The following is a 57,671-nucleotide window of genomic DNA, read 5'->3' as shown; positions in this document are numbered from 1 at the left end:
AATTCCATGAATACTTCCAGAATTTCATCCCGCATGACGGGATCCAGACCGCTTGTTGCCTCATCAAGTATGAGAAGCCGCGGCTTGCGGGATAATGCAATAGCAATCGCTGTTTTCATTTTCATACCACGACTGAATTCTTTCATACGCTTTTTATCAGGTAATGCAAACTGTTGTTTGTATCTTTGAAAGGTTTCATGATCCCAGTTTTTATAAACATCCTGTAAAATTTTTTCCGTATGCTCAATACTGAAGCTGTCATAGAAATCACTGACATCGAAAACGATTCCGATATCTTCGCGCAGTGCCAGATTGTCTTTATCCATTTGCTGTCCAAGAACCGTAATCTCCCCGCTGTCCCGCTTTACCAAATCCATAATGCAGTTGATAATGGTTGATTTGCCTGCGCCGTTTTCACCAATAAGTCCCATAATGGTTCCTTCCGGCAGTGTAAAGCTGATATCCTTCAGCTGAAAATTCTCATATGCTTTTGATACATTTTTTAGCATGAGTGCATCCATAGTGATACTCCTTCCCTATCCTTCATCATAAAACATCGTAAGCAGCTTCGTTAATGTTTCAAGCGATATTCCATTTAACCGTCCGATTTCTGCGGCTTCCTGCAGCTTTGCTTCCGCCAGACGCAGTTGTTCCTCACGGATGAATTCCTTGTTTTGTGAGGATACGAAGGTTCCACGGCCCGCAGCACTTTCGATAAAGCCATCCCGCTGCAGATCCTCATACGCTTTTTGTGTCGTAATAACGCTGATATGCAGATCCTTTGCCAATGCACGCATGGATGGAAGCGGATCGCCGCTCTTTAATTCTCCGTTCATAATGGCATGCTTGATCTGTGAGGTTATCTGCTCATAAATCGGTTTTGTGGTATGATTACTGATCAGTATTTGCACAAGGCCACCTCCGTTGTACTTAAATGTACTTATTGTACATATACATTATAATACACTTAACAGGATTGTCAATACAAGAGTTAGCATTTGCAAGCTCCTTATAGGACTGAATACTGGATATAACAGCTTACCTGATGAACATGGATACTATTTTCCCATGTTTATCATGAGGAAAGGGGCTATGTTTACCCGCTATGCACATCTGCTTACCTCACAATGATTTTTTAGTAAAATAAAAATGAGATTGCTCTCATTTCTTTATTTGTTTATCTTATTATAGACAGTCCAAATTACGCAGTTTTAATTATCCGACTCAGTCAAAGAAGGCTGCATAATTCTAATCGTTGATCATGGTAAAATACATAACCATGATCAGAACAATCTTCTTCCGTCTGTTATATCAATCCCGCATTGCTTCGCTTTTCCTGTCTGTTTGAATGGATTCACTCGTTCTATGATACCGTCATGTCTGAAAAAAGAGCCTGTATTTTTAAACCAGAAGGTTTTACCGGCTTCCCCGCACTGCCTGTGAAGGTCAAGCACCCACTCATAATCACATATGCGTGCCTCTCTTCCGGTTTCTCCGCCTACAGTGACATGATCAACACCATCGAGATATGGTGTTAAATCAATCGCTTCCAGTAACGGGGCACAGGCGATAAACCGACGCTTCATGGGATAGGATAGAAATAAGGGCAGTCTGTAATCGGCTGCTTCCTGATTTTCGACGGTACATCCTATATTCACGTGCTCATATCCGCTTCCCCAGTCATCCGGCAAGGCGACAGGAAAACGATCAATTCGCTTTGTCAGAATCAAAAATTCTATATCCGTCCGCTGCTTGATCATCGCCCAGATTTCCTCACGCCAGGCATCGGCTTCCGGCAGAAAGAAATCCGTGGCAAAGCAGGTCGCAAGAATCTTGTTTCCTTTGATATTGTATTCACCCTTTGCGTTCTTTCGGATCGTCCAGTCAAATTTATCCGTCTTCTGTATGGTATTCTGACCATACCGTTTTGCATGAGGACCGTAAAAATAGCAATTTGTACAGCCCTCGCTGATTTTATAGCACCCTGTCCATGGTTCCCAGTTCATACGGCTTCCTCACTTTCAAATATTGTTTTACCTGAATTTTTACATGCATACTAGCAGCTTCCATAAAGACTGAAGTTTTCCTGCATATATGTTTCGGTTTGCAGCTTTGATTAAATTATCTTATGTATAGCTGACACATTACACGCTGGCATCGTTTAGTTCAAATAGATTTCCTTCCGGGTCTCTGAAGTAAGTACACCGCATGCCCCATGCTTCTATAAATTGCGGCTCTCCAAGAAATTCCACACCGGCTTCCTGTAAACGATAGTAATCCTGATCCAGATCATCTGTAGGTATGACTGCAGTTACCGTGTCCGGCTGCTTATTTGTATCCGGCTGCACATATCCCTGAAACATCGGCATGGCATCACCTAAAAAGATAGCGAAGCAGGGCTCCTCCTGCGAATCTGCCGCAAAGGAAGTATAGGGACCATTTCGGTCTCCCCAAACTACATGCAGTCCCAGCTTCTGTGTGTAAAAATCAAAGCATTCTCCATAATTCTTCCGTACCAGTACACGAATCGTCGTTTCCTTGAATTTCATATCCTAATTTCCTTCCTTTTTCAATTATATATATTCTTTATTATATCGCAAGATTTGTGATGTAATTGTATAAACTGGACAAATTGTGTCTGTTTCCATCATAGGATTCACGGACGCTTTTGATAGATATTGCTTCTGTAATATGATATCACTAATTTATTTGGGAAGATTGTGAAATTTAAGATATAGGCGCATCCCTGTATATTTAGAAGCATATTAAAAAATACCTTATCCTGTTTATGGATTCGTTCCTTTTTCGAAAGCGGCAAGACTTTTATACGTATCAACTATTTCTTTTTGCTTGATTTATTATCGGATATAAACACCTGTATGAAAAAGGAATATTTTACGCATTCATACAAATATAAATGGCTTCAATAATAAAGTCATGATTCACTAAAATTCTTTGTGACATTTGGATCACTTGTTATAAATTCATCAACTTCATTATTCATTGAATTCAAAGTTTCAATCCAATCTCGTTGAAATGTATCGATTTGGAAACCATTTTTATCAAAATCATTCTTCACTAATTCTTTAATATAAATTACTAGCATTATATCTATTTCTACAAAAACATAGTATCACTGAATAAGATTTACTCATTTTCTAAAACAAAATCTAATGAATCAAAACAGAAACTTTCTATTGATGTTAAATCAACTACTTTTATATGAGTGATTAACCAATGCATCTCATCTGACTCTAATTTTAAATTCAAAATCTCAGCAGCCTCAGTATATATAAACTCATTGCTATGATCAGAAGATTCAAGTATTGAACGACAGCTTAAGCCATCCTCTTGATTTCTTTTTCAAATGCTATTTTACTGAACTGTCGGACCTCAATTTATGGAACTTGCGATTTTGATTCAAAAAACAAGTATTCATTTTTTATTCGACACATGACATCACTTGAATTAAGGAAAAAGATTATAGTATCATTTGAGAATCTTAGAAAAAAGAAAACCTCAGAATTCCCTTTATCAATAGGGTTTTCTGAGGTTTTTAGTATTATTCCCACTCAATCGTTCCGCACGGTTTCGGTGTCAAATCATAGCACACACGATTCACATTCGCAACTTCCTTCAAAATACGATCCGTAATCCTATGCAGCACCGGCCAGTCAATATCCTCTATCGAAGCCGTCATTGCATCAATCGTATTCACCGCACGCAGAATCACAGGATACTCAAAGCTTCTCGCATTATTCTTCACACCGACAGACTTGAAATCCGGAACGATGGTGAAATACTGCCAAACCTTCTGATCCAGACCCGCTGTCGCAAACTCTTCGCGTAAAATCGCATCCGACTCACGCACCGCCTCCAGACGATCCTTTGTAATAGCTCCAAGACAGCGCACACCCAAACCAGGTCCCGGGAACGGCTGACGGAACACCATATCATGAGGCAATCCCAGCTCCAGTCCACACGCACGTACTTCATCCTTAAACAGCTGACGCAATGGCTCTACCAGCTCAAACGCCAGATCATCCGGCAATCCACCGACATTGTGATGAGATTTGACAACCTTTGCTGTCTTGGTGCCGCTCTCCACGATATCCGGATAAATGGTCCCCTGTGCCAGGAAATCGATACCCTTCAGCTTACGAGCCTCTTCCTCAAACACACGGATAAACTCCGCACCGATAATCTTACGCTTCTGTTCCGGCTCTGCCACATCCTTCAGCTTTCCAAGAAACCGTTCGCTTGCATCCACATAAATCAGATTCGCATCCATCTGATTCTTAAACACTTCAATTACACTTTCCGATTCCCCTTTGCGCATCAGCCCATGATTGACATGCACACAATACAGCTGCTTACCGATTGCCTTTAACAGCAATGCTGCCACTACAGAGCTGTCCACACCGCCGGACAATGCAAGCAGCACCTTGCGATCCTTCACCTGTTCGCGAATCAGTTCCACCTGATCCGCCACAAAATTCTTCATATTCCAGTTTGCCTCTGCCTTGCAGACAGTGAAAACAAACGTTTTTAACACTTCCTCTGACGGCCATTCCTCCAGCTTCTGTTCACATAATGCCGGTGCATGGTCAATCGCAATCACCGGATATCCCGCTTCATAAATTTCCGACAAGACATCGATATCCTTACCGTCGACATTGCGGTGTTCCCCACCGTTTAAGATGACACCCTTTACATTCGGCAGCTTCTGCAGCTCCGCTTTTGTGATATCATGCGGATAAATCTCGCTGTATACACCCAATGCACGAATTTCTCTGGCAAGTGTTGTATTCTCACTGCTGCCAAGATCCAGAATAACAATCATATCTTGTTTCATACGCTAATCTCCTCTACTCTTTTTATCCAAATCAAGTGTAACATATTTCATTGTTCAGTAACATAAAAAAATGGAAAATATTAACCGAAAAACGCACAAAATTACACGCGGAAAGAAAACACCGCAATTTTTACAAACCACGGTGTCTGTTTCAGCACACTGCTTCCTGCGAAGCTGATGGCTGCTGTACAAAGGTACTGGATAGTACCTTATCCTTCTTGCGAATGCGTATAAACAGCAGAACCGCCACACCGGCAGCGATACTTTCAGCGATTAGGAAGGAATACCATATACCATCCAGACCGAACCAGGCTGCAAACAGCCAGGATAACGGCAGAGTGATACAAAGCTGACGAAGCAGGAAAACAATCAGGGACTGCAAGCCAAGCCCCATTGCCTGAAATAATGTGGGCAGAATAAACCCAAGGGCTGCCGGAAGGAAGCTGATACTGATGATACGCAGGGCCGGAACACCGATACGCAGCATATCCTCACTGGCATGAAACAGCATCAGCAGCTGTGTTGGAAACAGCAGGAAAATCGCACAGCCGCAAACCATGATGGCAAGCGTCACCATGATGGCATACTTCAATGTCTGCAAAAGACGTTCATGGCTGCCTGCTCCGTAATTGTAGCCCATGATCGGCATCGCTCCCTGCGTCAGACCGCTCGCCGGCATAAATACAAAGGTCTGCAGCTTATAATAAATCCCATATACGGAAACAGCCGTATTGGAAAACTGAATCAGAATGGAATTTAAACCAATCACAAGAACACTGCCCAGTGCATTCATGCAGGCATTGGGAATCCCCACAGAAAGAATGCGGCGAATGGTATCCCAGGAGAAATGAAACTGCTTCAAATCCAGCTTCACATCGAATTTTCTTGTCAGGAATATAAACAGTGATAGCGACATAGCGAAAATCTGTCCGATAACCGTTGCGATTGCCGCTCCCTTTACCCCCATTGCAGGAAAGCCCAGCAGACCGAAAATCATGATGGGATCCAGGATGATGTTTGTGATTGCTCCTGCCGCCTGTATCGCCATGGGGAAGATCATTTTTCCCATGGACTGAAATACCTTTTCAATCAAAATATGAAAGAAACAGCCAAAGCACAGAAATACACAGACATACGTATACATGCAGGCGTCATCCAGTATTGCCGCAGAATCTGTAAACATTTCAAAAAACGGACGAATCGTAAAGCTGCCAATTGCGACAAACAGCAGATATCCGATCAGCGACAGCAGCAGACCATGGGCCACAGCACTGTTTGCTTCCTTCTGATTCTGCTCTCCAAGCTTTCTTGCTATATAGGAATTCACCCCTACACCGATTCCCACGGAACAGGCTACAATCAGCGTCTGTATCGGAAAAGCCAGGGAAACAGCCGTAAGTGCATCTTCTCCAATCTGTGCCACAAACATACTGTCTACAATGTTGTACAGCGACTGTATCAGCATGGACAGCATCGGAGGAAAAGCCATTGACATCAGCAATGGTAAAACAGGCTTATAACCCATTTTGTTTTGTTCAATTGTTTGCATGACAAACCTCCTCTTCTCACAAAAAACCTCCATTCATCTATTTTGGAAACATGAAAATAGAAAAAATGGAGGTTATTCAAACCTATTTGGTTGTTGACATCATTCTAATATAAAAATCAGGATTTGGCAATACCCTATGCATCAATTTCATGAATATATGCCACATCATGAAACATATCCAGCAGCTTGGCAGCCTGATACGTATCCGGCAGAACAACGATCAACTCCACCTGATAGCAGCTATGCTCCTGTGTCAGACTCACATTCAGTATCTCAATCTGCATACGCTTCAAGCGTTCCTGCAAATCCTGCAAGTCCTCCTTATTCTGGTCAATCACAAAGGACAGCTCCTCCTTATATGACTCCCGCAGCCAGCGATGATTCCGGTGAAGGATGATCTGCACAAATACAATCAGCACTGCTGTAAGAATCCCAAGTGCATACAGGCCGCTGCCAATCGCCATTCCGATCGCACTGGTTGCCCATATGCCTGCCGCCGTCGTCAGTCCGCTGATCGTGTTTTTCCGCATGAAAATCATACCGGCTCCAAGAAAGCCGACTCCGGTCACAATCTGTGCCGCGATACGGGAGGGATCCAGTGCGATACCTTTATCTCCCAGAATATCAGAAAATCCGTACTTGGATACGATCATAATCAAGGCAGCGCCACTCGCCACTATCAGGTGCGTGCGAATGCCAGCCTCCTTATTGCGGCTTTTCCGTTCATAGCCGATGATACCTCCGCAGATTCCCGCAAGCAGGATCCGAACAAGAAATTCCATCTGTGTTTCCAGCTGCATGATGTTCATCATACTATCATCTTCTTTCTTCTGTATCCTTCTTTATATTATACAACACCTTGTGTGAATCGTATATGCTGACGCAAGAAAAACGGCAAACGAAAAGCTTTATCAGCGTCTATCTCTCGATGCCTCTCAGGTATATAAAAAACCATATCCCGAACCGATGATAGTCCACTCCTTCTGAGCGGATGAGCGCCGCAATACCCACGGATACGCAGTATACTCCGCATTGGGCTCCAGCGTATGATCCCCTGCATGGAATACATTGGACACCGTAATAAAATCCGTATAAATAACCATTACCTCATCGGATTTCTGCTTCTTAAAGCCGTCCGCAAACTGCCTGTATGCTGATTCATCATAGCTGATCCTTGTCATTTTACACTCCTGCAGCTCCTGAGAAAATGTGTGCTCCACCAGTGTCATAGCGTGTTCAACATCCTTTCTTTCATAGATAGCAGACTGTATCACCTCCCGTTTGAGTTCGACATTTCTCCATGAATTGGAAAAGAAATACGGTACAAAGAAAACGAGGATTCCGCAAACAAAGATGACTGCAATGGCGATTTTCTTTTTCATGGCATAGCCCCCTTCAGAATGTAATCTTTTACTACACCAGTATATCACCCGCACAGTACAAAGAATCTTAAGAAATCTTATGCGCACCTTACAATTTTCTTACGGTACGGCTCTTTGTTTCAGTGATTCCTTCCCGTCGCAGCTTCCAGTAGGGAATGCAGCAGCCGCACAGCCTCCTCCATATCCTCCATTTTGATTGCCGCAAAAGAAAGAACAAGCTCTCCCTGCGCATTTCTCTGCAGCATCATGCTGTGCTTTCTGGCTTCCTGTATAAGCGATTCCAGCGGCAGCAAATACGGAAAGCGCAGTATAAACTGCAAAGCGGCCTCCTCCAGCAATATATCCGCCTGTGGAAACCACTGTTCCAGCAGTGTCCGCATATGACTGCTCTTCTGTTCATAGTGTCTGCGCAGACGCCGTACATGTCGCTCCAGATGCCCATCCGCAATATATCTTGCCAAAGCCAGCTGTTCGATTTTGCTGGAGGTTGGTGAATAGCTGTTTGCGCGCTGATCATAGCGGTGTTGCAAAGCCTGCGGAATCACCATATAGCTGATTCGCAGAGACGGCAACAGAATTTTTGAAAAGGAGCCGATGTATACGACATGTCCCCCGGTATCAAAGCCCTGCATGGCAGGCGTCATACGCGTATGGTAGCGCAGCTCCCCGTTATGGTCATCCTCGATGATCATGGCATTTCGCTGTGCCGCCCAGGCCAGCAGCTCCCTGCGTTTTTTCTTATCCAGAGGCTGATGGTTGTATCCCGCAGACGCGCTGTTTACATACAGCAGATTGACATCACTTGCCAGTAGCTCCTGCTTGCAGATACCATCTGCTTCCCTGCTTAATCTGCGTACAGGAAATGCATAATCATGAAAGACGGCTTCTGCCTGCGGAAAGCCACTCTCCTCCAACCCGATCACGACGGGTTTATCCAGCAAGCCGCACAACACATACAGCAGCGATTGAAAGCTGGAGCCGATGAGAAGCTGATTGCTTGTACACAATACACCCCGCACGGTATAGGCGTATTTCTGCAGTGCCATCCGCAGCCGCAGCTCTCCTCTTGCCTCTCCGTATGTCGCTATCTCATAATGACCGTCCAGGACCTCCTTGAGGTACTTCTTCCACAAAGTCAGATCAAATGAGCTGACATCCATTGTCTGCGACCGGAAGTCATAGCGGATTTTTTCATCCTGCAGCGCCGCCCCCTGCGCCAGCACCGCCTTACGCAGTTGAACATTCTCCGGCTCGACATCCACAAAAAAACCCTTCTGCGGGATTGACAGGATATAGCCCTCCTCCAGCAGCTTTTCATAGGCACGCTCAATGCTCGTCTTGGATACCTTCATCAAAGCCTCGCATTTCCGTATGCTAGGCAGCTGGTCACCTTTTACCAGATAGCCGGAAAGGATATCCGAGCGCAGTTTTTCATAAATTTGCAGATACAATGCCTTACCCGTGGTTCGTTCAAAATTTATCGTTTTTAATTTCATTGTTATCACCATCCTCAGTATAGCATACTGTACCTTAAATTTATAATAAATCTGTATATTTTTAAATGAACAGAAAGCTGATAGAATAACGGCAGAAACGAAGGGAGTAGCACATATGAAAACAATGAAGGTAAACGATATCGTGACAGCCGCACTAGGTATAGCCCTTGTATTTCTGGCAACATGGCTGCTTAAGGTGCCAAACGGCATACAGGGATATTTCAATCTGGGTGACGGCTTTCTTCTGCTGTTCGCCTCTGTACTGAACCCCTTTCTTGCCTTTATGGTGGGCGGTGTCGGCAGTGCGCTGGCAGATATTACCGGCGGATATGGCATGTATGCCCTTTTCACCCTGCTCATTAAAGGGATGGAGGCTGTTCTTGTTTCCTGGCTTGTCTGCAGGGGACGATCCTCATTTCGCTATGTTGCCTATATACTGGGCGGTTTACTGATGGTTGGCGGATATTTTCTTGCGGATGCATATATCAATCAAAGCTGGCAGCTTTCACTGACCGGTATCCCGGGGAATCTGGTACAGGCCGCAGCAGGCTATGTCATTGCACTGGCAGCCTATCCTCTCCTGCAAAAAAGGATGCACAGGCATCCGGATATGCATCATAAAACCGTCTAATACAGACGGTTCTTTTTTCTATCTGCCAGGTGACAGGTAAGCGTATGCCGCTGTATGCTTAGCAGAGATACAAGCAGGGAGCAGCCCTCTGCCAGCACGATCGCCAGCCACACGCCTCTGCTTCCCAGCCAGCGTGGCAGAATGAGCAGAAACAGCAGATAAAAGCCAAAGGTTCTGGAAAATGAGATCAAGGCGGATAATCTGCCCTGTGACAATGCGGTAAACATTGCCGAAGAGAATATATTGAAGCCGCTAAACAGCAGGCTGAAGGTAAATATGGCAAAGCCCTGCAGGGCAATCCTATATACACTGGTATCCTTGTCGGTAAACAAAGTGACAAGAGGTCTTTGAAACAGAATGGTTGTGACAAAGATGGCAAGGGAGCTGATTACCACAATTCCGATGCATTTACGTAGAAGCTGCAATAAACGCGCAGTATCCTTTCTGCCATATTGATAGCTGATCAACGGGGCAGCGCCCATGGAAAATCCGATATACAAACTGGTGAGCAGAAACTGTGTATAAACGATAATCGTTCCTGCGGCAACACCATCCTCTTGATGCAGACGAAATAGAATCGTGTTCAAAAGCAGAGTTGTCAGTGCTGATGCCAGCTGACTCACCATCTCACTGGAGCCGTTAAGACAGCTTTCCTTCAGCATGGAAGCATCCCAAGCTGGCCGTGCGAAATGCAGCTCCCTTTCCTTTCTCTGCAGGAAATACAGCGTTCCATATATAGCCGGAACCATATAGCCAATCCCGGTTGCAAGGGCACTGCCTTCGATTCCCATATGAAAGCCGGACATGAAGGCCAGATCCAATGCAACATTGACTCCCCCGGCACACATTGCCAGCAGCATTCCCAGCAGCGGACGTCCCGCCGCTACAAACATGCTTTGATACAATACCTGCAGCATGCAGAAGGGAGTAAAAAGAAGAAGCATGGACAGATATCCTCTTGCATATGGCAATATTCTACCCTTGGCATGAAGCAGCTGCAGCAGTTCATCCGTAAACAGCAGACCGCCAATAGCAAGCACACAGCCAAGACCGATCGTACAGACACAAAGCAAGGCCGCATTTTTGCGCACCTTTTCCAGCAGACCCGCCCCCATGTCGCGGCACAGCACAGCAACACCGCCGCTTGCCAGCATCGAGGATAAACCGATGATCAGATTGATCATGGGACAGACGATATTGATTGCGGAAAGCGCATCGGTATTCACCAGGCGCGAAACAAACAGGGTATCGGTTATCGTGTAAATACCCATCGCCAGCATCATCACAATAGATGGAGCCACAAAGCGAAGCAGCTGCGGCAGCGTACGGGTCGTATCCAGTGTATTCTCACGCATCCTGTGTTCTCCTGTAATACAGCCTCTGCACCGGATAGCCAAGCTCCACCAGCTCTTCACCGCATACAAAGCCGGCTTCCAGCAAAAGCCTGCGATATCCGGCATCTGCTCGATCAGCAGCGCGGAAACAGGTAATTACCAGATCGGTATGCGGGGCACAGGTACATTGCATCCATTCGATCAGCTGTTTCACAGCATCCAGACAGCGCAGCTGCGGATGAATTGCCAGAACATCAATCTGCCCGCTTTTTAGCTGCAGCTGGATCGCCGCAAACGCCGTCTTTTCAAAGGAAGCCAGAAATGCTTCCTTCTGCTTCATACACTTCAGCAGCTGCTGTTCATATGCTGCTTCCTCAAGGTAAGGAAAGAAATCCACAGCCTGACGCATCAGCTGCATCCATGTGTCCATATCCCTTGGTACTGCCTGTCGGATCTGCAGCTCCCGCATTGCAGATTCCGTCTGATTCAGCTCATGCAGCTGCAGAGGATGCTGTAGCGCATAATACTGCTGTTCTCTGCGAAACTGTGTACATGTCATCTTATATAGCTGCTTAAAGGCCTGAGAAAATGCCTGTGAGCTTTCATAACCGTAGGATATGGCGATTTCCAGTACAGATGCATCTGTTTCACACAGACATCGTGCTGCTTCACTTATTCTTCTTCGCTTCACATAATCATGCATCCGCATGCCGCACAGCTGTGTAAAGCTGCGGTGCAGATAATAGGGGGAATATTGCATAAGCTGAGCTACTGTCTGCAGGGAAAGCGTTTCCTGCAGATGCTCCTCCAGATAGGAAAGCGTCCTTATGACAAGCTCCTGTTTTTCATTCATGTCGTTACCTCCTAGCTTTTCTGCAAAAGTATAGCAGGTTTCCTGCATTTCTGCGTTATCAATCTTGCCCTGCCGGCCTTCAGATATCTTTACATTGCATACCTCTGTATACCGCATCGAATAATACAAAAAAAGCTGTATAGCTTCCTAAGGTTCTTACAGGGTGAATCATCCGTAGAAGAAAGTTGAGCAAGCTGATGCTTCTTATCATTTTGCTTCTGAATGAATCCAAAGAAGTAAGATTTTCACGGACGATACAGCTTTTCTTTTTCAGGAGCTCAAGCTCGGCTGGTGCTGATATGGTTAGCTCTTTCTTATCCGCATGCTTTTGAACTGGTATGCAGAAAACAGTCCGGCTCATGGTCATTCACAATACCGACTGCCTGCAGATAGGAATAGATAATAACGCTTCCGACAAACCGCATTCCACGCTTATACAGGTCTGCACTGATTTCATCGGAAAGCGCGGTGTGGGTTGGCAGCTCCTTTTGTGTTCTGTATATCACCTTACCCTCGGTGAAGCCCCAAAGATAAGCGGAAAAGCTGCCGTATTCCCGTTGTATCTGCTGGAAAATAACAGCATTTTTCACTGCGGCCCTGATTTTGAGACGGTTGCGAATAATGCCGGGATTCTGCATAAGCTCTTTCTGCTTTTCCTCGGTATAGCCTGCGACCTTCGCGACATCAAAGGCATCAAAGGCTTCCCGAAACGCCTCCCGCTTTTTCAGAATGGTAAGCCATGACAAACCAGCCTGAAACGATTCCAGAAGCAGCATTTCAAACAGCTTATGGTCATCATGTACCTCTCTTCCCCACTCCTCATCATGATAACGGACATAAATCTCAGGGACATTTTCTGCCCAGAAACAGCGTTTTTTCTCCATCTTCTCATCCTCATTTCTTTTGCTTTATTATACCAGAAGCAGCAGGCAGTTGACCAGCAATCGTTGACAGTTCCTCCTTGAAGCAGATGGGAAGCTGCAAAGCTGACACCGGATCAAGCCCTTTCGGAAATCCAGACGCATACAGGGCCTCCTGCATACGGGTTCTTACTTCATTCAACTGCCTCCCAAGTGCCTTGCCATATGCACTCAGCTCGATTTCATGCGCCCTTTGCACAATCAGCCCCTTTGCTTTCAGGCTTTTAACCGCACGGCAGACACTGGCACGGGAATATCCAAGATAGACAGCGACATCAATCTGGCGTACGACCCCCTGCTCCTGTTCCAGTATATCGATGACCTGCAGATATTTCTGCTGCGAGACAGTGAGCATCATTTCACACCCCATGCAATCAAGCTGCGCTCATTCACTCTTTGAACATGTACATCATGCAGCTGCTTCTGTAACAGCATACGAATCTCCTTTTCACTGTACATATGCACATCCCCCTCCTTTTGAAAATGGAAAAACAGATTCATGAGCATCCGGGACACTGTCCCCTGTGTACAATCACCAATTACAAAATAGCCTCCGTATCGCAATACCCTCACCACTTCCTGCAATACCCTACAGGGATCCGGATAATGATGAAAGGAATCATTGCAGTACACCAGATCAAAGCTCGCATCGGCAAAGGGCAGATTTGCCGCATCCCCCAACAGCAGAGTGGCTCGCTCCTTCATGACCTGTGTTCCGATATGCAGCATGCCTTCACTCAGATCGATTCCTGTAAACCGGCGTCCGCAATCCTCATCATACAGCTGCTTCATCAGTGCGCAGGTACCGCACCCAAGATCCAGTACATCCCGCACAGGAAGCTGTATCATCAGCTCCAGCATGAACGGATACAGTTCCCTTGCATGCTTACCATGAAAATCGCTATCATAGGTGTCCGCCTGTTGATCAAATGCAATTCTTGATTGTTCAGTTTTATTCATAAAAGGCCTCCTTAATGAACAATGTTCATTCATATATTAAAAAGCAATCCCTGATCAAATGGTATCATCAGGGATACATTCCTGCTTCAGCAGCAAATCAATATACACCCGCAGCTGATGGAGCTGCTGTGTGTCCGGTGAGCTCACAGATGCATGGCTACCAATCTGTCCATAGGTCAGAAAGCTGAGCAGCAATTCCTCATGCTGTATCTTCAGATGATTCTGTTTTGCATACCGTTGCAGTTCCTGCTGCAGATGAGGCTGCATGTACTTGCACAGCTTCACCGCCAGTTCTTCATGAAAGCCGATATTCTCCGGTTGATGAAAGAAATCATGGTAGCGCATCTGCTGTTCCTCCTCTTTCAGCATGTGAAACAGCAGGTCTAGCTTTTCCGTCAAATCCCTTGTTTCATCATGGAGTATGGTGAAATACGCCGCGCAAATATCCTCTACATACTGCTGCATCGCCTCCTGAAAAAGCTTCTGCTTGCTGTCATAATAACGATAGCACAGGCCCAGTGAAATATTAAGATGGCGGGCAATATCACGCATGGATGTCTGCTCGTATCCTTTTGTAGCGAACAGCTCCATTGCGCCATCCAGTATTTCCCGTTTTCTTTCTGCCGGGTCCTTCACAACCCTTGTCCGTATTCTTTGTCCCATAACATCACCTACAGGTATAGTATAACAGTTTCATGACCGCAGTCAATGAACACCGTTCATTCTTCTTAAGCTTTCTGTTAGCACTGCTTACAGGGATCGGTGTATGGCTCCTGTTTCAGCAAAACGATTTGTCTGATTCTACTATGCAAGGTATGGCAGCACAAGAAAAGCAGAGAACCTGTATTCTCTGCCCTGCTTGCTACATGATACCACCTTGTCTGAATAATTTGTACACTTGCCTTTCCTTGCCTTCGCGCGTATCCGCTTCATACATTCTCCTGCAATATGATGAGATGAACACATGAACGCACAGCGGTATTCTATGATTCAACAGCATTCGTGTTTATCACATGGGCATACCAGGAAAAGGACTTCTTCCTTTTGCGTACAAAGCTGCCGCTGCCATCATCCTGTCGGTCAACATAGATGAAGCCATAGCGTTTTTTCATTTCTCCACTCGAGGCACTGACCTGATCGATCGGACTCCATGCAAGGTACCCTAGCAGTTCGATTCCATCCTCACATACCGCCTGCTGCATCGCTTTGATATGATCATGCAGATAAGCAATCCGCCCATCATCACGAATGCTTCCGTCCTCTTCTATTTCATCCGCCATTCCCAAGCCGTTCTCAACAATGAACAGCGGCTTCTGATAGCGTTCGTATATATCATTCATCGTAATGCGTAATCCAAGTGGATCAATCGGCCAGCCCCAGTCACTGCATGTCAGATATGGATTTTTTACCGAAGCAAACAGATTTCCCTTATTCTGCTTCTTCGCCTCCTGCCGGGAAGATACACAGCGGCTGTTGTAATAGGAGAACGAAATGAAATCTACGGTATTCTTCAAAATATTCACATCATCCTCTTCCATATGCAGGTCGATTTGCTTCTCCTTCAGCAGCTGATGAAAATAGGAGGGATAGGCTCCCCGCACCTGTACATCACAGAACAGATAGCTTTTGCGATCCTCCATACGTGCCTGCCATACATCCTGCGGATGACAGCTGTAAGGATAGACACTGCCCGCAGCGAACATGCAGCCTATTTGATTCTTCGGATCAATATCATATGCCAGCTTTGTTGCGAGTGCGCCTGCAATCAACTCATGATGTGCAGCCTGATACATGACCTGCTCCTTGTTCTCTCCTGCTTCAAAGCAGATGCCTGCACCGAGAAAGGGAGCATGCAGTATCATGTTGATTTCATTAAACGGCAGCCAGTAGCGGACACGTCCCTTAAAATGCAGAAACAGGGTTTTGCACAAACGCAGATAATGCTCAATCATAGCACGGCTTCTCCAGCCGCCCAGCGTTTGGATCAGATGCATCGGACAGTCAAAGTGTGCAATCGTTATCATTACTTCCATTCCATGCCGCTCACATTCTGTAAGTACATTGTCATAGAACTGCAGCCCTGCAGCGTTGGGCTCCATCTCATCTCCCTTTGGATAGATACGTGTCCAGGAAATGCTGATACGAAGCATTTTGAAGCCCATTTCCGCAAAGAGTGCGATGTCTTCCTTATAATGATGGTAGAAATCCACTCCCTCATGAGATGGGTATACCTCATCAAGCAGGCAGCTCGTCCTTCTTTCTCTCCCTGTGATTATGGCACTGCGGTGATCACCGCGCGGACACACATCCACATTGGCCAGCCCTCTTCCCGCTGTCTGCCAGGCCCCCTCGCACTGATTTGCCGCGAGTGCGCCTCCCCATAAAAAGTTTTCAGGAAATTTCATATGCGCGAGCCTCCTAGGAATTCATGACATGCAGCAGCACATCATCCGACATGACCTCTTTCTGCATGGTACTCAGTATTTCCAGATAGTCATTCGTATTCGTAATGATAACCGGTGTCTGCAGACAATAGCCCTTGTCCTTTAATTCAGCCAGATCAAAGCTTAACAGATGCTGTCCACGACTTACCCGCTCTCCCTGCTGAACATGAGCTGTAAAGCCCTCACCGTTCAGCTGCACGGTATTCAATCCGATGTGAATCAGTACCTCCACACCATCATCCGAGGTGATGCCAAGAGCATGCTTTGTAGGAAACAGCGTAGTCAGGACACCGTCAACCGGTGCATAAACCTCACCCTCGGCAGGTACGATGGCACACCCCTTCCCAAGAATACCGGCAGAAAATGCTGCATCCTCTACCTGTGCGAGTTCCAGAACATCGCCCTTCAGGGGTGAGCAGATCGCAATGTCCTCCAGCAGGGCAGGCGTATCCTCAACGGATTCCTCCTGTTCCTTTGTATCCAACATCGTTTTGTCCGATTGACCTGCTTCCTTTTCCCTATAAAACAGAAGCATTAAGATGACCGCGACAATCATGGTTAAAAGAACACCGGATACCGCTACCAGCAGGTTTCCCCAGGAGCCGTCTGGTTCCATCATGGCAGGAAATTCAAAGATTCCCATACCTCCCATGCTGAATTTACGGAAATTACAGAAGCCATAAAATGCCCCGCCGATTCCCCCGGCGATACAGCTGATGATGAATGGTTTTTTCAAAGGCAGCAGGATCCCATAAATACCGGGCTCCGTCACACCGAAGATACCGGAAATGAAATTCGGCAGACAAAGCTCCTTCATTTTACGGTCTCTGGTTTTCAACATGATGACCAGAATCACCGCTGAGGTCGCAAAGGTACAGGCGAAGAACGGCATCATGACATTATCATAGCCGTTTGTCACAATGTTATTGATATAGACAGGAATAAAGCCCCAGTGAAGTCCGAAAATCACCAGTATCTGCCATGTCAGACCAACCAGACCGCCCGCCAGCATCGGGGATACATTTCGGATGCTGATGATGGTTTCCGCGATTATTTTCGAGCCGAAGGTTGCGACAGGTCCAATGAGCAGGAAGCCAATGGGAAGTGCCACAAGCAGCGTCAGCATCGGTACAAAGAAGAATTTCACCAGATCCGGTACGAATTTTGAAAACAGCTTCTCGCATTTGCTGGCAAAATATACAATAAAGATCACAGGAATTACGGTGCTGGTGTAGTCCATGGATATCACGGGAATACCGAAGAAATCAATGTATACCGGCGATGCAAACATCGTTCCCTCAAACATGGTATACAGGGGTTTTAGACTGCCGGACAGCGCACTGCTTTGAATGCCCGGATAACACATGATTCCGCCGATGACCAGTCCCACCATCGGCTTCAAACCAAACTTCCTGGCAGAGGTATATCCCAGAAAGAGGGGAAGGAAGGTAAACAATGCATCACCAATCGCATTGATGATCATATAGCCGCCGCTGGTTTCCGCGTACAGACCCAGTGTCATAAACAGCATGTTCAATCCCTTGATCATACCACACGCAGCCATGATACCTAAAATCGGCTGGAAAATACCGGATATGATATCCACAAAGCGATCCAGCAGCTTCTCTTTCTCAGCATCCTGCACCGTCTGCGGCTGCTCTGCATGTAATAACGGCACGAGTTGCTCATATACATCCTGTACCTGATTGCCGATAACCACCTGATACTGTCCGGCACTCTTCATAACCGTAACAACACCCTCCAGGTTTTTCAGCGCCTCATCCTGTGCTATGGATTCATCCTTTAATTTGAAGCGAAGCCGTGTAATGCAGTGTGTCAGCGAATTTACATTATCCTTTCCACCTACATAGTTCAGTATTTCTTTTGCTAAAGTTTCATAAACAGTCATGTTTTCGTCCTCCATTTCTGATGCTTATGCATACGTGAAACAAAGGTCAAGCCAACTAAATGTAACTATCCTTTATCCTGTTTTTTAAAGCTCTTAACGTCCTGTTAAACGGCCTCACCGCCCTTCACAGATACCTGGTGTATCCTTGATACGTGAATACTGAGATACAGAATCTCCTCTTCACTCAGCGTATAGCCATAGCGCTGCTTTAAGAAGGCAGCAATATCCAACACACATTCCACATCCTGCGGATATTTTTCCCTGATCAGCTCCAGCAGTCCGTCCATTTCCTTTGTTGGAATCTGCTTTTCCGAGAAAATTCGTTCCGCAAAAAATTTCAAATGTGTGATGAACCGATAATAATAAACAGAATCCGGGTCCAGCGTAATCGCGAAGCGCATGCGGACGATCGTTTCAATCTGTTGCATCAGGGTTGTGATTTCCCTGACGGATTTTGTTTCCAGATGCAGTTGTCCGTTGACGATATGCAATGCAATAAAGCCTGCTTCATCCTCACTCAGCTCCACACCGAAGCGCTCCCGGATAAGTGCTATCGCATACCGTCCAACCTTATACTCATCCCGATAAAATTTCTGAATATCCCAAAGCAGTACATTCTTCACTTCAATCCCCTGTTTTTTCCGCTCCACCGCCATATACATATGATCACAAAGCGCCACAATTACGTTTTCACTCACAGTTTCATCAATGTGAATTCTGGCATAGTTCATGATTTCCTCCGCCAGCTCCAAATGCTCCATGGGAATCGTTTCCAGCAGCTCCTGCAGGCGGCGGTTCATTACCTGATCCGCTAATGCAAACACCTTTTCAACACGGCTTTCCTCTACGGTGTCCTGTTCCTTCATCTGAAAGCCAAGGCCTTTCCCGCATAATATTTTCTCCTGTCCGTTTTCATCCAGAGCAATGACCACGTTGTTATTCAGCCGTTTCTTGAAAATCATACTTCTCGCCTCCTCATAAGAAAAGACCTGCATATCAAAAAACACGAAATCCGTGATCTATTGATTAGCAGGTCGAGCTTGTTTTCACAATAACTATCCTTACTTTACCCAAAGTATAGCAGATGGATATCGTGTTTGTCAACGGTTACATTTGAAAAATGTTGAAGCGTTGAAGCCTGCATGGCCACATGCAGCCATATTCGTATGCAGCGAGTACTTTCATAAAAATTCGGATACAGAAATTGGAATACGTAGGTTACGATCCATGAGCATATGAGTATTCTGGTTTACCTGAAATGCTCTATACTATGTGCATGAGAAAAGAGGAAATTCACATGAATACACTGGATATATTTTTAAGCCGTATCAACAAAACCTATTCGAATAAAGCTCAGCATACCGAAAATCCCCTGCTGCCACAGGCTGTCCATATCACCACACCGGTGAATGAACGTATCAAAAATCTGCCCGAGAATTTTGAAGATGTCTTTGTTATCGATGAAACCTATTACCATTATGATGATCATGTCACCCAGCTGCATCACCTTTACCGTTATCATGCACAACCGAACGGCAGAATTCAACTGGTGTCCTATGAAATCCCCTGCGAATACGCAAAGCATACATTCGACAGTCAGCATGTACAGCAGCTGCTGTATGATGAGCTTGTTGTAAAACAGGCCTTCACCCCCATCCTTTATTCCTTTGAACATGATGTCTTTGCAAGTGAGGGTACCAGTGAAATCACTTCTGGCATAACACTGCATGTCGTTATGAAGCTGTATCGTGACCATGATACCGTCATAGAAGCATGCTATGCAAATAGAAGACTTGTTTCCGGCTTCGAGGAGCCTGTGCGCTATGAGCGACTGATGAGCAAAAGCCGGAATGACATGCGGTTACAGAGCTTATTCTGATACTGTGCTGAAGCAAAGCTTTCATTGAGGCTTATATAGGCGTTTACCGTATATTGGAGAATGACTATTTCTTTTTGACTGACATATAAGATGCAAAAAAGATACGATTGGATAAGGTATCAGAGCTGCCTCATTTCCTCGTATCTTTTTATATTTTTCTATTCAGGCATGTCTTATTTCAGCACAGCGCCTTCATCCGCACTGGCGACAAGACGGGAATACCGGTACAGCCATCCCTCTTTGATTTTCGGCTCCTGCTTTTCCCATGCCTGCAGGCGCTGCTCGATTTCTGCTGCGTCCACATTCAGGCTGATATTGCCGTTGGGAATATCAATTGTGATGGAATCCCCTTCCTGTATAATGGCAATCGGTCCCTGTGCCGCAGCTTCCGGAGAAACATGCCCGATGGCAGCACCGCGGGTTGCCCCGGAGAAGCGTCCGTCTGTGATCAGTGCCACATCCTTATCCAGCTGCATACCGGCAAGTGCACTTGTCGGATTCAGCATTTCCCGCATACCAGGACCACCCTTCGGTCCTTCGTAGCGGATGACTACAACATCCCCCTTTACAATACTGCCGGCATAGATTGCCTCGATCGCAGCCTCCTCGCTGTCAAACACACGGGCAGGTCCGGTATGAGTCATCATTTTCGGATCCACAGCAGAGCGCTTTACAACACAGCCCTTCGGTGCAATGTTTCCAAACAATACGGCAATACCGCCGGTGGCAGAATTCGGATGCTCGATATCCTTGATGATATTCGTATCCATATTCACGGCAGTCGCGATATTCTCTGCGACTGTCTTTCCGGTAACGGTCATCAGGCCGGTATCAATCAGCTGCTTTCTTGACAGCTCCTTCATGACAGCCTGCACTCCGCCTGCATTATACAGATCCACAATGTGATCCGGTCCGGCAGGAGCCAGCTTGCACAGATTCGGCGTTTTCTGTGAAACCTCATTGATCATATCCAGATCAAGCTCCACCTTGGCTTCTTTGGCAATCGCCAAAAGATGCAGTACCGTATTGGAGGAACAGCCCAGTGCCATATCACAGGCCAGTCCGTTACGTAATGATTTCTCGTTTACGATATCCCTTGGACGGATATCCTTTTCCACCATATCCATAACCGCCATACCGGCCTTCTTCGCCAGCTGGGTTCGTGCGGAATACACTGCAGGAATCGTACCGTTGCCGGGTAATGCAATCCCCAGCACCTCACACAGACAGTTCATGGAATTGGCAGTAAACATACCGGAGCAGGAGCCGCAGCCCGGACAGGCATTCTGTTCGATATGCGTCAGCTCCGCCTGATCGATCAGACCTGCTTTCTTTGCACCGACCGCCTCAAACATGGTGGAAAGACTCATCGCCTTTCCTCTGTCATTTCCCGGCAGCATGGCACCGCCGCTCATGACAACACTTGGCACATTGACACGCAAGGCTCCCATCAGCATTCCCGGAACGATTTTATCACAGTTTGGCACCAGCACAAGACCGTCAAAGCCATGTGCCTTTGCCATTGTTTCCACACTGTCCGCAATCAGCTCACGGGATGCAAGAGAATATTTCATACCGATATGTCCCATGGCGATACCATCGCACACACCGATGGAAGGCACCATAATCGGGGTACCGCCGGCCATGCGGATTCCCGCCTTGACCGCTTCTGTGATTTTATCCAGATGCAGATGCCCCGGAACAATCTCGGAATAGGCGCTGACCACACCGATCAGCGGCTGATTCAATTCTTCTTCTGTCAGTCCCAGTGCATAGAACAGCGAACGCTGCGGTGCACAGGCATCTCCTCGAACGACAGAATCACTTGGTCTACCCATATTGAATGCCTCCTTATTTTTTCAGCCAGCTCATCATTTTACGCAGCTTCTCGCCAACCTTTTCCGATGGGTGTGCTGCATGAACGCGACGCATTGCCAGGAAGTGGGAGCGTCCTGCGGCCTTGTTTTCCGTAATCCAGTTTCCGGCAAAGGTTCCATCCTGAATCTCTGTTAAAACCTTCTTCATCTCCTTGCGCGTTTCTTCTGTAATCAGACGTTTTCCAGTCACATAGTCACCGTATTCTGCTGTATCGGAGATGGAATAGCGCATCATTGCGAAGCCACCGCTGTTGATCAGATCGACAATCAGCTTCATTTCATGGATACATTCGAAATATGCCATTTCCGGCTCATAGCCTGCTTCCACCAGCGTATCAAAGCCAGCCTGCATCAGCTCGCAGACACCGCCGCATAAGACAGCCTGCTCACCGAACAGATCGGTTTCCGTTTCTTCCTTAAAGGTTGTTTCAATGATTCCGGCACGTCCGGCACCGATACCTCCGGCATATGCCAAAGCATAATCATGTGCTTTTCCGCTTGCATCCTGATGTACGGCGATCAGTGATGGAACACCTCTGCCCTCCTGATACTGACTGCGTACGGTATGTCCGGGACCCTTTGGTGCACACATTGTAACATCGACACCAGCCGGTGCCACGATCTGATTAAAATGGATGGAGAAGCCATGTGCAAACATCAGCATATTTCCTTCTTCCAAATTTGGTTCAATATCTTTTTTATAGATATCCGGCTGATCCTGATCCGGTGTCAGAATCATGATAACATCACCTGCTTTTGCAGCCTCTGCCGTATCCAATACCGTTAATCCTGCTTCCTCTGCCTTTGCACGGCTCTTGGAGCCCGGACGAAGACCGACTACCACATTCACTCCGCTGTCCTTCAGGTTCAGTGCATGTGCATGTCCCTGACTTCCATACCCGATGATTGCCACGGTCTTTCCTTTCAGAAGATCCATATTGCAATCTGCATCATAATAAACTTTTACCATTTTCGTTTTCCTCCTTGTTTTTGGTAATTCCAGTTCTATCAAAACGTAAGTGCTTACGTTTAATAAACAGTTTCCGTACTCAGCTGCAGCGCAGCTCCGCCTGTGCGGCTGATTTCCTTAATGTGATACTCGCGCAGCTCCTCCAGAAAATAATTTACAGAAGCCGGTGTATCCGTCAGCTCCACGATACAGCAGCCATCCTCGATAATCTGCGTCCGTCCGTTAAAGTCCTCCACACATTTTTCAAATGCCTCCATCTGATTGACGCGCGGGGCCACCTTAACGAGCATGACCTCCCGGATAAACAGCTGTTCGTCCGGTATTTCCTGCACGATTTTCACATCCTCCAGCTTATCCAGCTGCAGCTTGATCTGATTGACACTCGCTGCATCCCCGCTCGTCGTAATCGTGATACGGGAATAATTTTCATTTTCCGTTTCTCCTACAGCCAGAGAATCTATGTTGAATCCTCTTTGGGAAAACAGATTCGTCACTCTTGTCAGTACCCCGAAGTGATTGGATACCAGAATGGATAATACCGCTCGATTCATGCTCTCATCTCCCTAGTTGCCATATAGAATAATATCCTTACCGCTTTTTCCCGGAGGTATGATCGGATAGACACAGTCATCCTTGTCAATCCAGCAGTCTACAATGCAGGGAACCCTGCTGGACAGCGCCTCCTTCATGACACCTTTAATATCATGCCTCGTTTGGATACGCAATCCCTTTCCGCCAAACGCCTCTGCCAGCTTCACAAAGTCCGTCTGCCGGTCAATCGTCGTATGAGAATAGCGGTGATCATAGAACAGAGTCTGCCACTGCCGCACCATGCCTAAAACATGATTGTTGAAGACAAGCACGACGATGGGAATATTGGCACTGACAGCCGCTGCCATCTCATTCATATTCATATGGAAGCTTCCATCCCCCGTAACCAGAATAACCGGACGGTGCGGATTGGCAACCTTGGCACCGATCGCCGCTCCCATACCATAGCCCATCGTCCCCAGACCGCAGGAACTGATCCAGCTGCGCGGACGGGAAAACTGATAATACTGTGCCATGATCATCTGATGCTGTCCGACATCGGTAACGATAATCGCATCCTCTCCGACGATTTCATGCAGGGTCAGGGCAAGATCTCTGGGATCGACATTTTCTCCCGGCTTCGGCTTTGGCAGCCCTAGCTTGGTTTTAAAATCCTTAAGTGTTCCCGTCCAGTCATCATGCTTGGTTTCCGGCATGCGCTGTATCATTTTCTTCAGAATATAGCGGGCATCTCCGACGATGGAAATGTCACTGGCCACATTCTTGGAAATTTCAGAGGCATCGATATCGAAATGGATGATTTTCGCCTCTCTGCCGAATTCTTCCCGGTTTCCCGCAACACGATCGGAAAATCTGGAGCCGATTGCGATAATCAGATCGGTATTCAGGGTTGCGTAATTGGAGACCGGTGTCCCATGCATCCCCAGCATACCCATATATAAATCATAGTCATACGGCACACTGCCAAGTCCCATCATGGAACAGCAGATAGGAATATCCATATGCCTGGAAAAATTCATTAGCTCTCTGGTCGCATTGGAGGAAATAATCCCTCCTCCGGCATAGATCATCGGACGCTCGGCCCTGCGGATGACCTCCAGCGCCTGTTCAAATACGACATCATCCACCTTTGGAAGCTTGCGGATGCGATAGCGCGGCAGCTTGACATATTCGCTGTGCGCTGCGGTAACATCCTTCGGTATATCGATCAGAACAGGACCCTTTCGTCCGGAATTGGCGATGACAAACGCCTTGCGTACCACCGCCGCCAAATCCTCGACATTCTGCACGATAAAGTTATGCTTGGTGATCGGCATGGTGATCCCCGTGATATTAACCTCCTGAAAGGAATCACGTCCCAGCAGATCATTGGGAACATTGCCGGTAATGGCCACCATGGGAATGGAGTCCATATAGGCTGTCGCAATACCGGTAACCAGATTGGTAGCGCCCGGTCCGCTGGTTGCCAGACAGACCCCGCATTTGCCGGTGCTTCTCGCATAGCCGTCTGCCGCATGGGCTGCCCCCTGCTCATGTGAGGTGATAATGTGACGGATATCCTCACTTCGTTCATATAACGCATCATAGATATTCAGCACCGATCCTCCGGGATATCCGAAGATGGTATCCACACCCTGGTCGATCAATGCCTGTATCAGTATCTGCGAACCATTCATTTTCATAAAACAGCCTCCCTATTCCATCGTTATTTCATATCCCTTTTGCTTTAACACCTTAATCAGTGCCTCCCCATGTTCCTTGCTGCTGACCTCAACAGCCAGATGGAGTATGGTTTCATTCAGATTCAAATCAGCCTGGATACGGTCATACTGTATTTCAATAATATTCGCATTCTGTTCACACAGGATATGCGTGAAATGCTCCAGAGCACCCGGTACATCCAGCATCAGTGTTTTGAATTTCATGTTTCTGCCGCGGCTTACCAGTCCCTTTTCAACAACCTTGTGTATAAAGGAAACATCGATATTTCCTCCGGACAGAACACAGACAACACGTTTTCCCGCAACATTGATTTTTCCGTTGAGCACAGCTGCCAGACTCGCTGCCCCCGCCGGCTCCACGACCTGCTTTTCTCTTTCCAGCAGCAGCAGAATCGTCGCTGCGATTTCACTGTCACTGACACTTACCATCTCATCCACATTTTCCTGAATAAGCTTTACCGTGGTTTTTCCCGGATTCATCACCGCGATTCCATCCGCGATCGTATTTACATGTTTAATCGCACAGTGCTTCTGCTTCTGAAAGCTCTGCACGATGGCATTGGCTCCCTCCGCCTGAACCCCAACGATTTTGATACGCGGATTGATCTGCTTGGCATAAAAGCTGATTCCGGAAAGCAGTCCGCCTCCCCCGGCCGGTACGACGATCATATCCACATTGGGCAGATCATGACAGATCTCATAGGCGATTGTTCCCTGACCGGCTATGACATCCTCATCATCAAAGGGATGAATAAAGGTTGCCCCTTTTTCCTCCTGCAGACGAAGCGCTTCCTGATAGCACTCATCATAATTATCCCCTGCCAGCACCACATCGGCACCATAGCCCTTGGTTGCCAGCACCTTGGCGATCGGTGTGCTCTTCGGCATCACGATGGTCGCATGCATGCCCAGCTTGCTTGCGGCATAGCTGACGCCCTGTGCATGGTTGCCGGCACTGCTGGCAATAACCTCGCTCGTTTTCCCCTCTTCCTTCAGCTTCGCCAGCTTGTTGAAGGCGCCGCGAACCTTGAAAGATCCGGTTTTCTGGCGGTTCTCACATTTCAGAAACAGCTGACAGCTGCTCATTTCCGAAAATGTCCGCGAGCTGGTCACCTTCACATTGTGAATCTGCCCCTGCAGTCTGGCGGCCGCCTGCTCTACATCTTTACATTCCATTCCTCTTCCTCCTGTTTCGTAAAAAAGCAGCATATCCAACGATAAGCTGCTTTTCTTTCTATCCTCACGCCTTAGTGTTTATACAACGAAAGTGTTCTGTTATGGAAATCTCACGTATGAGACTCACTAGAAAGAAAAACAGACTTGCTTAGGACTATGAGAATAATAATAATGACGATAATGTATAGTGCCATCACTTGTCCACTTCCTTTCCAACTGTGATGGTATTAGAATAAAACTTTTTCACACTTTTGTCAATAGTTTTCAGTCATATTTTCATTTATTTTACAATCCTGTTACATACGCTGTGGAAAACGAATATTTATTTTCACAAAACCCTTTTCATTCCGCCATTCCTTCTTTATAATAAAAGGCATAGACAACGGAGGTATCCCCATGTATAAGGAAACAGCAAAACTTATTTTATACCGCAGCTTTGGTGATCACAGCATTTTATCAGAGCTTTCCAAGATATTTCATGACTTTGATGCAAAAACGGCAGAGGACGCAGAGCTGATTGAACGTATATACACACAGATCAAGGCACTGCTTGATCTGGCGACCAGCTATGGCTTTGATGAAAATCTCTGGCACAATTATCTGACCTTTCTGCTTCTGATGAATGAAAATTCATTCAGCCTCGTCAGTGAAAAGAGTCCGGTACAGGATGGCAGTGTGCATCATTTCGCCAAAAATGATTTCAGGGTAGTGAAGCGTCTCTTTGATTTTGACTTTCACCCGATTGAAAAAGCACTCGGCATCGACTGCTTCTCAACGATCAGCAATTATAAAGCCGTTGCCAAAAAGGAGCGCATGTACAACAGGAATGTCTCCGCAATGGTACAACGTATCTCCCGCAGCATTGAGACTGCCGCCGATGAGGAGGAAATCTTCCAAATCATCACCACCTTCTATCAGGAGTACGGTGTTGGGATGTTTGGCTTAAACAAGGCGTTTCGCATCCGCTCCTGTGAAAACGGGGATGTGGAATTTCTTCCCATCAACAATATGGACAGCGTGGTTCTTGATGATCTCATCGGCTATCAGATGCAAAAGGATATGCTGCGGGAAAACACACAGGCCTTTGTTGAGGGACGCAACGCCAACAATGCTCTTTTGTACGGAGACAGCGGAACCGGAAAGTCCACCAGCATCAAGGCCATCGTCAATGAGTACTATAAGGATGGCCTGCGCATGATTGAAATTTATAAGCATCAATTCAAGGATCTTTCAACCATTATATCGCATATCAAAAATCGCAATTACCGCTTTATCATTTATATGGATGATTTGTCCTTTGAGGAATTTGAAATCGAATATAAATTTTTAAAGGCGGTCATTGAGGGCGGCGTGGAAACAAAGCCGGATAATGTCCTGATCTATGCCACCAGCAACCGGCGCCATCTGGTACGGGAAACATGGAAGGACCGCAACGATATCAATGACGATGACGAGCTGCATCATTCCGATACCATGCAGGAGAAGCTCTCGCTTGTGGCACGCTTCGGTCTCAGCATCTGCTATGAGCGCCCAAATCAGAAGAACTACTTTGAAATCGTTACGGAGCTTGCCAAGCAGTATCCGGAAATCACGCTCAGTGAGGAGGAGCTGCAGGCAGAGGCCAGAAAATGGGGGCTTGGTCATGGCGGAAACAGCGGGCGTGCCGCACAGCAGCTCATCAATTATTTATCCGGACGCTCCGGTCTGAAAACATAAACGGGATATCCTGCCGCTTTCTTCCGGAAGCTTTGCGCTCTCTTTCATATCATAAAAAACCTGCAGATACCATTCTTTCCTACATAGAGGTGCCTGCATAAAGGAGAATTCAAATGGAATTCTCCCTATTTTTTTCACCCGCAATTGAGGAAGAACCACGGATATGCGCAGGCTTCTTTTCATTGCAATATCATTTTTCCATAAGATCACAGACCTATTGTGTCAGCAGCTGCTCTACAAGAGCGGAGGCATCGTTTGTCCAGATATCCGGCTCTATACCGTAATATTCTTTAGCATAGGAGTCCGAAAACTGCGTCAGCATATTGCCAAAGCTGACCTCCAGACTGGAATGCTTCAGATACACTGTCAGAAAGGAAGAACCACGCAGCATGCCTGCCGTCGGTGTACCGATGAACACAACATGATCAAGGCTGTGCAGCCGATCGATCAAATGCTCCGCTGCGGATGCGGTCTGATCATCCTGTAAGACGAACAGCAGTGTATCATTCTTTATTTGTTTCTCGCTTCTGCGCTCCACCACAGCATGCAGCTCATCCAGCTGCTTCCAGGCTTCTTTCTTTCGCAAATCCGATAAGGACTGTGCGAAGTCTTCTGCATGAAATTTCTCCTCCAGCAAGGGGTTTTCCAGAGGAAGCTTCAACAGTGTCTGCATATGACCGCCCTTTGCAGTCCCCGAGAAGCTGCGATACCAGCTTTCTGCCACCAGCAGATCACCACCGCTGTTTCCCCGCAAATCCAGAATCGCTGCTTTGCTGTCTTTGAACTTCTCTGCCGTTTTAAAAAATGCATCCGCCTTCTCCTGTTCACGTTTTGCATAAAACATCCGTGCCGTATGAACATAGGGAACACCCTGAATCTCCTTTTCAAGAATGGCTTTATCCGAAGGATGTGCGGTAAGAGGCAGCACCTTCTGCCGCTGTACCGTTTCCTTGGCAAAATGCAGGGTAACTTCTGTTTTCTGCTCGTTTGTTTTTTGATAATATACATAGCGTCCCGCATGCAGAGCATCCTCCTTCAGAACAGTCTCCAGCTTTGTTTCTTCATCTATTGCCGTTACCCTTTTATCTTTGAAATAAAATCCGTCTTTTCTCTTTTCAAACGTATCCTGCATCGTAAAGGTTACCATGGGACGTTTCAGCGGCATCTGGTCAATCAGAAAGTGCTGATCCTCAAGAAAGCGCAGATGTGTTCGAATACAGGAACGATAGGCCGTATAATCCAGCTCCCGAATTCTCTCGATGTCCTGCAGGATTGCCTCCTCTGCCTGCGCAAATGCATCACTCTGATTAAAATAGGCATAGCAGCCATACAGCTCCTTCAGCATTGCAAACAATGCCGTTGTATCCTCGCGCGCCTCTTTCTTCGTCAGTGTGCGGGAGGGTGAGGAGGCATGCTGATTTTCCAAAGCATAGTCCAGTGCCTTCCAGTACTTCTGCAGGCTGGATTTCTCTTTAGGCATTGCCGGCAGTTTGTAGGCTTCCGTTTTTCGAGTCTGATCGATCTGCTCTGCCAGCTGCTCCACCTTCCAGGGTATTTTCACTTCATCCTGTCCCTTCCTGCACCCCTGCAGCGGAAGAGAAAGCAGAACCACCATAATGATTCTGCCTGCTGTTTTATTCTTTATCAATGACATAATTATCCTTGCCCTGATGTTTAACATCATATAACGCAATATCCGCACGCTGATACAGACTGACAAAATCATCACCGGTGCGACTCAGCGATACCCCGATGCTGATGGTTGGAATCGGCAGTTTGGTGGTTTCTCTTTTATAACGCAGATTCTCTGTCAGAAGCTGACACTTCTCCTTCACCTGTTCTCTGCCACTGATATGCTTCATAAAGACGACAAACTCATCTCCCCCAAGCCGTCCTACAATTGCGGAATCACGGAAGACCTCCTGCAAGGCGGTTGCTGTCTGAATCAGCACCTGATCTCCCATATAATGGCCGTGTACATCATTTACCTCCTTGAAATCATCCAAGTCCATAATGTACAGCGCATGCGGTGTACTCTTTGCATTCAGTACCCCCTGAATCTGCTTCTTCACAGATGCTGCATTCAGAATATCCGTCAGAGAATCCAGCATGCTTATTTTACGCAGCTGCTCCTTTTCCATCTTTTCAGCATGGATGTTCTGCACACGTCCGATTGCGGAAACAGCCTGTGCCCCATCATAAATCACCTTGATATATATATGATACCATAAGGAAGACCCGTGAAAAATCAGATTTACGTCCGCATCCGTATCCACCTTCTTCATCAGCTGTTCATAAAGCGGATTGTTCCCCTTACCATCCACAACCAGAATCTCGGATTGATAGGAAGAAAAATGCTCAATCACTTCAGGTACCTTGAAAATCTCCACAGCCTCACTGGTAAGACGCAGCATATCACTCCTGTAATCATACTCAAAAATTACTTCCTTCATAATTTCCGAGAGATAGCGGTAACGCGTGTTTTCCAGCTCGATCTGCTTTTTCATTTTCATTTGATTACGATAGTACACATATCCAAGCATCAACAGAACCGAGGCTGCTGCCACGATCAGCATCATGAATTTCAGCGGGTTTTCCTGAATATATGTCATGAAGGTAAACGGCTTTTGCTGCTGTGCATTTTCATAGATATAGCTTTCCAGCTCACTGGTATCAATGGTACGGATACCCTTATTCAAAATTGTCGCAAGTGTGTTCTCACTGCTGTTGATAATACCCATGCTGTATTTCATCGAGGAGGAATTCGCCTGGGGATAAATAATGTAATGCGTGAAATCATCCCGGTACTGATAGAAGGATGCAGCATAGCTGTCCGTATACGTGTAATCACATATGCCCTCATCGACTGCACGCAGTGCTTCCTCGATGGAATCATAATAGACTGCATTTTTTGTATTCTCATACTTTTCTGTCACATTCCCCTTGTAGATTGCGGCCTTTTTCTCTTTCAATGTCGTTACATCGACATCATTCCCTGCGACAAGCACACGCTCCGTTTCCAGATATGGTGTACTCAGCAGCAGGGTACTGTGACTCACCAAATCATAATCATACTGTATGTTCAATACGATATCTGCTTCTTTATCTGCAATTTTCTTTGCAAAATCATCATAGCTGTCGGTATATATATTCCAGCCTCCAGCCCGCCTTTTTGCTGATGCTTTTCAAAAGATCATTTGCCACACCTTGTATTTCCCGATTGCCGTTATAATATTGCAGCGGTCCAAACCCGTCCTGTACCAGCACCTTCAACGCAGGATGCTCGTTGATATAGGCTTTTTCCCTGCTGTTTAAGAGCAGCTGATTGCTTGATTTCGTGAAATATTTATTGTACAGCGTAGACTGCAGCGTCGGATTGACTTCACTTATGCTGACAATGGCCCGATTCAGTTCGGAGATCAATGCGCTGTTGCCTTTTGTGGTCGCAAAATAAAATGGTGTTGGAGAAAATTTTGCAATGGAACGAAAATTATCATCAATGGAAAGATCGACGGTTATCAGAGCATCGGCTTTTCCAGACTCAACGGCCTTTTGCTGTTCCTTCGCATTTTCACACCATACCGTCTTGTATTTCATACCATTCAATTCCGCAAACTGCTCAAATGCTATATTACGATTTTCCGCATCCTTATCCAGCGCAATGCGAAAGTCTTTACTTTCTGTCAGATTATACTCATCGAAGCGCTCATCGTTTGAAAGCACTGCGATAACGCTGTATGCATTTCCATAATTCTCTGTCGGATAATCGTATATCTTGGAGAGTCCCTCATTGTAGCTCATGGCTCCAAGTAAATCCAAATCCCCTTTTTTCAGCATATCCAGCATGGTCGTCAGCTGCTCATTCAGATCCCCTTCTATTTCAACGAACTCATATGTCCATCCTGTGTATTGTGAGATTTCCTTCAGATAATCATAGGTGTAGCCTGTATAGGTGCCATCATCATTTTTTACTGTCAGGCCTGGCTGCGTAGGAAAGCCTACTCGTATGACACGCTTGTTTTCCTCTGCCTGCACTGATGGTACTGCCGATAGCAGAAACAGAAACATTACAACAATGCATGCCAGTATTCCCTTTTGCTTCATAATCTCACCTCGATGTCCATATATCTTATATTATACAGTATATAGAAGAAGAAAAGTAAATTTTTTCAAAGAAAAAGGCGCATTATACACCTTTTTGTCTGTTTTTGATTTTTTTTGTATCGGTTAATGCATAAACTTCATCCGCAAGGGATGCAACCACGGGTGAATGTGTGACAAGGATGATACATTTCTGTTCCTCATACGCAAGACCTTTAAAGATTTCCATGATTTCATCCTGCGTATCCTCGTCCAGATTTCCGGTAGGCTCATCCGCCAGAAGAATTGAGGGATCATACGATACTGCACGGGCGATGGCTACACGCTGCTGCTGCCCGCCGGAAAGCTTTAAAATACGGCGTTGGGATTCTTCCTTACTGAGCCCCACCTTTTCCAGCAGTTCCATTGCATATGCACGGTTGTTTTCTTTTTTTACTCCGGCGATGTCCATGGACAGCATCACATTTTCAACGGCAGTCAGATGCATCAGCAGATTAAAGCTTTGAAAAATCACACCTGCATACTGACTTCTGTATAGATACTGATCCACCTCGCTGACATCCAATCCATTGTACAGAATCTTTCCTTCCGTTGGCTTTGTCAGCTGTGAAAGCAGAGACAGCAAAGTGGTCTTACCTGCTCCGGAGCGACCGGTAATCGCGTAGATTCTGCCGCCTTCAAAGCGATAATTCACATGGCGCAGCACCAATTCCTTACCATTATAGCTGTAGCCGACATTCTGTAATTCCAGCTGCATGTTGCTTCCTCCTATTCTCTGTTCGATAATATATTCAGCGGTTCATAACGCAGAATACGCAGTACCGCCAGGGCGGCGGATAATAGCGTCAGCAATATGGCAATACCGCCCAGCTCCAGCAGGACCTTTCCATTGGCGGCACTGCTGATTTCCTGTATATAGGATACAGTTTCTTTCTCCATTCCCTTGCTCCTGCCGCCAAACTCTATCTGCGGACCGCCTTCCTTTGGAAAATCGGTTTCCTGCGCGGCAGATGTCTGTACAGTCTGTGTCTGCAGCAGTGTGTTGGTCAGCGGTACACTTGCGGCAGCACCGATTCCACAGCCCAGCATAATCGCCATAAGTGTTACTATGAGGATTTCACAGATGAACTGCAAAGCAATCCTGCGCTTGTTCATACCGATGGCCGCCAACACCCCGATTTCATATTTCCGTTCCCGGATGTGATAGATATTGAGCACCACTAGAATCACACCGCCGACCAGCAATACAACCGCCAGAAAATATCCGGCATACGTACTCAGATTTTCCAGCGGAGCAAGGCTTTGTTCATAAGCAGCCACATCCTCAGAGGAAACGGTATACATATCACTCAGCCCAAGCTTTCGGGCCTGTGCTTCAAATTTATCATATGCCTCAACATTTTCAAACACATACGTGCCACGGGTCTGGGCATGCAGGGCAGTATCCGTATCAGCGGTACTCTTTTCAACCATCGCATGCAGAGCCTCATAGGACATATAAATCTGATTGGCAGGATCCATCATATTCATCCCCATAAAAGAATCAGCGGTTTTTGTAGAGGTATAGATACCGACAACCCTGACCTTGTACGTTTCCTTCTCAGCAGCGGGATTGGTAAAGGTAATCGTATCCCCGATGGACAGGTTATTCAGTGTGGCAAGCTCCTGATGGATGATACACGTAAGCGCATCATCACCTTCCGTAAAACGGACTCCCTCACTCAGTTGGGCACTGCCATCCGCAAAGGCCGTCATCGCCGCATAGCTGCTATAGCCGGTTATGGTGAAATCCCCCTGATGTTGCATACCGCCAATGCCCTTCCCCTGTTGGGGAAATCCACGTTCCTGGGATGTGTCTGCCGGGGCTGTATCAGTAGTATCAGAGGAGGTGGAAACCGCTTCTATCGAGGATGCGTTCAGGGAAACACTTTCCGTATAATAGAAATCATGGACGGATTTTGCCTGTGCATAGGTTTTTAATTCCTCCAAAGACAGCTCTTTCATCGAAGACATCCAATCCTTCATACTGCCCTGCTCTGTTTCCTCTGCATTCTTACGCATATCCTCCATCATGGACTGGCGGTCCACACGGATGGTTGCGGTGATGTTCAAATCGGATAAGCCGCTTTCACGCTCCCTGTCCGCAGCCTCGCGAATCGACAATGCAAGGCAGGCTGACAGACCTATCACAAAGGCGATACAGCCGATCAGTATATTTCTGCCCTTTGCCCTGGTTATATTCCGCAATGCATTCTTTAAAATGTACATGAGTATTCTCCTTTCACGGTTACAGTATACAGGCGGCATGTGATAACTCTGTGAACAGGCTATGAAGAGCAAAAGAAAACACCCTCTCAGGTGTTTTAGTAAGCAAATCAACTGATTTTATTCAATCGGCCGCTGATAGAATTTCCCCTCAACACTTTCCGTCTTTGTCACATTGACAAAGCTGGTCTGATCAATTTCACGGATTCGGGTGACAAGCCCCTTGACATTCTGAGAATCCACAACTGTGTACAGCATGGTTCTCGGCCGCCCGTAATAGGTACCGATCCCCTCCAGCCGCGTTACACCGTGATGTGTGGAATTCTGAATTTCCTCAATCACGATATCCGGATTGCTGGTGACGATGAACAGCGTCATCCGCTTGTAACGGGTATGCACAAAATTGATAACCTGTGTGGAGCAGAACTGAAAGATTATGGAATACAGTGCAGCATTCCATCCGAACAGATATCCGGCAGCCACAAGCATTACAGCATTCATAGCCAGGATATAATTCCAGGCTGGCTGATTGGTCCTTTGTGAAATCCACATGGCGATGAAATCCGTTCCGCCGCTGCTGGCATTCCCGCGTAAGGCGATGCCCAAAGCGACACCCTGTAAAATTCCACCGAATATGGTAATCAGCAGAATATCCTCCGTGATATTGGTAACCGGCAGGATTTCAACAAACACACCGGTTAAAACAATCATCACACAGGAATACAGTGTGAATTTCTTTCCTACTGTTTTGTAGCCGATGTAGGCCGGTATGGCATTCAATGCAAAGTTGACCGCAGAATACGGAACCTGCAGGTTCATATATTTTTCCGCGCATCGCTGAATGAATACCGTCAGTCCGGTAAAGCCGCCCGGAAATAAGCCCCCGGCATTGATAAAGGTATTGATATTGATGGCGCAGAGAAGTGATCCGATAATCACACAGCCTACCGTAATCAGATCTCTGACACTTGGTTTTAATCTCATTCTTCTACTCCCTTTTTCCTCTGGTCATGCATAATTATACTATCTTTTTTTCTACATGCAACCGTTTTGCGGATGATACCTGTTTACTTTTTTCTATGTAAATTTTCATTCAGCCGTATCAGGTCTTACACGATTTCCCGCAAGCACTTACAGCTGTTTTTTAGCTGAACTGATACTATTGTGCTGTAAAAATTCATACAATGCATATGGAAGGAGAGTTGTTATGAAACAATTTTTAGCCGTAGCTGCCCTAAATGAGGCAGTCGAAATGCACTGCGATACCCGCAGGGATGTCAAGATATATACCGAGGGCTTCAAAGCTGTACAGCATGAAGCAATGGAATTTTCTGTTATGTGTGATGGTGAGCTGTATCAGCTTGAAAAATTACACGAGGAATTGCGACAGGCTGGTTTTCCTGATCCCTCCAGTTTGGAGGAAGCCGTCTTGTATGCCTATCTGCTCTGGGGCGAAAAAGCGATGGAGCATATGGAGGGTGCTTACTCCTTTATTATACGGAAAGGTGATTCCCTCTTCTGTGCCAAGGATCCGCTCGGGCTTCGCCCAATCTATTATCTGATCAAGGACAACTGCATTTGGATCAGCTGCCGGATTCAGCCTCTGCTGGATGCTTCGGATACACCGGCCGTTCTGAATCGCGAGGGACTTTTGGAGCTGTTTGCCTTTGGCCCCAGCATCAGTGAAAATCAGACGCTGTATAAGGATGTTCATGCATTGCCGATGGGCTCCCTGCTTCGTATATCCGCCGGTAAGCTGGAGATAAAAACATATTATAAGCTTTCCGCACATCCGCATACGGATACCTTACAGGAGACCATCACGAAGGTACACGATTTGATGAGTGCCTCTATCCACGCACAGGCGTCTGGTGCACAGGCAAGCTTTCTCTCAGGCGGACTGGATTCCAGCCTGATAACGAGCATTGCCGCAAAAAAGAATCCGCAATGGCGTACCTATTCTCTGGATTATGAAGGGAATAAAGAAAATTTCAAGGGGAATATGTATCAGGTTTCTCTGGATGCTTCCTTTATTCAGGATATGTGTGAGTTCTGTCAATGTGAGCATACACCGCTTATGCTGTCACAGCAAGAGCTCTGTGATCTGCTGGAGGATGCTATGCTGGCAAGAGAGGCACCGGGTATGGCAGATGTGGATTCCAGCTTGCTGTGGCTGTGCCGTAAGGTTGCTGAAAAGGAACAGATCATTTTAAGCGGAGAGTGCTCGGACGAGATTTTTGGCGGCTATCCGTGGTTTTACCGGGATGAGTTAAAGGATTTGGATACCTTTCCATGGCTGCGCTCCACAAAAGAGAGAATCTCTTTGCTTCATCCGGATTTGCAGAGTCTTCCGTATGAGGACTATATCGCAAAGCGTTATGCGGAAAGCATACAGGATATTGAATATCTGGATACCGACAGTGATGAGGACCGCCGTGCGCGTATTCACACCGTGCTGTGTCTGCACTGGTTTATGCAGACGCTGGTTACCCGTCAGGTATGCATGGGAGATGCAGCGCATTTGAATATCCGTGCCCCGTTTGCCAATGTGAAGCTGCTGGAATACGTATATAACATCCCATGGGAGATGAAGTTTCTGAAGCAGGAGGAAAAAGGCATTCTGCGAAAGGCATTTGAACATGAGCTGCCTGAAAGTGTTGCCCATCGGAAAAAGAACCCGTTTCCAAAGACACACAATCCCCGATACGCCGAGCTGGTCAGCAAACGTCTGCAGGAGCGTTATGAGGATCCGACAAGCCCGCTGCATGAGTTGTTTGATGATGTAAAATTAAAAGAGCTGATTGATACAAAGGGGGAAAGCTTTCAGCTGCCATGGTACGGTCAGCTTATGAGCGGACCACAGCTGCTTGCCTATCTGTATCAGATTGACCGATGGATCGTTACCAAGCATATCTCGATTGAAAAATAGTATAAGAAAAGCGGCAGAGCATCTCATCCTGCCGCTTCTTCCGTTTCCACCCCTGCCTCCTTCATGACCTTCTGCAGCTCCACAAGCTGACTGGTGCGCAGCATGTCCCGAATCTGCCGCAATTCCTTCAGACAGCTTCTCAGTAAATCAACAATGGAAGCAAGCAGAAACAAGGCACCGATAACAGCGCAGTAAGCAAGTATATCCATCCTCATCCTCCCTTTCAGACTCACAGCGATTGAATAAAAAGACGCGATTTCCTATAGCGATTCATGTATTGTCAGAATATCCTGCAATGTCTTTCTGTCAGTCTTTCGTCTCTGTTGACTGCCGTAGCCCACAGCAATAACGAGCCGTATTCTTTTTTTATCCGGTATCTGCAGCAGCTCTTTGATTTTCTTTTCGTGAAAATATCCAATCATGCATGTATCCAAACCAAGCTCAGCAGCCTGCAGGCACAGATATGCACACGCAATACCGATATCCACCTGATGAAATTCCTGATTCTTCATGCGATTCACGATTCGCTCAGAAACCACCGGCTTTTGTTCTTCAACAACGATAAAAGCTGCATGCTTTGTAAAGGGCTGTGTCAGGGCTACCATGGCCGGGTCTTGGATGATGTGAAATTTCCAAGGCTGCGAGTTGCATGCGGATGGTGCCAGCCCCGCGGTTTCCACACATGTTTTCAGCAGCGCTGAATCAATCGCACGCTCTGTAAAGCTGCGGCAGCTGTATCTTGCGGTAATCGCTTCCTGTAGTTCCATAAAGTGTCTCCTATTTCCAATCGAATGGTTGAATTTCTCTGTAATTGCGAAAGAAACAGGCTATGATTGATTCATATATGTATATCGTTATTCCTGTATTCTAACTCTTCAGATTTAGCATATAGTGGAATTCAACATTTGTCAATATATAGTTTACATCAATGATACTACCAAAAGGAGTCACTGCCGTGCCCTCTTGCGATTCCAGATTTCCTGTTAAGCTATTTCTTTACAGAATCAATCTGTCATTCTTTTTTTCATACCGTTTTGAGAACGCGGATTATGCTGCGCTATCCTTCTTTTTATCCAGCTGCACCTCCTGAATCTCTTCAAAGCGCTTCACGATCTTTCCAGCTGTAATCTGCAGCTGCCGCATATCCTGATAGGTTCGCTCAAAATCACTGCCGACTGTCTGATAACGCTTATGAAACCGCTCAAACTCGACCTGCAGATGCTTCAGCTCCTGCTGAATCTGTTCCACATGCTCATTGCGCTGTACGCCCAGATAGATCGCACGTATTGCGGTCAGATATGCCATCAGTGTCGTCGGTGAGACCATATACACCTTTTCTTCATAAGAGTAACGCACGACCTCATCACAGCTCGCATAAATATAGGAAAACACTGCTTCGGCAGGCAGAAACATGCAGGCAAATTCCGCTGTTTCCTGCGGCAGTATATACTTGGAAGCGATTGCGCGGATATGCCTTTTCACATCCTGTACAAACTGAGCATGTGCTCTGGCCTTTTCCTGCGCCGTATCCGCTGACATCAGACGGTTATAATTTTCCAGCGGAAATTTGGAATCAATACAAATCATACGCAGCGGTTCACTGGCGAACAGAACAGCATCGGCAATCGTTCCGTTGCTCAGCTTATACTGCTTCTGATAACGATGCTCATCCGTCCCCATCGCCGTTTCCAAAAGACTGTACAATTCTATTTCACCAAAGATGCCTCTGGTCTTTTTATCATTTAACACATTCTGCAGCTGCAGGATGGATGCAGAGACCTCCTTAATGCTCTGCTGACTTTCATCCAGCCTTCCCATCTGCTGCAGCACCTTGCCGAAAACCTGTGTTGTCGTCTGATAGCCATGGTGCAGATTCTCATTCAGCGTAAGCTCCAGATGGCTCATCCGCTGCTCGACATTTTCATGCAGAGACTGCAAATCGGTTTTCATCAGCTGGGAAATCTGCGTCTGCAGCATCATCAGCTGATTGTTGAATTGCTGCTGCATGGCTGCCATATCCTCTCGCTGTGCGTTCAGCTCCCGCAGCACTCGTTCACTGTCTGCTGATTTTGCCGGCCGCTGCTGCAGAAACAGAAAGATAAACAGCAGTACAACACACAGAATTAAAAATATCAACACGTAAAGTTCCATAATTATCTCTGCTACTCAAAACATGGACAAATATATCCATACCGAGATGTTGAAAGTTCTTGTGAACCTTTCTTACTGCTTCACCGTATATGCTTTTGTACTGGATACATCCAGATACTACTCACAAGTTCTTGTATACTCCACAGTCGTAAATTCCCGACTAAAGCCATCGGTACATGCCTACAAGTCCCTGGTTATGCTACTTTGTAGGATATAGCATCTCTTAAATTAAGACTTGCATTATAATCTCTGTCTGCATGATAGCCACATTCACATACGTATTCTCTGTCAGAAAGCTTTAAGTCCTTCTTGATACAACCACATTCATGACAAAGCTTACTGGATGCATACCATCTATCTACAATTCTTAATTCAATCCCATATTCTCTGCATTTTGCTCCCAGTTTCGCTCTAAATTCATAGAACTTCTGCGAAGCAACTGCTTTGGAAAGATGCCTGTTCTTCATCATGCCAGATATGTTCAAATCTTCAATCGTGATATAAGACGGCTTGGTCTTCACCATCTCATTAACACTTTTATTTATATAATCCGTACGGATATTCTCTATCTTATGATGAAGTCCTTGTACCTTTACTACTTGCTCTCGGATATTTTGTCGAGTAGCTTTTCCTCCTTCATTTTTATTGCGTTTCTTTAAGCTTTCGTATTTCCTCGAAAGGCAACGCTGTTCTCGTTTTAACTGTTTCTCTACTTTCTTTAATTTTGCAGTTTTATTGATGTTCTTCTTTACAATACCCTTCTGATAACGGCAAAGTCCTTGACACCAAGGTCAATTCCTAATCCGATATCTTTTAACTGTGGACTTACCTGTTCCGGTTGTTCAACGAAAACTGACACATACTATCGTCCAGCCTTACATGTAACAGCGCCGCTCTTAATAATGTAAATACTAGAGTCCGTAGGGATACAGCCCTTTTCTTTTCATCTTACCCATGCAAGCATCTGTGTTTTCATACGATGTCTATCGCATGGCATGGTTACTTTAGAATCTGTTTTCACTAACTACATCTTACCATCCGATTTGCCTTTTTTCTTGAATTTGGGAAACCCGGATTGTCCTTTGAAGAAACTCCTGAATTCCCTTTCGAAGTTCATAATACTTTGCTTTACAGATTTTGAACTGACTTCTTTTATCCATACATACTCAGGATTTTCTTTTAAATAGATGTTGTTTAACCATTTTGAGAAGTCCATGCCGGATATGAATTTCTTCTCTTTTTCATAAACTTCTTTATTACGGGCCAGATTAAAGTTATATACAAAGCGGCAAGTACCAATCGTTTTATTGATTTTCTGTATTTGTTCCAGAGTTGGGTTGATTTCCGTTTTGTAACTCTTCAGCAATTTCCTTGTCCTCCTTTATCTGTTTCTTGCATTACCTTAATCCATATAAGATAAATATCATATCCTGCACCAATTCTTCGTTTGGCGAAAGAGATTCATTATTTACAACAATGATTCTAGTATTGAATTTTTGGCAGAGCTTTTCAAACCAATCATAGCCAAAGCGTATAAAGCTATCTTTACTGGAAATTTTATTCTCCATAACTTCTTATACTTTCTTGCGTTGCAAAACTGCCTTAAAAAATCAATCTGATTTTTTAAATCGTCTTTCTGGTTTCTTGTAGACACTCTCGCATATTTAACAATATCTCTTATATCATTGTATGTATTTCTTTAAATTGTAAATATTGGTCATGAGTGTAATACCTACGATTTGTTGGAGTGCGATTTGCCTTCATATCCCCTCCCTATCCCAGCGTTGTAATGTTTTAACAGAAACACCTAATAATTCTGCAAAATCTTTTGGTTTATAATTTGCGGTATTTGATTTGTTCATAATAAGACACCTTTCTCACAAACACATTTTCTATGTTTTTATAATCTTATAATCTCTCCTTGCGGATATCATTATACCATATATATACCTCAGGAATTCAGAAAAGACAAATAGCGTTCACACAGACGCATGCTTCTGCGAATACAGCGGATATCGACTGATAAAGACAATTTACTTTCATCATGAAACTGTACCACACAGCCCTTTTCCAGACGGCGCACCTCATCTACTGCACGGTAATTGATCCAGATACAATCGGGATTGCGCATTGCTTTTGTCGGAAATAATACATCGCGGTAAATCTCCGATAACAGAATCGGCACCTTCTGATGAATATCCAGATTGCGTGCAGCTGCTGCTCTTCTCCCCTCAAAGGTGGAGCCATGACGCATACACAGTCTTTGTAATATGACAAGTACAGGCTCCTGCAGTCGTGCCTGCTGCTGATTCTCCTGCACCATTAAGCAGCTTCTCTCATCAATTCTTTGCAAATAATAAACCATTTCCCCGCCTCCCAAAAAGCATTCACCTAATCGTTATATCACAGAAATCGGAAAATGCACAAAAAGTAATCAAATACGAGAGAATTTCCTGCATAAAAAAAGGAACAGATTTACTCCGTTCCCATATGACCTTTTCTAGCAGCAGCCTCCGTCGCATCCGCCGCCACAGCCTGAGCATCCGCTTTCCTGCGCTGCCATCTGCTGTTCATAAACCAGGGTATCAATCACAATGCATTCGATTTCTACCTTAACATCCTTTGGCAGACGTGCTACCTGCACACAGCTTCTTGCCGGATATGGTTCCTCCAGATAGCTGCCGTATACCTCGTTCAGCTTATCAAAGTCATTCAGATCGCTGACAAAGATCGTCGTCTTAACGATGTGCTTGTAATCAAGCCCCATGTCCGCAAGAACAGCCTTGATGTTCTTCATGACCTGGTGAGTCTGCTCTTCGATTGTCGTTCCTTCTACCTCTCCTGTTTCCGGGTTTAAGGGAATCTGCCCGCTCAGGTAAACAAAGTCTCCCAGCTTCACTGCCGGAGAATAAGGCCCCAGCGCCTTTGGTGCGTTTGCAGGCTTTACTGCTTTCAAAAATACGTTCATAGTATTCCTCCTAGTCTAAATCGTCATCCATTTGTGACAAGATCTGCATTTCGATTCTGGCTGCCATACCATCCTTGGTATCCAGAACCTTGATTTCAAAGTTTTCAAATTCTATTTCACGGCCTTTGCGGACCTTGCGATGGTTATTCAGTTCAAAGATCCAGGCGGCGAAGGTTCTCGCCTTTGTTTTCGGCGCATCCTGATCTTCTACATATGTATCGAAGAAATCAACGAGCGACACATTCCCGTCAATCGTAAAGGTATGGTGTCCGATTTCCACGACGTGATTGGGAAGAGGATCATATTCATCATAGATCTCTCCTACCAGCTCTTCCAATACATCCTCCAGCGTGACAATTCCGACAAAAACATGGGAAGTCAAAGATTCCTCAACAATCGCCATATGCTCCCTCGATTTCTGAATATCCTCCAGAACCGCAGGCAGCTTCTTTCGCTGTGTAACGAATACCGGCTCCTGCATCATCTCAGAAATGACGATTTCCTTATCCTCCAGAAGAGCATCCAGTACATCGCGCACGCGCAGAATACCGACAACCTCGGTTGTCTGATAGGAAATCACCGGAAGCCGGGACAGCTTGTGATCATGAAGAACCTGCTTCATCTGCTCATAGGTGGCATTGTCATACAGAAAAACAACCTGATCCTTGGGTACCATGATATCGCGTACATTCTTATCATCAAACTCAATGACGCTTTCAATCAGCTCGCGCTCCTCCTGCTCCAGAACTCCCTCCTGTTCAATCGTTGAAACGATCTCCAGAAGCTCATCCTCCGTTGCCGTAACGTTTTCAATTTCCATTTTCTTTTCCCAGTGCGCTTCGATCGACTCCACAACAAAGGAAATCGGGCGAAACAGCAGCACCATGATGGAAAGCGGCTTTGCCATAAACAAAGCTACGGATTCCGCTTTTGCTTTCGCAACAATTTTCGGCGTAATTTCTCCAAATGTCAGAATCAGAACCGTCATGATTCCTGTGGCAACTGCCACACCGGCACTCCCGAACATCTGTGTAAACAGCTCTGTCGCAATGGAGGTTGCCAGAATATTCACCACGTTGTTTCCAATCAATATTGTTGTAATTGCAGCCGTAAAGTTTTTGGAAATGCTGTACGCTGTACGGGCACGCTTATCTCCGTTTTTCGCCATTTGCTTCAAACGTATCATATTCACAGAGGAATATGCCGTTTCTGTTGACGAAAACAGTGCACTGAAAGCTACCAGTATAAGTAAAACGATGAGAAGACATATTTGCGATCCATCCAAGAATTACCACTCCCTACCGTATGTCCGTTTAGAAAAAGATGGTTAAAGACTCTTCACCATAGACAATATTATAAACGAAAATCGGAAAATTTCAATGGAAACGACTATATTCTTCTTCAATCTTCACCGAACCCGTCACATTTTTCTTACAATGCCCTCATAATCCATATATACCGGTGCAGAAAGGTAGATTTTGTTGTTGGACCAGCGCAGAAGGCTTTTTCCGCCGCGGGATACGCCTACAGCTATTTTGTGCAGAAGATCGTCATGATATGCCTTGCGATAGACCGGAATCAGTGTTTCTGAGCCCTCCGGCGTACTGAAATGCATATCATCCTGTATTTCGTAGACTTCGGGCATGCGGTACGTATCATGCTCCCGGATTTCAAGAGTCACCAGATTGCGAAAGCATTTCATGCGGCATTCCCGCTCCTGCATCCGGATATTGCAGGTATCCTTCTCAAACTGCTTCATATACCAGAACCCCAGACAGCATACCGCCTCCAGACTGCACAAATTTGCAGGATTTGCATCCTCCACAATCTGAAAGCGGATATCCTCCCTTACAATACTCCCCGCAAAGCTTTGATGCTCCTGCTGCATCTGTTCACTGCACAGTGTAACATCCCGCATGTGCTCTCTTCGCACACTCACCAGCAGATAATTCCTGTCATTCATTTTTAATTTCCAGAATTTCACAGTATCCCTCCTATGTATAAATATGCGATTGGTGTTCACAATAATGTCAGGAGGTAAGAAAAAATGAAAAAAGAAAAAACAAGCAAAAAGACACGTTTCGTTGCAGCTCGTCGTAACAGTGATGGTACATTAAGCGAGTTCAAGGACAACAATGGAAAGACTTACGACTACGAACAGGCTTTAGAGGCTGTTGAACAGGGTATGATCGAAAACGCTCTTCCATTCACAGGACGTGACGGAGCTCGTCACATTCGTGGAATCAACGATGGAGACGAATCCACAAACCTGCGTAACCTGAAAGAGTTCTAAGAAACGCGTACAAAAGAAGAACATGTGCTGCCATCGGCAATCGCACATGTTCTTTTTTTATTTTCTGATATAAGCAGCAGTGGATGCGCATGGGCAGTCTGCCGTTTTCTTGCGCATATCACTTCGCTGATAAAATTCCTGTCATTATTTTCGAATACGGTAATAGACACATGTATGCAGATGGCCGCGATAGTCCACCTCTGCTGTTTTCTGTATCCGTTTCATACCGCACTTTTCCATAACGCGGCAGCTTGCAGTATTTTCCTGAAAGGCCCCTGCGCAGATTTCATGATAGCCTTTTTCAAACAGATCTGCTATTACTGCCTGTAACATCTCTGTGGCATAGCCGTGGTTATGATGTGCCGGATGGATCACATACCCCAGCTCAATGCAGCTTTTTTCTGCCTCCACAGTATTGACAAACCCGATGAGCTGATCACCAAGATAGATTCCACGCTCATAACGCGCTTCCTCATATGACCATTCCTTGAATTGATGAAACAGGCGCTCTGCCATGGATTTTGTTGCGAAATCCGGAATCATAAAGGTTTTCTTAATTTCTTCATTGCACAGCAGATTCACCATGCCGGTACAGTCTGCTTCCTGAAAGGGCTGTATGCTCAGCCGTTTTGTCTTTATCATAAGCTGCCTCCAGTTTCTTGTTCTTCCAATTCTTCTACCCGTATCTGCAATGCCAGATAATAGGATTTCAGCTGCCTGCGTGTATAATAGAATAGAAAGCATAATAGCAACCCGCCAAGAACACACAAAATTCCGCCGATGCAGCGGATATAGACGACTGCCTGTGCCAGCGATGTGCTGGAAAGTCCCTGCCAGGTACAGAAAAAGATACCACCTGCCGCAAGCAGTGCGGCACTCAGCACAACGGTCGTACTCCGTTTTTTCTCTACAGCCGGGAAGACGAGCAGAAACAGCAGTGCCGTTACCACCTCAAATGGACGCAGCTCCTTCAGCAGAATTGTGATCGCCTTTGTAAAAGAAAAGGATGCAAGGGAAATCGTATCCAGAATAATACGGGATACATAGGTCTGTGAAATCAGCGGTTCCTTCAGCAACGCGAATACTGAGGGATAATCAGATAGCTGCAGCAGGCGAAGGCCGAGAAACAGATAGGGCAGCACGAGCAGTATGCATGCGGATAAGGCAATTAAATACAATAAATGCCGGCGCTTTGCCCGGGTATCGACGAATTGATCGAGCCATTCAATCATGTTGTCAGCCAATCCTCTCCCTTAATAACCTCAACACCGGAAAGACCCGGATAGTCCAGCTGCCGCAAAGCCTCATAGAGGATGATTGCCGCGCAGTTGCTGAGGTTTAAGGAACGCGCATTGGCCACCATGGGAAGGCGCATACAGTGCTCCAGCTGCCGGGAAAGAATCGTCTTGGGAATTCCTGTACTCTCTTTGCCCAGAATAAAATAGATATCGCCCTCACATTTGGTAAAGTCAAACTGCGAAGGTGCTTTTTTGCCGTATCTCGTCATATAATAATAATTATCACTGGGATTTTGCTGAGTGAATTCCTCCCAGCTTTTATAGATTGTATACTCCAGCTCCTTCACATAATCCATACCTGCTCTTTTCAGATGCTGTTCATCCAGTGAAAAGCCCAGCGGCTGTATCAGATGCAGACGGGTGCCGGTTGCCATACAGGTCCGCATCATATTACCGGTGTTCTGCGGGATTTCCGGTTCATATAGTACAAGGTGCAGCATATCAGTTCTCCTTTTCCATAAAGGCTACCAGCTTTGCCAGCGCACGACCGCGATGGGAAACACGGTTTTTCTGTTCCTCCCTCACATTTGCCAGTGTGGTTCCATAAGGCGGATAATAGAAAATCGGGTCATAGCCAAAGCCCTTTGCGCCCTCCATATGGTCTGCTACAATGCCCTCTACGACTCCGGTAAAGACATGCTCACTGCCATCTGCCTGCACATAGGCGATCGCACAGATAAACTGACAGCCCTTATCCTCGGCATGCCTGCATTGATCGATCAGATATTGATTTTTCACATCATAGGAGGTATCCCTGCCCATAAAGCGTGCGGAATAGATACCCGGTGCGCCATCCAGCGCATTGACGGCAAGACCGCTGTCATCCGCAATCACCTCGATTCCCAGACGCTCATGAATTGCCTTTGCCTTAATCAGGGCATTTTCTTCAAAGGTTGTCCCTGTTTCTTCAATCTCGATATCCTCCTTTAGATCGAGCAATGTCTTCACGGTATATCCAAGCGGCCTGAGCATTTCTTCAAATTCCTGCGCCTTATGCGCATTGGCGCTTGCAAGCATGATTTCTTTCATCGTGTCATCTCCTTGATTTCTGTCATTTTCTCATTGATAAACCACTGTCTCGGATATTGCTGGTGACGATTGTACAGCACCAGCTGATAGCCCGCCTCCCCGCAATAGCCGATATCCGCCACCCCATAGCGAAACAGCGTATCCTGATTGGCAATCCCCTGCTTCAGGGCAAAGGAAAGCAGCTCCTTTTTTTTCTCCAGCGTTACCCATGGCCGTGTGAAGCGATGCGGCTTCTGTTTAAAATTACGGTAATACTGCATCAGCAGGATGGCATCCACCAGACGTTCATCCTGTGTATTCAGTAACGGATAAAAGCAGCAAAACAGCTCATAGGGCTGATAGGGACGCGGCAGCTTTTCATACTCCTGTCCCAGATCCATAAACAATGCAAATGCACTCTCATACCAGTGCAGCTTCAGGATTGCGGTAATCACACTGCGACAGGCTGCGCTGTTCCAGAATTTTTCAACCGCCTCTGCACACGCATGAATCCGCTGCATCTCCTCTTCCTTCAGCCACGCACTGGCCCGGACATCATAGGGGGCATTTTTCTGAAACACGAAGTGATAGCTTTCCCGCTGACTTCGCAGCTTGGTTCCCTTCAGCAGCTTGAGAATACCAAGCTGCAGCTCACTGGCCTGCAGGGAAAACAGGGTATCAAAGGAGACCTGAAACGAATTCAGATCCTCATAGGGCAGGCCGGCAATCAAATCCACATGCATGACAGCACCGCTTGCCTTCAGTCGCTGAATGACCTCTATGAGACGTTCGTTATTCTGGGTGCGTCCAACCGCGTGCAGCGTCCTGGTGTGAAAGGACTGCACGCCGATTTCAAAGCGGAAGCGGCCGGGAACAGCCTCCTCACAGAAAAACTGCAGCAGCTCCTCACTCAGTGTTTCCGCAACGATTTCAAATTGGAAAATCTGATGAGTGCAGTACTCATTCATATAGCGTGCAATCTGCAAAGCGCGCTTGGGATCTGCATTGAAGGTGCGATCCAGCAGCTTCACCTGCGTTACCCTGCTGTCCTTCAGCTTGTGCAGTATCCTCATGATATACTCCATGGAAAACATGCGGACAGCTCGATCGGCGGAGGACAGGCAGTAGGTGCAGCCGTATGGACAGCCTCTGCTTGTCTCCAGATAAAAATACTGCCTGTCCATCCCCGCCTCATCCATTTCCATGAAATACGGTGCTTCAAAGCGCTCCAGCCATGCAAGGTCAGTTTTGCGATATTCCGTATTGGGATACTGCTTTGTGTAAATGCCTGAAACCGGATACGCTTTTGCTTCCTCCAGCATGGTGATGTATTCCCATACACTCTGTTCCCCTTCTCCGATACTGATGGCATCCACACCCTCATCCAGCAGATCATAGGACTCGTAGCTGACCTCCGGACCGCCAACCAGTATATGCAGATCGCTGTTTTGCTGCTTCAGCAAAAGAATGACCCTTCGGATCAGCTGAATATTCCATATATAGCAGCTGAAGCATACCACCTCCGGCTGTACGGATAAAATATCCTGTGCGATCCACTCCTCCTGCTCTTTTATCGTATATTCCCTTATCGTGACGCATTCCTTATGCGGAGCTGTCGTATACAGCCAGCGCAAAGCAAGATTCTTATGTATATATTTAGCATTGCATGTCGTCAGCAGAACTTTTTTCACTTCTTCACCTTCTCGCTATTTATTCTAACAAATTTTACTTAAATATGCTATGATTAAACAGGTGATATGAATGAAAGCAATGGATTTTCTGGATACGCTGTTTTTCGATCCGGATATTACGATACGTGATATGCATAAAGGGCTGACCAATCAGAACTTCCTTCTGGAAATGAATCAGGAAACATATGTCCTGCGCATTCCCCGCGCAGACAGCGAGCATATTGTGAACCGGCATCACGAAACGATGGCTCTGGAGGCTGTACGGGACGCGGATATCGATGTGGAAACGATTTATTATGATGAAGCAAGCGGCTATAAGGTTACACGGTATCTGCCGGATGCCAGAACCTACAGGGAATGCGAAGACCCCTGCAAGCTGGAGCGGACAGCTGCCCTTATGAAACGGTTCCATTCGCTGCAGAAGCGTGTGGATGCCGATTTTGAACCGATTCGTCGACTGCAGGGCTATCGCAACCGCCTCCGACAGCCGCTGTACGATCTGACCCCGTATGAGGATGCCATACAGGCAGTTTATCATTTAAACAATCCCCGCACCCTCTGTCATAACGACTGGGTGGATGGGAATATCCTGTTCACAAAGGATAAGACCTATCTGATTGATTATGAATATGCAGCTAACAACGATCCGCTGTTTGATGTGATGTCCTTTCTGAGTGAGAACCAGATAGAGGATCCGGCCCTGCGGGAGCGCTTCTATGCCGTGTATTTCGACGAAATGAATGCTACCGTGCGCAGGCAGCTTGATATCTGGGAGAATTTCCAGAATCTGTTATGGTGCTGCTGGGCGATGATGATGTGGGAAAGCCGCCATGAGAGCATATACCGCGCAATCGCCCGTGATAAATACGAGGCCTTAAAAAGAAAAAATCCGAACACCTGATACCGTTGTGCCAAAGCTTCTCAACGTATGCTGTGATATGTTGTTTCGCATACGTTGAAGCTGGCTGATGCTGCCGCAGGTGAGCGGATTTTTTTATGCTGCATCCTTTTTCCGGAAGATCCAGCGTGTTGCAACATACAGGAGTCCGCAGGATATTCCCAACGTCAGAATACCATTCAGATAGGTATAGGACGTATAGCCGCTGAGAATGTCCACGGGATTGAAATAGGTGAACGGAAGCCATGCATACCATGTCTCGGTATTGGCCGGCTGTGCAATTCCCATGCCAAGCAGCAGAATGGCAAGCGTCAGAACCAGTGATGTCATCTTGTTTCTGCAAATGGCATTAAACAGCATATTCAGCAGCATGCAGAAGAGGATGACAAGCAGCGCCATCAGGACACACCAGCCTGTGAACTGCCACATCGGCAAAAAATCAAATTTGGAATTCGGACTCTGTGTCTGATAAGGAATGGAAAAATACCGCGTAATTCCAAGCGTATATGTCATTGCATTATTTTCTTCTGTTTCTGCCAGGGTGTTCTCCATCTGTTCCAGAGAGGTCAATCCCTGCACATTGGACAACACCGGTGCCTGCATACGCTCATAGTGATCAAAGATGCCGAAGCACAGGGAAAGCAGCAGAAGCGGTATAAAGAATATGGCACACAGCGCCGCAAGATTGGTGCGTATTTTCTGGTGCAGATAACAAATGCGTTTGCGTGGCTGTGACAGCAGTGTTTTGATAACCCCGCTATCCCGGTCCTCATGAATGGAGTCAAAGCACAGAAGCGTGATCAATATAACCGGCAGTATCGGAAACAGGGAGCGCATGAACTGTACGATCAGCGTAGCGCTGTCCGTTGTGGAATAGGTCAAAGTGGCAATCCCCTGCTTTTCCAGCTGATCATAAAACCGGGCGGTGAACTGATAATACGGAAACATCTGAGTTTCATCATTGTCCATGTAGCTGTTCGCCCAATCCTCTGATATTTCACGATCGGAAAATTCCGGAAGCTTTCGTTCCTTGCGCAATGCCTCCAGCGTATCCTCCTTCGTTACATATTCACGATAATACAAATCGAAGTTCCGTGTAGCATACAGAGCGGAAACACGTCTTGCATGCAGCAGATTCACTTCGGCATAATTTTTATTCACAGCCCTCCAGTCCTTATTCTGGATGGCTGATTTTAAGCGCTCACTCTTCTGTGTCAGGGTTTTGAAATACGCGGCATTGTCATCCGTCATCAGCATGAACAGCTGATGCTTCACTTTGTTCTCCGCCTCCAGTGCATCAGCGTAGAGCGCTCTGTGCTCGGTTGCTGCCTTCTCATTCAAATCCACTGCGCTCAGCACACCGCACAGCAGGACACAGACCATGGCAATCCACAACTTTCTCTTACGCAGCAGTTTTTTTATTTCCAGCATCATCGCATACCTCCTTCCAGGTCGGATCGGTTAATCACGTGTATGGTCCCGACAAATAAAAGCGGCAGCCACAGCGCACACATCATCATACACAGGGTACTGTTCGCTGCATATTCCTGTGCAGCAATTTCCAGCGGATGCAGATAGAAAAACGGAATCCAGGAAAACAGAGGGGACGAATTTCCAAAGATACGCATCATGAAATATATCACAAGCAAAAGGGAGCCGATACACAGCAGCGTATTGGACACCGTCTTCTGCCAAGATGCCAGCCATGCTGCCGCACAATATAGCACAAAACCACAAGCATGGAAAGCGGCACCGCTTTGATCATTAAGGATGACCAGGTACTCACCTCATACGAGCGAACGATGTATGGGTATTGCATGCTTCCCAGTCCATGCTGCAGAAGGGGCAGGATGGAAAACAGCAGCAGAGCAATCGTAAAGGAAAGCAGAATCACAAAGGATGCTGTCAGCAGTTTGGCAATCAGCAGAGTACCTCTGGAGATTGGCATACTGTATATGAGCTTATATGTCCCACTCTCAAAATCATGGCAAATCTGATCCGCCATCAATACGCCAACAACAAGCAGCAGCAACAGCATGGTATCCTGTTGAACTATCTGCATAAGAAAGTCTAACAGTGTCGGCTCATAGGGACTGGTATACGGCTTTATATCATGATTGAGGAAATACGCATAATAGGTATGATCACGGTGCAGCGTATCCTTTGTTATCCCCAGCTCCTTCACCATGTCCATGGATAAACCAAGCTCCTGCAGCTTCTGATAACCCAGTGCACGCTCCTTTGCATAGCGAACGGTATCATGCCAGTCAAAATATTCAGGAGATTGCTGCATATTGGTCCAGGAGGATGTCGCGTATTGGATATCACACCTCAAATACGCCTCCTCCCGCTGCTTCGGGGCTTCCTCCTCTTTCGGTGTACGCTGCAGATTGAACAGCAGTGTCTGACATTGATTATCTGCGACAGGATTTTCATAATGCAGCTGCATGACCAGTGCATCCCCATATGCCCTTTCCTTCTTTAAAGCAATTGCATATACTGCCGCAAAGAAACATAGAAATGCGAGAACGGATACCAGAAACCGCTTTGCTTTCCAGCTTTTCCGTATTTCCGCATACAGCAGAGCCCTCATGCAGTCCCCCTGTCCTGCCGGTATACGCAGAATCGCCGCTTCATGAGCGGACACCACCTTCCAAATCCCGTTTTTCTATGATAAAAATATGCAGCAGGAAAAACACAAGGCTGCCGGCAATGCAGAGAATTGTACACGGAAGCAAGTCCAACGTGAAATCATGCGCAGCGATTTCCATCGGATATATGTAGAAGAACGGTATCCAGGAAAACAGCGGTATGGAATATCCGAATATACGGATGAGGAAGTAAATGAGGATCAGCAGGGAGCCGATACAAAGCATGGTGTTGGATATCGTTTTCTGCCAGGAGGCCAGCAGCGCGGCCACAGTCATATAAAAGAGAATTACAAGAAGGGAGAACGGCAGGATCCGCTGCAGCAGCCATGTCCATGATACGACATCATAGGTATGTACAATGTACGGATATGCACTGCTTCCCATTCCATAGGCCGACAGCGGCACAACGGAAAATACAGCGAGTGCAGCCGGAAGGGTTAACAGAATTACAGCTGCAGCGGCGGATACCTTTGCGATAATAAGCTTTTTTCTGGAAATCGGCTGACTGTATATGGCTTTATAGGTGTCGCTGTCATAGTCATGACAAATCTGATCTGCCATTAACAGTGATACAACAACAATGAGCAGCAGCATCGTATCATGCTGAAACATCTGAAGGATGAAGTTTAAGAGATTGGGCTCATACGGTGTTGTGTATGGCGGTATATCCTGTGCTTCAAAATAACGGTAATACGCCCTGTCCGTTTCCAGGGTTTTCTTTGTGATTCCATAGCCCTTCAGCTCATCGTGGTAGTAACCGCGATCCATCAGCGCAAGAAGGGTTTCGGCACGCCCTATGGCATAGGCATTTGTATTATGCCAGTCGAAATATTCCGGTGCCTGTCGAAGATATGTCCAGCTGGATACATTATCCGTTACATTGCACCAGCCGTATGCTTCCTCACGCTGACCCGGGTTTTCTTTCTCAACAGGCGTATTCTGCAAGGTGTACATCAAATCTCCACACCTTGTACTTACGATTGCATTCTGGTAGTGCAGCTGCATGATGAGATCATCCTCATATGCCTTCCCCTTTTGCAGACAGTTTACATACACAACCGAGAAAAAGCAGAGAAAGGCCGCAAAAGCCACGAGAACCCGTTTTCCCCTCCAGCTTTTCCTTAATTCTGCCAGAATGATTTTTTTCATGAACCATCACCATATACTTCCCGGTAAACAGACTCAATATCCACATTTTCCTTAACGATATCCATGATATCAATATGCAGACGCAGCAGCTCTTGCAGATAGGCATTCATCCCCTTTTCATTACGAAAATGCGCCTTTATCCCCTGATCAACCCGCTCAAGCTGTGCATCCTCCATATGAATCGCTGCGGCTTCCGCCAAATCCTTTTCCTGCATGTAAAAGGTATATATATATGCATTGTGTATGGCAGACGGCGTTTCCACGATTTCTCCCTGATTGATACAGATGATCCGGTCCGCAACTTTTTCTATTTCACCCAGCTGATGTGAGGATATAAGAATTGACACATCCTCATCATCCGCCAGCTGCCGCAGCTCCTGACGCAGCTCCATGATACCTCTGGGATCGAGTCCGTTTGTCGGCTCATCCAAAATCAGAAATTTCGGATGCCCCAGCAGTGCAATTCCAAGACCCAGACGCTGCTTCATCCCCATGGAATACTGGCCTGCACGCTTATCAAGACTCTTATGCAGACGGGTGAAGGACGCAATTTCTTCTATCCGTTTCTGATCGACATGCTTCAGTCTTGCGAAATACTGCAGATTCTCATAGCCGCTCAGCGTCGGAAACAGCCCCGGTGCCTCAATCATCGCCGATACATACTGTAAAGCGAGCTCCCGCTCCTTTGCGAGATCATGCCCCTCGATGATGATCTGTCCGCTGGTTGGATATATCAATGACGCCATGCATTTCATTGTAGTTGATTTTCCTGCCCCGTTCGGTACATGCTTATATAGACAAAGCGGAAAAACCGCATAAATAAAGGAAAAATTAAAAATAAGAAAGATAAAGAAAAGTCATTATCACACCTAAAACGTCATTTGTACTTCACAAGTGGCGTTTTTAAATTGTGATGATTACAGAAAGGAGCATTAGATTTATGAAAAAGACATGGAAACGATTGTGTACGGGCTTCTTAGCTCTTGCAACTGTCGTTACTGCTTTACCGACTACACCCGTTCATGCAGAAAGTAAGCAATACTGGACGGAGTCAAAAGAGCGTGTCGGTATCGTTGAAAAAGTAATGAATGACGGTTCGATTGGTTCTACCTTTAATGAGGGACATTTGACCGTCGAGGGCGAGGACGCTTACTGTATAGACATTAACACAGATTTTAAGAATGGTTACAAAACCAGAACTGACGCAAGCTCACGCATGAGTGCCGACCAGATAAGCGACGTTGCCTTATCTATCGAATATGTAAAACAGTACACAGACAACCACAGCGGAATAAGCAAAAATCACGCTTACCTTTTAAGACAGCTTGTAGTCTGGCAGAGATTGAGCGTACATCTTGGCTGGCAATGTGATAACGTGCGAGCTTCTTATGATGAAATTCCAAAGGCAACGCAGGACGAAGTTTTCTCTGGTGCAAGAGCCTTTGTCAAAGAAAATAAAGGACGCTATGAATGTGGCGGTTACATCTACTCTGGCGAGGGGCAGGAATTAGGACAATTCTGGGCGAAGCTGAATGTTGGAAATGCGAAACTGCAAAAGGTTTCCAGTAATACCAGCATTACAGACGGTAACGGGAATTACTCTATCGCTGGTGCGACATACGGTGTCTTTGCTGATAAGGACTGCACGAAACAGCTTGCCACCCTTACGACTGATGAAAATGGAAATACGAATGTTGTAGAGGTAACGGCTGGCACAGTTTATATCAAGGAAGTATCCGCACCAGCAGGATATAAAGTGGATAAAACTGTATATTCCTTAAAGGTTGAAGCTGGAAAGACAGCAACCTTGAAAGTATCAGATACGCCAAAAGTAACGGACACTTTGATTGAGCTTTTCAAGATTGATATGGAAACACAGAAAGACAATCCGCAGGGAAACGCTTCTCTAGCAGGTGCGGAATTTACATGGAAGTATTATGCTACGCCTATCTGGGACTACCACCCTGCTTTCTTATCTTTGATGAATATGTGGCGTTTTTTGAAATGCTGGGGACGAAAGAAAGCGTGAGTTTACTTAGCCAGTTAAAGAAAATCGTTATGTTAGGGCGACAAGCAGGTTATTTCCTTATTGTCGCCTGCCAACGTCCAGACGCAAAGTATTTCTCGGACGGTATCAGAGATAACTTCAATTTCCGTGTGGGACTTGGGCGTATCAGCGAATTAGGATATGGTATGCTGTTCGGTTCAGATGTTAAAAAGCAGTTTTTTCAGAAGCGTATCAAGGGGCGTGGCTATTGTGATGTGGGAACAAGCGTGATAAGCGAATTTTACACGCCTTTAGTCCCGAAAGGACATGATTTTTTGCAGATTATTGGTTCTCTTGCACAAGCAAGGCAGGACGGGACGGCGACGTGCGAAGCGAAAGGCGACGGCACGGACTAGCCGTTGCTGGTGTGGCGTAAGCCACGCCAGCAGGTAAAACCCCTCGGTATCTAACAGAGGGGTACGTTTGCAAATAGACAATAGACAAAAAACATAGGAAACATAAGGCTTCTGGCATGGTTTCCTAGCAAAAATCGGCTGTGAAGTCGCCTAAAAAAACTTCACACTTTACAGATTGGGGGTATGGTTCTGAATGAAGAACAATGGATAAAAGAATTAAGGGAGAAACGGATTGCTTACGGTATCTCACAAGGCAGGCTGGCGGTGGCTTCTGGTATCACAAGAGAATATCTCAATAAGATAGAAAGCGGAAAAATGAAGCCGTCAAAGGAGCTTCTGGAAACTCTGCATAAGGAACTGGCAAGGTTCAATCCAGAAGTACCGCTTACCATGCTGTTTGATTATGTAAAAATTCGTTTTCCCACGCTGGATATACAGCACATCATCAAAGACATATTAAAACTGAATATCAATTATATGCTCCATGAAGATTACGGACATTACAGTTATACGGAGCATTATTCTTTAGGGGACATCTTTATCTATACGTCGGCTGACGAAGAAAAAGGTGTCCTTTTAGAGTTAAAGGGGCGTGGTTGCAGGCAGTTTGAAAGTTACCTGCTGGCACAGCAACGAAGCTGGTATGACTTTCTCATGGACGCATTAGTAGACGGTGGCGTGATGAAGCGTATTGACCTTGCTATCAACGACCATACGGGCATTTTGGATATTCCAGAGCTTGCGGAAAAATGCAGGAAACGGGAATATATCGGAAAGTCCAGAAGTTATAAGTTTTACCAGTCGGGCGAGCTTATCAAGCACAGAGAGGACGACAGAGAATATATGGGACGTACCCTTTATCTTGGTTCGCTGAAATCAGACGTGTATTTCTGTATCTATGAAAAGGACTATGAGCAGTACGTCAAGTTGGGGACACCTTTGGAAGAAGCCGACATTATCAACCGTTTTGAGATACGGCTTCGCAATGAACGTGCCTATTATGCAGTACGAGATTTGCTGACCTATTATGACGCAGAGCAGACCGCTTTTTCTATCATCAATCAATATGTGCGGTTTGTTGATGAAGAACCCGACAAGCGAAAAAATGACTGGAAACTCAACGATCGCTGGGCGTGGTTTATCGGCGATAACAGACAGAGCTTGAAGCTGACGACAAAGCCAGAGCCTTACACCTTAGAACGTACATTGCGTTGGGTACAAAGGCAGGTAGCACCGACCTTGAAAATGCTGAAAAAGATTGATAAGGGAAACGGTACAGACTACATGGAAACAATCGAACAGCAGGCAAAGCTCACAGAAAAGCATGAAATGATAATCAAACAGCAGACGACCCCTGCAAAAGATTTGGTAGAAAGTTAGGAGTGATGAAAAATGTGGGTATTATTAAAAGACTTCCTGCTGGTATCTATGGGAATGGGTATCGGCGTAGTCTTGATGTGTATTTTGAATGTCGGCAAAGAAGCTGACTGTGAAATGAAACAATTAAAAGAAAGCGAGGACAATTAAATGAATTTCGGACAAAATTTATGTGCGACTCGTTCCTTAGTGAAAAGCTAAGGCACTAATAAAAGAACGAAAAAGTTTGATTATTAGGAGAACTGATAATCTGACAGGTGGAATG

55 protein-coding genes and 4 pseudogenes (1 of these 59 running past the window's edge) are annotated in these 57,671 nt (G+C 46.1%); 10 read left to right on the top strand and 49 right to left on the bottom strand.

Annotated features, from left to right (window positions below; genetic code table 11):
- From KSZ58_RS06685 to KSZ58_RS23465, 9 genes and pseudogenes are all read right to left on the bottom strand, one after another.
- On the bottom strand, positions 1-521 hold the 5' portion of the coding sequence (locus KSZ58_RS06685) for an ABC transporter ATP-binding protein (protein WP_161128978.1). 337 nt of this gene lie to the left of the window's left edge; 521 of the gene's 858 nt are visible here — the first part of the coding sequence; it begins with the start codon at positions 519-521; its stop codon lies off the left edge, out of view.
- A 15-nt stretch (positions 522-536) separates the two neighbouring features.
- Positions 537-911, bottom strand: coding sequence for a GntR family transcriptional regulator (locus tag KSZ58_RS06680; protein WP_074748051.1), 375 nt, complete (start codon positions 909-911; stop codon positions 537-539).
- 372 nt (positions 912-1,283) lie between these two features.
- Complete coding sequence (locus tag KSZ58_RS06675) at positions 1,284-2,006, bottom strand: DUF5131 family protein (RefSeq protein WP_161128979.1); 723 nt, start codon at positions 2,004-2,006, stop codon at positions 1,284-1,286.
- A gap of 138 nt (positions 2,007-2,144) precedes the next feature.
- Positions 2,145-2,549 carry a VOC family protein gene (locus KSZ58_RS06670; RefSeq protein WP_008819335.1) on the bottom strand — a complete coding sequence of 135 codons (405 nt, stop codon included), beginning with the start codon at positions 2,547-2,549 and terminating at the stop codon, positions 2,145-2,147.
- Positions 2,550-3,562: 1,013 nt separating this feature from the next.
- Positions 3,563-4,855, bottom strand: a complete 1,293-nt coding sequence (gene guaA, locus KSZ58_RS06665; protein WP_161128980.1) for a glutamine-hydrolyzing GMP synthase — start codon at positions 4,853-4,855, stop codon at positions 3,563-3,565.
- Positions 4,856-5,006: 151 nt separating this feature from the next.
- Entirely contained in the window at positions 5,007-6,404 is a 1,398-nt protein-coding gene (locus tag KSZ58_RS06660) for an MATE family efflux transporter (RefSeq protein ID WP_008727673.1), read from the bottom strand.
- Positions 6,405-6,538: 134 nt separating this feature from the next.
- The gene (locus KSZ58_RS06655) at positions 6,539-7,216 is read right to left on the bottom strand and encodes an MgtC/SapB family protein (protein WP_161128981.1); all 678 of its coding nucleotides are present in this window, start codon (positions 7,214-7,216) and stop codon (positions 6,539-6,541) included.
- Between the two features lie 123 nt (positions 7,217-7,339).
- On the bottom strand, positions 7,340-7,786 hold the full coding sequence (locus KSZ58_RS06650; RefSeq protein WP_161128982.1) for a hypothetical protein: 447 nt from the start codon (positions 7,784-7,786) through the stop codon (positions 7,340-7,342).
- A gap of 1,271 nt (positions 7,787-9,057) precedes the next feature.
- A pseudogene (locus KSZ58_RS23465) lies at positions 9,058-9,282 on the bottom strand (GntR family transcriptional regulator); the annotation flags it as partial.
- 115 nt (positions 9,283-9,397) lie between these two features.
- Between KSZ58_RS23465 and KSZ58_RS06640 the strand changes: the two are divergent.
- Entirely contained in the window at positions 9,398-9,913 is a 516-nt protein-coding gene (locus tag KSZ58_RS06640; RefSeq protein WP_002608722.1) for an ECF transporter S component, read from the top strand.
- Here KSZ58_RS06640 and KSZ58_RS06635 read toward each other — a convergent pair.
- From KSZ58_RS06635 to licT, 9 genes are all read right to left on the bottom strand, one after another.
- On the bottom strand, positions 9,910-11,268 hold the full coding sequence (locus KSZ58_RS06635) for an MATE family efflux transporter (protein ID WP_009269308.1): 1,359 nt from the start codon (positions 11,266-11,268) through the stop codon (positions 9,910-9,912). The genes KSZ58_RS06640 and KSZ58_RS06635 overlap by 4 nt on opposite strands.
- Complete coding sequence (locus KSZ58_RS06630; protein WP_008819357.1) at positions 11,261-12,100, bottom strand: helix-turn-helix transcriptional regulator; 840 nt, start codon at positions 12,098-12,100, stop codon at positions 11,261-11,263. The genes KSZ58_RS06635 and KSZ58_RS06630 overlap by 8 nt, the downstream gene beginning before the upstream one ends.
- A 314-nt stretch (positions 12,101-12,414) precedes the next feature.
- Positions 12,415-12,984, bottom strand: a complete 570-nt coding sequence (locus tag KSZ58_RS06625; protein ID WP_002608719.1) for a DNA-3-methyladenine glycosylase I — start codon at positions 12,982-12,984, stop codon at positions 12,415-12,417.
- 10 nt (positions 12,985-12,994) lie between these two features.
- Positions 12,995-13,378 (bottom strand): metal-dependent transcriptional regulator, encoded by a 384-nt coding sequence (locus KSZ58_RS06620; RefSeq protein ID WP_008819358.1) that lies wholly within the window; start codon positions 13,376-13,378, stop codon positions 12,995-12,997.
- Positions 13,375-13,980 carry a class I SAM-dependent methyltransferase gene (locus KSZ58_RS06615; RefSeq protein ID WP_008819359.1) on the bottom strand — a complete coding sequence of 202 codons (606 nt, stop codon included), beginning with the start codon at positions 13,978-13,980 and terminating at the stop codon, positions 13,375-13,377. Before KSZ58_RS06615 ends, KSZ58_RS06620 begins: the two co-directional genes overlap by 4 nt.
- 54 nt (positions 13,981-14,034) lie before the next feature.
- Complete coding sequence (locus KSZ58_RS06610) at positions 14,035-14,643, bottom strand: TetR/AcrR family transcriptional regulator (protein ID WP_008819360.1); 609 nt, start codon at positions 14,641-14,643, stop codon at positions 14,035-14,037.
- A 320-nt stretch (positions 14,644-14,963) separates the two neighbouring features.
- Positions 14,964-16,385, bottom strand: coding sequence for a 6-phospho-beta-glucosidase (locus KSZ58_RS06605; protein WP_009269309.1), 1,422 nt, complete (start codon positions 16,383-16,385; stop codon positions 14,964-14,966).
- A gap of 13 nt (positions 16,386-16,398) precedes the next feature.
- Positions 16,399-18,333, bottom strand: a complete 1,935-nt coding sequence (locus tag KSZ58_RS06600) for a beta-glucoside-specific PTS transporter subunit IIABC (protein WP_008819362.1) — start codon at positions 18,331-18,333, stop codon at positions 16,399-16,401.
- A 104-nt stretch (positions 18,334-18,437) separates the two neighbouring features.
- Positions 18,438-19,295: a BglG family transcription antiterminator LicT gene (gene licT / locus KSZ58_RS06595; RefSeq protein ID WP_008819363.1), complete on the bottom strand. Its 858-nt coding sequence runs from the start codon at positions 19,293-19,295 to the stop codon at positions 18,438-18,440.
- 335 nt (positions 19,296-19,630) lie between these two features.
- Between licT and KSZ58_RS06590 the strand changes: the two genes are divergently transcribed.
- Positions 19,631-20,212, top strand: a complete 582-nt coding sequence (locus tag KSZ58_RS06590; RefSeq protein WP_008819364.1) for a hypothetical protein — start codon at positions 19,631-19,633, stop codon at positions 20,210-20,212.
- A gap of 173 nt (positions 20,213-20,385) precedes the next feature.
- Here the strand turns inward: KSZ58_RS06590 and ilvD are convergent, their stop codons facing one another.
- The 5 genes from ilvD to ilvA are packed head-to-tail and all read right to left on the bottom strand — an operon-like array spanning position 20,386 to position 26,508.
- A complete protein-coding gene (gene ilvD / locus KSZ58_RS06585; RefSeq protein ID WP_008819365.1) occupies positions 20,386-22,050 on the bottom strand; it encodes a dihydroxy-acid dehydratase in 1,665 nt (554 codons plus the stop codon).
- Positions 22,051-22,063: 13 nt separating this feature from the next.
- Positions 22,064-23,059 (bottom strand): ketol-acid reductoisomerase, encoded by a 996-nt coding sequence (gene ilvC / locus KSZ58_RS06580; protein WP_002608709.1) that lies wholly within the window; start codon positions 23,057-23,059, stop codon positions 22,064-22,066.
- A 59-nt stretch (positions 23,060-23,118) separates the two neighbouring features.
- Complete coding sequence (ilvN, locus tag KSZ58_RS06575; protein ID WP_008819366.1) at positions 23,119-23,610, bottom strand: acetolactate synthase small subunit; 492 nt, start codon at positions 23,608-23,610, stop codon at positions 23,119-23,121.
- Positions 23,611-23,622: 12 nt separating this feature from the next.
- Positions 23,623-25,293 carry a biosynthetic-type acetolactate synthase large subunit gene (ilvB, locus tag KSZ58_RS06570; RefSeq protein ID WP_002608707.1) on the bottom strand — a complete coding sequence of 557 codons (1,671 nt, stop codon included), beginning with the start codon at positions 25,291-25,293 and terminating at the stop codon, positions 23,623-23,625.
- A gap of 12 nt (positions 25,294-25,305) precedes the next feature.
- Positions 25,306-26,508 carry a threonine ammonia-lyase gene (gene ilvA / locus KSZ58_RS06565; RefSeq protein ID WP_008819367.1) on the bottom strand — a complete coding sequence of 401 codons (1,203 nt, stop codon included), beginning with the start codon at positions 26,506-26,508 and terminating at the stop codon, positions 25,306-25,308.
- Positions 26,509-26,904: 396 nt separating this feature from the next.
- On the opposite strand from ilvA, the gene KSZ58_RS06560 reads away from it, so the two are divergent.
- Positions 26,905-28,224 (top strand): ATP-binding protein, encoded by a 1,320-nt coding sequence (locus KSZ58_RS06560; protein ID WP_008819368.1) that lies wholly within the window; start codon positions 26,905-26,907, stop codon positions 28,222-28,224.
- Between the two features lie 214 nt (positions 28,225-28,438).
- On the opposite strand, the gene KSZ58_RS06555 is transcribed toward KSZ58_RS06560, so the two are convergent.
- The 6 genes from KSZ58_RS06555 to KSZ58_RS06530 form a co-directional block, all read right to left on the bottom strand.
- Positions 28,439-29,878 carry a S41 family peptidase gene (locus KSZ58_RS06555; RefSeq protein ID WP_224720969.1) on the bottom strand — a complete coding sequence of 480 codons (1,440 nt, stop codon included), beginning with the start codon at positions 29,876-29,878 and terminating at the stop codon, positions 28,439-28,441.
- Complete coding sequence (locus KSZ58_RS06550; RefSeq protein ID WP_009269310.1) at positions 29,859-31,310, bottom strand: GGDEF domain-containing protein; 1,452 nt, start codon at positions 31,308-31,310, stop codon at positions 29,859-29,861. Before KSZ58_RS06550 ends, KSZ58_RS06555 begins: the two co-directional genes overlap by 20 nt.
- Positions 31,311-31,353: 43 nt before the next feature.
- Positions 31,354-32,328 carry a transporter substrate-binding domain-containing protein gene (locus KSZ58_RS06545; protein ID WP_008819371.1) on the bottom strand — a complete coding sequence of 325 codons (975 nt, stop codon included), beginning with the start codon at positions 32,326-32,328 and terminating at the stop codon, positions 31,354-31,356.
- An 82-nt stretch (positions 32,329-32,410) separates the two neighbouring features.
- Positions 32,411-33,082: an ABC transporter ATP-binding protein gene (locus tag KSZ58_RS06540; RefSeq protein ID WP_008819372.1), complete on the bottom strand. Its 672-nt coding sequence runs from the start codon at positions 33,080-33,082 to the stop codon at positions 32,411-32,413.
- Positions 33,083-33,093: 11 nt separating this feature from the next.
- Positions 33,094-34,593, bottom strand: coding sequence for an ABC transporter permease (locus KSZ58_RS06535; protein ID WP_175627821.1), 1,500 nt, complete (start codon positions 34,591-34,593; stop codon positions 33,094-33,096).
- A 117-nt stretch (positions 34,594-34,710) separates the two neighbouring features.
- Positions 34,711-35,574 carry a YitT family protein gene (locus KSZ58_RS06530; protein WP_002608700.1) on the bottom strand — a complete coding sequence of 288 codons (864 nt, stop codon included), beginning with the start codon at positions 35,572-35,574 and terminating at the stop codon, positions 34,711-34,713.
- Positions 35,575-35,797: 223 nt separating this feature from the next.
- Here KSZ58_RS06530 and KSZ58_RS06525 point away from each other — a divergent pair, with 223 nt between their 5' ends.
- A complete protein-coding gene (locus tag KSZ58_RS06525) occupies positions 35,798-37,519 on the top strand; it encodes an asparagine synthetase B (RefSeq protein ID WP_217752643.1) in 1,722 nt (573 codons plus the stop codon).
- Positions 37,520-37,542: 23 nt separating this feature from the next.
- On the opposite strand, the gene KSZ58_RS06520 is transcribed toward KSZ58_RS06525, so the two are convergent.
- From KSZ58_RS06520 to KSZ58_RS06475, 10 genes and pseudogenes are all read right to left on the bottom strand, one after another.
- Positions 37,543-37,728 carry a hypothetical protein gene (locus KSZ58_RS06520; protein WP_054344370.1) on the bottom strand — a complete coding sequence of 62 codons (186 nt, stop codon included), beginning with the start codon at positions 37,726-37,728 and terminating at the stop codon, positions 37,543-37,545.
- Between the two features lie 51 nt (positions 37,729-37,779).
- Positions 37,780-38,286, bottom strand: a complete 507-nt coding sequence (locus KSZ58_RS06515; RefSeq protein ID WP_008819375.1) for a nitroreductase family protein — start codon at positions 38,284-38,286, stop codon at positions 37,780-37,782.
- 280 nt (positions 38,287-38,566) lie between these two features.
- Positions 38,567-39,670, bottom strand: coding sequence for a DNA recombination protein RmuC (locus tag KSZ58_RS06510; RefSeq protein WP_008819376.1), 1,104 nt, complete (start codon positions 39,668-39,670; stop codon positions 38,567-38,569).
- Between the two features lie 194 nt (positions 39,671-39,864).
- Positions 39,865-40,410 carry an RNA-guided endonuclease TnpB family protein gene (locus tag KSZ58_RS22630; protein ID WP_233104361.1) on the bottom strand — a complete coding sequence of 182 codons (546 nt, stop codon included), beginning with the start codon at positions 40,408-40,410 and terminating at the stop codon, positions 39,865-39,867.
- Positions 40,411-40,694: 284 nt separating this feature from the next.
- The gene (locus tag KSZ58_RS06500) at positions 40,695-41,036 is read right to left on the bottom strand and encodes a helix-turn-helix domain-containing protein (RefSeq protein WP_008819378.1); all 342 of its coding nucleotides are present in this window, start codon (positions 41,034-41,036) and stop codon (positions 40,695-40,697) included.
- A pseudogene (locus KSZ58_RS06495) lies at positions 40,975-41,532 on the bottom strand (recombinase family protein). Before KSZ58_RS06495 ends, KSZ58_RS06500 begins: the two are co-directional and overlap by 62 nt.
- Before the next feature lie 89 nt (positions 41,533-41,621).
- Positions 41,622-42,035, bottom strand: coding sequence for a competence protein ComK (locus tag KSZ58_RS06490; protein ID WP_008819379.1), 414 nt, complete (start codon positions 42,033-42,035; stop codon positions 41,622-41,624).
- Positions 42,036-42,170: 135 nt separating this feature from the next.
- Positions 42,171-42,638, bottom strand: a complete 468-nt coding sequence (locus KSZ58_RS06485; RefSeq protein WP_002608692.1) for a RidA family protein — start codon at positions 42,636-42,638, stop codon at positions 42,171-42,173.
- A 10-nt stretch (positions 42,639-42,648) separates the two neighbouring features.
- Positions 42,649-43,923 (bottom strand): hemolysin family protein, encoded by a 1,275-nt coding sequence (locus KSZ58_RS06480; RefSeq protein WP_002608691.1) that lies wholly within the window; start codon positions 43,921-43,923, stop codon positions 42,649-42,651.
- A gap of 135 nt (positions 43,924-44,058) precedes the next feature.
- Entirely contained in the window at positions 44,059-44,622 is a 564-nt protein-coding gene (locus tag KSZ58_RS06475; RefSeq protein WP_161128996.1) for a hypothetical protein, read from the bottom strand.
- A gap of 63 nt (positions 44,623-44,685) precedes the next feature.
- Here KSZ58_RS06475 and KSZ58_RS06470 point away from each other — a divergent pair, with 63 nt between their 5' ends.
- The gene (locus KSZ58_RS06470) at positions 44,686-44,931 is read left to right on the top strand and encodes a DUF3892 domain-containing protein (RefSeq protein ID WP_002608689.1); all 246 of its coding nucleotides are present in this window, start codon (positions 44,686-44,688) and stop codon (positions 44,929-44,931) included.
- Positions 44,932-45,075: 144 nt separating this feature from the next.
- Here the strand turns inward: KSZ58_RS06470 and KSZ58_RS06465 are convergent, their stop codons facing one another.
- Genes KSZ58_RS06465 through KSZ58_RS06445 form a run of 5 tightly spaced genes read right to left on the bottom strand, consistent with a single transcriptional unit; the run spans position 45,076 to position 48,928 of the window.
- A complete protein-coding gene (locus tag KSZ58_RS06465) occupies positions 45,076-45,573 on the bottom strand; it encodes a GNAT family N-acetyltransferase (protein WP_008819382.1) in 498 nt (165 codons plus the stop codon).
- Positions 45,570-46,163 carry a hypothetical protein gene (locus KSZ58_RS06460; protein ID WP_054344371.1) on the bottom strand — a complete coding sequence of 198 codons (594 nt, stop codon included), beginning with the start codon at positions 46,161-46,163 and terminating at the stop codon, positions 45,570-45,572. The genes KSZ58_RS06465 and KSZ58_RS06460 overlap by 4 nt, the downstream gene beginning before the upstream one ends.
- Positions 46,160-46,669, bottom strand: a complete 510-nt coding sequence (locus KSZ58_RS06455) for a tRNA (cytidine(34)-2'-O)-methyltransferase (protein WP_002608686.1) — start codon at positions 46,667-46,669, stop codon at positions 46,160-46,162. Before KSZ58_RS06455 ends, KSZ58_RS06460 begins: the two co-directional genes overlap by 4 nt.
- A gap of 1 nt (position 46,670) precedes the next feature.
- Positions 46,671-47,258: an RdgB/HAM1 family non-canonical purine NTP pyrophosphatase gene (rdgB, locus tag KSZ58_RS06450; protein ID WP_054344372.1), complete on the bottom strand. Its 588-nt coding sequence runs from the start codon at positions 47,256-47,258 to the stop codon at positions 46,671-46,673.
- The gene (locus KSZ58_RS06445; protein WP_161128997.1) at positions 47,255-48,928 is read right to left on the bottom strand and encodes a B12-binding domain-containing radical SAM protein; all 1,674 of its coding nucleotides are present in this window, start codon (positions 48,926-48,928) and stop codon (positions 47,255-47,257) included. The genes rdgB and KSZ58_RS06445 overlap by 4 nt, the downstream gene beginning before the upstream one ends.
- A gap of 70 nt (positions 48,929-48,998) precedes the next feature.
- Between KSZ58_RS06445 and KSZ58_RS06440 the strand changes: the two genes are divergently transcribed.
- Positions 48,999-49,829 (top strand): choline kinase family protein, encoded by an 831-nt coding sequence (locus KSZ58_RS06440; protein WP_217752641.1) that lies wholly within the window; start codon positions 48,999-49,001, stop codon positions 49,827-49,829.
- A gap of 93 nt (positions 49,830-49,922) precedes the next feature.
- Here KSZ58_RS06440 and KSZ58_RS06435 read toward each other — a convergent pair whose 3' ends face one another.
- From KSZ58_RS06435 to KSZ58_RS06415, 5 genes are read right to left on the bottom strand one after another with little or no spacing between them, the layout of a single operon-like run.
- Positions 49,923-51,260, bottom strand: a complete 1,338-nt coding sequence (locus tag KSZ58_RS06435; RefSeq protein WP_009588333.1) for an ABC transporter permease subunit — start codon at positions 51,258-51,260, stop codon at positions 49,923-49,925.
- Positions 51,257-51,508 (bottom strand): hypothetical protein, encoded by a 252-nt coding sequence (locus tag KSZ58_RS06430; RefSeq protein ID WP_009588345.1) that lies wholly within the window; start codon positions 51,506-51,508, stop codon positions 51,257-51,259. The genes KSZ58_RS06435 and KSZ58_RS06430 overlap by 4 nt, the downstream gene beginning before the upstream one ends.
- Positions 51,466-52,473, bottom strand: coding sequence for an ABC transporter permease (locus KSZ58_RS06425; RefSeq protein ID WP_009588346.1), 1,008 nt, complete (start codon positions 52,471-52,473; stop codon positions 51,466-51,468). Before KSZ58_RS06425 ends, KSZ58_RS06430 begins: the two co-directional genes overlap by 43 nt.
- Entirely contained in the window at positions 52,460-53,626 is a 1,167-nt protein-coding gene (locus tag KSZ58_RS06420; RefSeq protein WP_009269317.1) for an ABC transporter permease subunit, read from the bottom strand. Before KSZ58_RS06420 ends, KSZ58_RS06425 begins: the two co-directional genes overlap by 14 nt.
- On the bottom strand, positions 53,623-54,447 hold the full coding sequence (locus KSZ58_RS06415) for an ABC transporter ATP-binding protein (protein WP_308125115.1): 825 nt from the start codon (positions 54,445-54,447) through the stop codon (positions 53,623-53,625). The genes KSZ58_RS06420 and KSZ58_RS06415 overlap by 4 nt, the downstream gene beginning before the upstream one ends.
- Before the next feature lie 119 nt (positions 54,448-54,566).
- On the opposite strand from KSZ58_RS06415, the pseudogene KSZ58_RS06410 reads away from it, so the two are divergent.
- The 4 genes and pseudogenes from KSZ58_RS06410 to KSZ58_RS06395 form a co-directional block, all read left to right on the top strand.
- Positions 54,567-55,568 (top strand): annotated as a pseudogene (locus KSZ58_RS06410) (SrtB-anchored collagen-binding adhesin); the annotation flags it as partial.
- Positions 55,568-56,029: pseudogene (locus tag KSZ58_RS06405) on the top strand (ATP-binding protein); the annotation flags it as partial. The pseudogenes KSZ58_RS06410 and KSZ58_RS06405, both read left to right, overlap by 1 nt.
- Before the next feature lie 183 nt (positions 56,030-56,212).
- Positions 56,213-57,409, top strand: coding sequence for a MobT family relaxase (gene mobT, locus KSZ58_RS06400; protein ID WP_009319951.1), 1,197 nt, complete (start codon positions 56,213-56,215; stop codon positions 57,407-57,409).
- A gap of 12 nt (positions 57,410-57,421) precedes the next feature.
- Positions 57,422-57,556: a DUF3789 domain-containing protein gene (locus KSZ58_RS06395; protein WP_002322987.1), complete on the top strand. Its 135-nt coding sequence runs from the start codon at positions 57,422-57,424 to the stop codon at positions 57,554-57,556.
- Positions 57,557-57,671 lie beyond the last annotated feature (115 nt).

This window comes from Erysipelatoclostridium sp. DFI.2.3, from assembly GCF_019132535.1.
GTDB classification, from domain to species: Bacteria; Bacillota_I; Bacilli_A; order Erysipelotrichales; family Erysipelotrichaceae; genus Clostridium_AQ; species Clostridium_AQ innocuum.
Note: the sequence above shows the minus strand (reverse complement) of the source record. Positions and strands in the feature narration are given on the sequence as shown.

What these genes read in the sequence shown, in the direction of transcription:
- KSZ58_RS06675 (WP_161128979.1), bottom strand. Translation starts at nt 2,006, where the DNA reads ATGAACTGGGAACCATGGACAGGGTGCTATAAAATCAGCGAGGGCTGT.
- KSZ58_RS06670 (WP_008819335.1), bottom strand. Translation starts at nt 2,549, where the DNA reads ATGAAATTCAAGGAAACGACGATTCGTGTACTGGTACGGAAGAATTAT.
- guaA (WP_161128980.1), bottom strand. Translation starts at nt 4,855, where the DNA reads ATGAAACAAGATATGATTGTTATTCTGGATCTTGGCAGCAGTGAGAAT.
- KSZ58_RS06660 (WP_008727673.1), bottom strand. Translation starts at nt 6,404, where the DNA reads ATGCAAACAATTGAACAAAACAAAATGGGTTATAAGCCTGTTTTACCA.
- KSZ58_RS06655 (WP_161128981.1), bottom strand. Translation starts at nt 7,216, where the DNA reads ATGATGAACATCATGCAGCTGGAAACACAGATGGAATTTCTTGTTCGG.
- KSZ58_RS06650 (WP_161128982.1), bottom strand. Translation starts at nt 7,786, where the DNA reads ATGAAAAAGAAAATCGCCATTGCAGTCATCTTTGTTTGCGGAATCCTC.
- KSZ58_RS06640 (WP_002608722.1), top strand. Translation starts at nt 9,398, where the DNA reads ATGAAAACAATGAAGGTAAACGATATCGTGACAGCCGCACTAGGTATA.
- KSZ58_RS06635 (WP_009269308.1), bottom strand. Translation starts at nt 11,268, where the DNA reads ATGCGTGAGAATACACTGGATACGACCCGTACGCTGCCGCAGCTGCTT.
- KSZ58_RS06630 (WP_008819357.1), bottom strand. Translation starts at nt 12,100, where the DNA reads ATGAATGAAAAACAGGAGCTTGTCATAAGGACGCTTTCCTATCTGGAG.
- KSZ58_RS06625 (WP_002608719.1), bottom strand. Translation starts at nt 12,984, where the DNA reads ATGGAGAAAAAACGCTGTTTCTGGGCAGAAAATGTCCCTGAGATTTAT.
- KSZ58_RS06620 (WP_008819358.1), bottom strand. Translation starts at nt 13,378, where the DNA reads ATGATGCTCACTGTCTCGCAGCAGAAATATCTGCAGGTCATCGATATA.
- KSZ58_RS06615 (WP_008819359.1), bottom strand. Translation starts at nt 13,980, where the DNA reads ATGAATAAAACTGAACAATCAAGAATTGCATTTGATCAACAGGCGGAC.
- KSZ58_RS06610 (WP_008819360.1), bottom strand. Translation starts at nt 14,643, where the DNA reads ATGGGACAAAGAATACGGACAAGGGTTGTGAAGGACCCGGCAGAAAGA.
- KSZ58_RS06605 (WP_009269309.1), bottom strand. Translation starts at nt 16,385, where the DNA reads ATGAAATTTCCTGAAAACTTTTTATGGGGAGGCGCACTCGCGGCAAAT.
- KSZ58_RS06600 (WP_008819362.1), bottom strand. Translation starts at nt 18,333, where the DNA reads ATGACTGTTTATGAAACTTTAGCAAAAGAAATACTGAACTATGTAGGT.
- licT (WP_008819363.1), bottom strand. Translation starts at nt 19,295, where the DNA reads ATGATTTTCAAGAAACGGCTGAATAACAACGTGGTCATTGCTCTGGAT.
- KSZ58_RS06590 (WP_008819364.1), top strand. Translation starts at nt 19,631, where the DNA reads ATGAATACACTGGATATATTTTTAAGCCGTATCAACAAAACCTATTCG.
- ilvD (WP_008819365.1), bottom strand. Translation starts at nt 22,050, where the DNA reads ATGGGTAGACCAAGTGATTCTGTCGTTCGAGGAGATGCCTGTGCACCG.
- ilvC (WP_002608709.1), bottom strand. Translation starts at nt 23,059, where the DNA reads ATGGTAAAAGTTTATTATGATGCAGATTGCAATATGGATCTTCTGAAA.
- ilvN (WP_008819366.1), bottom strand. Translation starts at nt 23,610, where the DNA reads ATGAATCGAGCGGTATTATCCATTCTGGTATCCAATCACTTCGGGGTA.
- ilvB (WP_002608707.1), bottom strand. Translation starts at nt 25,293, where the DNA reads ATGAAAATGAATGGTTCGCAGATACTGATACAGGCATTGATCGACCAG.
- ilvA (WP_008819367.1), bottom strand. Translation starts at nt 26,508, where the DNA reads ATGGAATGTAAAGATGTAGAGCAGGCGGCCGCCAGACTGCAGGGGCAG.
- KSZ58_RS06560 (WP_008819368.1), top strand. Translation starts at nt 26,905, where the DNA reads ATGTATAAGGAAACAGCAAAACTTATTTTATACCGCAGCTTTGGTGAT.
- KSZ58_RS06555 (WP_224720969.1), bottom strand. Translation starts at nt 29,878, where the DNA reads ATGTCATTGATAAAGAATAAAACAGCAGGCAGAATCATTATGGTGGTT.
- KSZ58_RS06545 (WP_008819371.1), bottom strand. Translation starts at nt 32,328, where the DNA reads ATGAAGCAAAAGGGAATACTGGCATGCATTGTTGTAATGTTTCTGTTT.
- KSZ58_RS06540 (WP_008819372.1), bottom strand. Translation starts at nt 33,082, where the DNA reads ATGCAGCTGGAATTACAGAATGTCGGCTACAGCTATAATGGTAAGGAA.
- KSZ58_RS06535 (WP_175627821.1), bottom strand. Translation starts at nt 34,593, where the DNA reads ATGTACATTTTAAAGAATGCATTGCGGAATATAACCAGGGCAAAGGGC.
- KSZ58_RS06530 (WP_002608700.1), bottom strand. Translation starts at nt 35,574, where the DNA reads ATGAGATTAAAACCAAGTGTCAGAGATCTGATTACGGTAGGCTGTGTG.
- KSZ58_RS06525 (WP_217752643.1), top strand. Translation starts at nt 35,798, where the DNA reads ATGAAACAATTTTTAGCCGTAGCTGCCCTAAATGAGGCAGTCGAAATG.
- KSZ58_RS06520 (WP_054344370.1), bottom strand. Translation starts at nt 37,728, where the DNA reads ATGGATATACTTGCTTACTGCGCTGTTATCGGTGCCTTGTTTCTGCTT.
- KSZ58_RS06515 (WP_008819375.1), bottom strand. Translation starts at nt 38,286, where the DNA reads ATGGAACTACAGGAAGCGATTACCGCAAGATACAGCTGCCGCAGCTTT.
- KSZ58_RS06510 (WP_008819376.1), bottom strand. Translation starts at nt 39,670, where the DNA reads ATGGAACTTTACGTGTTGATATTTTTAATTCTGTGTGTTGTACTGCTG.
- KSZ58_RS06490 (WP_008819379.1), bottom strand. Translation starts at nt 42,035, where the DNA reads ATGGTTTATTATTTGCAAAGAATTGATGAGAGAAGCTGCTTAATGGTG.
- KSZ58_RS06485 (WP_002608692.1), bottom strand. Translation starts at nt 42,638, where the DNA reads ATGAACGTATTTTTGAAAGCAGTAAAGCCTGCAAACGCACCAAAGGCG.
- KSZ58_RS06470 (WP_002608689.1), top strand. Translation starts at nt 44,686, where the DNA reads ATGAAAAAAGAAAAAACAAGCAAAAAGACACGTTTCGTTGCAGCTCGT.
- KSZ58_RS06465 (WP_008819382.1), bottom strand. Translation starts at nt 45,573, where the DNA reads ATGATAAAGACAAAACGGCTGAGCATACAGCCCTTTCAGGAAGCAGAC.
- KSZ58_RS06460 (WP_054344371.1), bottom strand. Translation starts at nt 46,163, where the DNA reads ATGATTGAATGGCTCGATCAATTCGTCGATACCCGGGCAAAGCGCCGG.
- KSZ58_RS06455 (WP_002608686.1), bottom strand. Translation starts at nt 46,669, where the DNA reads ATGCTGCACCTTGTACTATATGAACCGGAAATCCCGCAGAACACCGGT.
- rdgB (WP_054344372.1), bottom strand. Translation starts at nt 47,258, where the DNA reads ATGAAAGAAATCATGCTTGCAAGCGCCAATGCGCATAAGGCGCAGGAA.
- KSZ58_RS06440 (WP_217752641.1), top strand. Translation starts at nt 48,999, where the DNA reads ATGAAAGCAATGGATTTTCTGGATACGCTGTTTTTCGATCCGGATATT.
- KSZ58_RS06435 (WP_009588333.1), bottom strand. Translation starts at nt 51,260, where the DNA reads ATGATGCTGGAAATAAAAAAACTGCTGCGTAAGAGAAAGTTGTGGATT.
- KSZ58_RS06420 (WP_009269317.1), bottom strand. Translation starts at nt 53,626, where the DNA reads ATGAAAAAAATCATTCTGGCAGAATTAAGGAAAAGCTGGAGGGGAAAA.
- mobT (WP_009319951.1), top strand. Translation starts at nt 56,213, where the DNA reads ATGGTTCTGAATGAAGAACAATGGATAAAAGAATTAAGGGAGAAACGG.
- KSZ58_RS06395 (WP_002322987.1), top strand. Translation starts at nt 57,422, where the DNA reads ATGTGGGTATTATTAAAAGACTTCCTGCTGGTATCTATGGGAATGGGT.